Below are 56,808 nucleotides of genomic sequence, written 5' to 3' on the forward strand. Positions count from 1 at the left end.
GGCGTCCTGCTCGACCGAGACGAGGGCACCGGCGGGCCAGGCGTCGCGGAGGCCCTCCGGGATCTGCACGGACCCGTCGGAGCCGATCACCGAGTACCGGCCGTGCTCGGTGGCCTCCTCCCCGATCCGTCCGTCCCGGAGGTGGATCATCCGCTGCATCCGCGCCGCGACCTGCTCGTCGTGCGTGACGACGAGCACGGCCGTGTGCTGGGACTCCGCGGTCTCGACCAGGACGTCCAGCAGCCGGTCGCGCGCGTCGTCGTCGAGCTGGCTCGTCGGTTCGTCGGCGAGCAGGAGTCGCGGGGCCGGCGCCATCGCGACCGCGAGTGCGACGGTCTGCTGCTCCGACGGCGTCATCGCGCTGACCGGCCGGCCGTCGTCGACCACCCCGCCGGCCCGGAGCACGTGCCGGCCGATCCTCGTGCTCGGGTTCGCGGTGCCCCGCGTGGCCCACACGATGTTCGCCTGCGCCGTCTCGTGCACGAGCAGGTTCACCGGCGCACCCTGCAGCATCAGGCCCAGCGTGTCCCCGCGCAGCGGGCGGAGGTCGCGCTCGGTGGCGCTGCCGAGGTCCGTCCCGAACACGGAGACGCGACCGGCGCTCGGGCGCATGATGCCGGCCGCGATCGTGAGCAGCGTCGACTTACCGGACCCGGACGGTCCGAGCAGGGCGATCCGCGACCCGGCCCGGACGTCCAGGTCGACGCCCCGGAGGGCGGCGACGTCGGTGCCGGCCTCGCGGTAGACGTGCACGAGTCCGGCGGCACGGAACGCGAGGTCGGCGGTCGGCTCGGACACCGGCGCGTCGGGCGTCGTGCGGCGCGGCACCAGTCGTCGGAGCCGCCCGGGCCGAGCCGGTCGTCGGGTGCGTTCGTCGGTCATGGTCGGTCTCCCGTCCGGTGGGCGGTCGCCGGTGCCGGACGGGAGGCGCGGCTCCGATCCGCCCCGGACGTCCGGTCGCCGAGTTCCAGGCGTGCACCGACGACGGCCACGCCCGCGAGGAGCAGGAGCACCCCGACCACGAGCACGACGAGCGGCAGGACCGCGGGCACGAAGTCCGGCGGCGGTGCCGCCCCCGAGCCGGCGAGCAGGGGCAGCCGGCCGATCGTGACGGCGAACGCGGCGAGCCCCGCCACGGCACCGAGCAGCGCTCCCGCACCCGTGGGGAGCAACGCGTCGAGGGTGAGGACACGCCGGAGGGACCGGTCGGGGACCCCGGCGTCCCGGAGCGACGCCCACTCCCGTCGGCGAGCCCCGGCACCGATCAGCCGGATCGCGACCACGGCGAGCAGGGTCAGGCCCACGCCGCCCGCCGCGATCGGCAGGCCGAGCACCGCCCCGAGCGTCGGCGCGGCCCGTTCGGCGCGGTGCTGCGCGTCGGCGAGGGTGCGGGTCGCCGTGACGCGGAGGCCCTCGGCGCGGAGGGCAACGAGCACACGCGGGTGCGCCCCCGGTGCGAGCCAGACCTCCCGCTGCGCCTGGCTGGCGTGCGCGTCCGTCAGCCGGTCCATCACCCCGAGGTCGACGAGCGCGCCGTCGTCGAACACGCGGGGGAGGGTCGGTGCCCGACCGACGACGCGGAGCACCTGGGAGCTCTCGTCGAGCCCGATCCCGGCGACGGCGTCCCGGACCCCCGGGTACGGCGAGGTCCCCGTCGCGGCACCGAGCAGTGCCGGGGCCGGCTCCGGGGCGTCCCGTGGCGCGATGCTCGCCGTCCCGGACCCCGTCCCGTCCTGCAGCTGCACCTGGAGGCCCGTCCCCCGTGTCGCCGGACCGAGGGTCGCCGACGTCGGGATCTGGGCGTCGGCAGCGGAGCCGATCCGGTTCCGCCATCGGTCCGGGTCGAGCCACCCCGCGGTCCGGGTGGCGTCCTCCTGGTCGGTGGCGATGCTCCGCACCGTGAACGCCGAGCTGTACGACGGCTGCAGCTGGTCGCCGTTCTCGATCCCGAGCCACACGACGCGGCACCCGTCGGCGCACGGGAAGTCCCGCGGGTCGCTCGTCACCGTGCCGTCGCGCGGCGACCCGAGGTCGACCCGGTGCCACCCCGTGGTGGTCTGGACCACCATGGCGAGCCGCACGGTGGACTGGTCGGTGTCGATGCTCGCGCTGCCGACGTCCGACAGCGTCAGGCGCAGCTCGGTGCCGGTCAGCCGGAACGAGGGGGTCCGCTGGCGGGGAGCGAGCGCGTTCCGGACCTCGGCGGCGGACCGGCCGCTCCACGCGGTGCGCCAGGAGCTCACCACGGCGAGCCGGTCGGTGTCGACGGCGACGAGGCGGCCGACACCGGTCCCGCTCGTCAGCACCTCCGCCGCCATGGCCTGCCGTCCGGTCGGGTCGGCGCTCCGGACGGCGTCGAGGAGCGTGGCATCGGCGGGCACCGAGACGTCGAGCACGGTCGCCGCACCGAGCGACGCGGCGGCACGGTCGTCCTGCAACCGGGTCCCCACCGAGGCCGCCTGGGTCGCGTACACGGCGATCGCGATCCCGACCGTCACCATCACCGCCGTCGAGAGCACCGAGGGCGTCCGGGCGAGCTGCCGCCCGATGAGCACCCCGCCGAGACTCCGCGGCGGACGGCGGGTCCGCCGACGGATCACCACCACGGCGACGCGCAGCCCGACGATGCCGATCAACACCGCGACGAGGCTCGGCGCGAGGAGCGCGACGCCGGGGCCGGCGATCTCCTGCTCGGTGGCGAGCGACCCGAGCACGGTGACGGTCACGAGCACCGCGCCCGCCTGCACGACGACGGCGGTCCGGGACAGCACCCGCGGCTCTGACGTCTGCCGGAGGAGCGCCACGAGCGGCAGTCGCGCGGAGCGGATGCTCGACACGAGGAGGGCGATCAGGGAGCCGGCGACGGACAGCCCGGCCGCGGCGAGGACCAGCGGCCGGAACGGCTCGACGGTCGCCGACGGGCCGAGCACCGTCGTCGCGGCGAGGGCGGACGCACCCGCACCGAGTGCCGCACCCGCGACCGCGCCGAGCACGAGCGCGACGGCCGGCTCGAGGAACACACTCCCGAGCCAGCGCCGCCGAGGGAGTCCGCGGAGCCGGCCGAGACCCCATTCGGTCGCCCGGACACGACCGATCCGCTGGATGACGAGCCCCTCCGCGAACCACGCGAGGCCGAGCGCCTGGATCGCCGTCACCGCGAGCAGCACCCCCGCGGCGTCCTGCTGTCGTCCGACGTGGTCGAGCACGTCCGTGATGCCGGTGCTGAACCGTGCTGCCGAGGACGCGCTCTCCGTGGTCAACGTCGCCTCGCGGGCGGTGCGGACGTCGGAGCGGATCACCGGCACGTCCGCGAGCGTCGGCGGGTGGGCGAGGAACCGGACCCCGAACGTCGTGCCCTCGACGACGAGCCGGTCGAACCCGGCCCGGGAGACCACGAGGTCGGGCGGGGGCGTCCCACCGGCACCGAACCGTGCCCCCGGCCCGGCGATGAGCGCGCCCGTGCCCGTACTGCCGTCGTAGACCCCGACGACGGTGAACCGGTCCGGCGGCAGCGTCGGGTTCGACCCGACGAGTCCGATCGTGTCGCCGACGGACACGCCGCTGGCGCTCGCCGCGGACCGCGGGATCGCGATCTCGTCGGCGGCCTGCGGGCACTTCCCGCGCGTGGACCGCGCCTGACGACAGGCGTCCTCGCCGACTGCCACGTTCGTCGTCCGCGTCCGGTCGGCGTCGGTGGTGCGGCTCCAGGTGAACGGTTCGTTCGACTCGGTGAGGAGCGTCGGCGTCGTCCAGAGGCCCGTCGAACCGATGGTGCTCACCACGGCGGTTGCCGAGGCGATCCCGTCCGCGATCTGGCCGCCGGTCGTGCTCACCTGCGACACGAGCGCGGTGTCGTCCCGTCCGGCGTCGTGGACGGCCTCGGCGAGGGTGACCTGCTCCACGGCACGGAACAGGGTCGGGGCGAGCACGGACACGAGCATCGCGATCGCCGCGAGGGCTGCGAGCGTGACGAACGAGGCGGGCCGACGACGGACGCTGCGCAGCCAGAACGGACCGCGGACCCCCATGCGCACCTCCTCGTGCCGGCACCCGTGTGCCGGGGCCAGCTTAGGCGGACGGGAGGCCCGTGGCGGTCTCGCCACGGGCCTCCCGTCCGCTGTGCGCCAGCCTGGCGCCGGACGTCAGCGCGCCGCGGCGCGCCGCCCGGCTGCCGACATCCGCTGGCCGATGTACTCGAGCCCGAAGATGTCACCGTGCTCCGCGTGCCCGACGCGGCCCTCGTGCTCGTACCGCATCAGGCTCTGGTAGCAGACGTACGCCGGGCTGAACTGGTGCCAGGGGTACCCGCCGACCGCCGAACCGCGGAACTCGTGCCGTTTGCCCCGGACGTCGGTGGCGACGATGTGGTTGCTCACCGCGACCATGTCCACCCGGGCCGCCTCGACGGTCGCACTCGTGATGCCGTACAGCTCGCCGTCCTCGACGACGTAGCCGAAGCGCAGCGAGTCGTAGACGACCGTGCCGTCGTCGTCGATCCGGAGCGCCATGCCGACGTGCAGCGCGTAGTCCGGGCCGAACGTCACGTGGATCCACGCGGCGCCGGCCTGGCCGACCTCGGCACGGGCACCCCAGCTGCGGTCCATGCCGTCGTAGCAGTCGACCTCGTACGTCGTGCCGCGGAGCTCGAGCGTCCCGGTGACGTGGCCGACCGCGTCCATGTGCCCGTTGTTCCAGACGTCGCCGAGCCCGGTGTCCCGTGTGCCGCTGGCGTCCGTCACGATGAGCGGGTTCTGGTCCGTGTCGTGGGTGTCGAACGGCTCGTGGATGGCCTCGAAGCGCAGGTCGAGCCGACACGCACCCGGCACGTTGCTCTCGTACGTCACCGAGAAGTCCCGCGGGGCGTCGTCGACGTGCAGCCCGAGCCCGCTCGGCAGGGTGAAGTCGGAGAACCGTTCCGGTGCCGGCATGTGCACCTGCGGATCGGCGAAGTCGATCTCGTGCACCCGGGTCGCGAACCCGCCGTGCACGACGACGGAGGAGATCGCCGCGCCGACGTTCGGGCGCGCGAGGACGTACGCGTTCCCGAGGATGCCGGCCTCCGGCACCGAGAAGACGCAGACGATCGTCTCGGCCCAGTTCTGCTGTGCGGGGTCGCTCGGGTGCCAGTCCATGTCCTCCGGGGTGATCACCGAGCACCCTCCTGTTCGGCCTGCCGGCGGTCGAGGTCGCGCTCCTGGTCGGCGAGCACCTCGGCGAGGCTCGAGGGGCTCGTCGGGAACCCGGTCATCCGCGCGGCGGCGACCTCGCGGGCCGACTGGCGCTTCGCCGCGGCGGACATGACCGCCCAGGCCTCGTCGGCGCGGTCGGTGCCGAGGAGGGCGGAGAAGCGCTCCTCCGCCTCCTGCTTGGCGGCGAGGACGAGTGCGCGGAGCTCGGCGAGGTCGGTCGGGAGGACCGGGGCGGGCTCGGCGTCCGTCCCGTGCGTCGTGCCCGTGGCGGCGTCCCCGAGCGCGGCGAGGTCGTGGACGAGCGCAGTCGCGTCCCCGTGCTCGACGACCTCGTACCGGTACTCGGACGCCTGCACGTCGAGGATCCAGTCGAGCGTCGCGAGGACGAGCCCGGCCTGCTCCTTCGCGAAGCGCTCGTCGGCACCGATCGCGGGGAGCACGGTCGCGGCGATGGTGTGGCGGACGGAGCGGAGCTTCTGTTCGGTCGTGGGTACCATCGTCGGTCCTCAGGCTTCCGTGGTCGTGGCGTCGGTGGTGACGTCGGTCGTGGTGGCGTCGGGGGTGCCGACGATGTCGTCGAGGAGGTCGATGTAGTACACGCCGAGGCCGCTCAGGAAGTTGCCCATCACCTCGAGGTGCGTCAGGCGCTCCTCGGCGTTCCGGGGGAGGGAGGCGGAGAGCGCGACGACGGCCCAGTACATGTTGAGGACGAGGTAGTAGCGGAGCCGCTCCTCGTCGACGGACAGCCCGGAGAGCGCCTCGTACTGCTCGATGAGGTCCTTCCGGGTGAGGAGCGCAGCGCACCAGAAGTCGCCCGTCTCCGGGTCGGTCTCGCCCCAGCCGGCCATCATCGCGTACGCCAGGTCGTGGTGCCGGTCGCCGAGGTAGGTCAGCTCCCAGTCGAGCACGGCGCTCATCTGCCCGGACTCCTCGTCGAACAGGAAGTTCCCGTTGCGGTAGTCGCCGTGCACGATCGAGACGGTGTCGAGGACCGGCCGGTTGCGCCAGAGCCACTGCCGGGTGAGCGTCACGGTCGGGTGCGGCTGGAACGCGTCGTCGTCCCAGGCTCGGTCCGTCGACGCGAGCCGCCAGTCGATGGCGTCGGTCGTGCCGGGTCGCGGGCGCTCGAACGCGGTCAGGTCGTGTGCGGCCCAGTCGATGGTGTGCAGGGTCGCGAGGTGTCGGACGTACTGCTCGGCGAGGATCGGGCGGAGTCTCGGACCGTACGTCACACCCAGCCCGGACGCGGTCGACGGGGTGTCGGACGGGCCGGACACCCCGGTGACGAACTCCGAGATGAGCGACGGTGCGCCGAGCTCGGTCGCGTCGTCGGTGGACCAGTGCAGGGTCGGTACCGGGACGCTGCTCTCGGCGACGATGCCGAGGACCTCCGCCTCGCGGCTGCGGGAGCTCTCGACCGGGGAGCCGAGCGGGTCCATGCGGAGCACCATGCGGTCGGAGCGGGCCTCGCCGTCGACGGTGCGGTCGAGGGTGAAGACGAACTGCTCCTTCGACGCGCCGCCCGGCAGTCGGCCGAGGTCCTTGATCGCGAAGTCGCCGTCGACCCGCGAGGCGAGGAACGCGTTCAGGCGTTCGCCGATGACGTCGAGTTCGATGGGCTCCTGGACGTCGACGCCGCGGTGCGCGCGCTTGCGGTCGAGGGCCTCGCGGACCTTGGGCTCGAGGTGCGGCGATGCCGCGTCGGTCGTCGGTGCGGTGGTGGACATCGGTGTTCCTCCTCATGGGGCGTCGATCAGCCCCGGCGACAACCTATTCGGCGTCGAGGCCTCCGCGGATCGGCGCGCCGTGCGGAGACGGCAGACGAACGGGAGGGGCGGTGCCAGCTGGCACCGCCCCTCCCGTCCGCAAGCGGCGCGTCAGCGCCTGCCGGTCTTCGTCGCGTCAGTTGCGCGCCGTGCGACGGCCGGAGACCTTGAGGTAGATGAAGAGCACGATGATCGCGCCGATGATGGAGCCGATGATGCCGGCGGGCTGGAAGAAGCCGTCCATCGGGTCGTGCTGGAAGATCAGGAACCCGAGGAACCCGCCGACGAACGAGCCGACGATCCCGAGGACGATGGTCATGAGGATGCCGATGTGCTGCTTGCCGGGGATGACGAGGCGGGCGACGGCGCCGGCGATGAGGCCGACGATGATGAGGCTGATGATGAGTCCGAGCATTGTGCACTCCTTGTTGCGACCGCGGGTGACGGCCAGTGGGGGACACCGCGAGTGCGGCAGCCCCCTACTCAACCTGGGAGCACATGTGTAAGTGCCCGCCTCGGGGTACACCGGTGCCGTCGTGAGTGAGCAGGAATCGTCGGGTGCGACAGGCTGGACCGACGATTCCTGCTCACTCGCGGTCGCCCGGGCCGCGCCGCGCCGGGCCGCGCCGGGCCGCGCCGGGCGCCGCGCCGGGCCGGGCCGCGCGCCGTCACCACGTGATGCGTCGGAACTCCGCGAGCAGTCGGGCACCGCGCTCCGGGTGCACCTGTTCGAACCACCCGACCCGTCCGCGGAGGTGCGCCCGGAAGTCCGCGACACCGCGCCGGTCCTGGCCGTCGGGTCCGTGCTCGACGCAGTTGTGCAGGATCGCCTTGAGGCGGTCGAACTCGGCACGGCCGACGCTCGGACGGTCGTTCACCACGATGCCGGTGACCGACTGTCGCACGCCCTGACGCCGCACGCGGGTCTTGCGGGCGTTGAGGGTGTGGCCCTCGTCCGCGACGATCCGACCGACACCGCGCACGAACGCGTCGACGCGGGCCGCGAACCGGTCGTCCCCGCTGAACACCAGGTCGTCCGCGTACCGCGTGTAGGTCGCGTCGGCAGCGGCGGCCCAGCCGGCGAGCCGGACGTCGAGCCGCCGGACGGACACGTTCGCGAGCGTCGGCGAGGTCGGCGCGCCCTGCGGGAGGTGCGGGGTCCGGAGCGCGCGCCGGAGGGTCGCGCGGTCCTCGGGCGACCCTCCCGGGGGCATCCCGGCGAGGACGCGCGCCGGGACGACGTGGGTGCAGAGGCCGGTCAGGGTGTGCGCGACCGGCTCGGACAGGCCGCTGCGGCGGAGCAGTCCGAAGACCTGCGGCGCGGACACCGCGGCGAAGAAGTGCGCGAGGTCGAGCGCGACGACCGCCTGGCGTCCGGTGTGCAGTGCCGCGCCCGTCACCGCACTCCGGCCGGGGATGAACCCGTGCGCCGCGTCGTGGACCGGGAGGAACGTCAGGACCTCGTCGAGTGCCGTCCGCTGCACGGCCCGGAGGCGCGGCTTCGGCACCTCGAGGAGACGGGGGACCCGACCCGGTCGCGGACGCCACACGTGGCCGTAGTGGTGCAGGACGTCGTCCCGCGCGCGGTCGTTCCAGAGCTTCGTGTCGGCGAACCAGTCGAGGCGGCCGATCGTCAGGTCGAGCAGCCGGGCGAGGTCGGCCACCGTCTCGATCCGGGGCACGTGCCCGGTGTTCGTCGGTGCCTCGGCCGGGACGACCGGGTGGCTGGCGACGACGATCGGCGACCGGGCGGCGCTCCTCCGGACCGCCTCGGCGAACCCGTCGACGGACTGGAGGAACGCGGCCAGTTCCCGAGGCGCGTCACGTGGGGCGCGCGGGTACCCCCGGAGTGCTGCGAGGACGGCCATCGGGACGAAACGCCGGTGCGGACCGACGGCGGCGGTCCCGGCGGCGAGGAGGGCGTCGACCGTCCAGTCGTCGGCGGCCAGGAAGACGTCGGCGAGGATCGTCGCGACTCCAGCCGTCATGTCGTCAGGCTAGCGCCGGCGTCGGCCGTCCGGCCGGCCGCGCCGCGAGTGAGCAGAAATCGTCGGGTGCCACCGGCCGACCCGACGATTCCTGCTCACTCACGAGGTGCGCCGGCGACCTCCGACCGACCTGTCGAGCGGTTCAGGAGGCTGAGCGCGCGGAGCGCGCCTGCCCTCATGAGGAGGTTGATCATCGGTGTTCTTCGCACCCCGGGGTGTCCCCGGAGAGGTCGACGCACAGCGTGCACCGACCGCCTCGGTCGGAGGTCGCCGCCACAACGCTACTGCTGTGGCAGGATCGCGGCATGCTCGTCGCGACCACGAACGACCTCCCGGGAGCCCAGATCACCGAGGTGCTCGGGGAGGTGATGGGTCTCACCGTCCGTGCGCGGAACTTCGGGGTGCAGTTCGGCGCGAGTTTCCAGGCACTCGTCGGCGGCGAGCTCACCGGTCTCACCGCGCAGCTCGTCCAGACTCGCGACGAGGCGATGAACCGGATGATCGAGCACGCGCTGTACCGGGGCGCCGACGCGATCGTCGCGATGCGGTTCGACGCGAACGAGATCGGGAACGGGTACCAGGAGGTCGTCGCCTACGGGACCGCCGTGCGGGTGCTCTGGCCGCGCCCGACGCCGTCCGAGTGACGGTGAGCGGCGGCGGGACCCGCCCGTCCGTCGGCTCGGCCCGTGGCCGCCGACGGACGAGCAGGTCCCGCGATGCGGCTCGACCTACCGGTACGTCGTCGCCTGGCCGTAGAGCGGCTCGGTGAACGAGGACACGTACGCGCTCTGGTCGCCGCCCGGGAGGTTGTACGTCATGAAGACGCCGTACCCGTCGGACACCGTGCGGGTCGCGAGCGAGGCCGCGGTGCTCGATGACGTGTTCTGGATGTCGACGGCGGCCGGGGAGAGGTCGGCCTTCGTGAGCCCGGGGATGCTCGGCGCGTTGAAGGCGTTGGCACCGTCGGCCAGGGTGTGACGACGGACGTTCGCGAGTTCGTCGTCGCCGACCTCGACGTACGCGATGCTCGTCGGGCCCGTCTTCGTGGCGCCCGCGGACGTGACCCCCGCGGACGTCGCGCCCACGGGCATCGCGCTCGCGGGGGCGGCGCTCGCCGACATCGGGGCGAGGGGCAGCGGGATCGCGACGAGCGCTGCCGCGCAGAGGCCGAGCAACCCGCCGCGGCGGAGGTCGTGCTTCGTTTCCATGTCACTCCGCATCGAGTGGTGATCGGCCGGCGGACGTCGACCGCACGGCCATGCCACATGACTGAAGCGCTCCAGTCACGTCCCCGATCACAGCTGCACCATCTGAGTGGAAACAGGAGACGAGTCCCTCGGGCACGCGGGGCGTGATCCGGCAGGACGCGCAGGAGGCTGTGTCCCTTTCAGCGGCGTCAGCTGTTCCAGTGCAGGCGGCCGCTCGCGTCCGGTCCCTTGCCTCCGCAGGTGTAGGACCTTCCGTTGGCGGCCTGCGCGGTCACGCCCCGATCGCTCGCCGAGCAGAAGCCTCCCGGGTTGACGACGCCATGATCAGGAGCAGCGGGCGCCGCCGGCGCGGGAACGGGGGCGACATAGGTACCGTTGGACGTCACCTGGGTCACTGGCGGGGTGGTCACCGACTGGCTGACCTGCGTTCGGCCAGTCTCGACACCGTCCGTCTTGGTGACCTCGTACGTGGTCGTCAGAACGCCGTCGGCGCCGGCAGTCGTGACCCGCGACGTCCCCTTCGCAACCGTAGGGTCGTCCACCGTTGTCGATGTGTACGGCACGGGGGCCGTCTCGGACACGGTCTCCTTCGTCACCACCGGAGTGGGCGTCGGAGTCGGGGTCGGCGTCGACGTCTTCTTCGGGGTGGTCGCGAAGTGGTGTGCGGTTGAACCGTGCGTGGTGCTCGAGCTCGCCGGAGCAGACGGGACGGGGGCTGCGTCCGTCGTGCTCGGATGGCCGGCCCCGTACGCCGACGACGACCCGATGAGGACCGCGAGGGCGACTCCGAACCCGATCGCTGCCGCGGAACGGCGGCGGGGCAGCCGCAGCCACGTCGAGCGTCGGAAGACCCATCCGTACGCCGCGGTGACCAGCACGATCATCGCGAACATGAGCATCATCGTCCAGACGCCTCCGGAGCTCAGGGCGGCGATGCCGAACAGTGCGCTGATACCGAGACCGACCCACGTCGACATCGGGAGGCGGGATGAACGGGAGGATCGGGGTGGGTGGGGTGGGCGGGTTCGCGACATCAGGTTCTTTCAGATCATGACCAGGGCTCACTATCATCCTTGAGAAGACGTGCAGCTGCCTCACCCCCGTTCGGGGGTGATCGTGCGCTGTGTGCCGACCTGCCGCCTGCCCAGGGTTTCGGCATCAGGCCCGCGAGTACGCCCCCGCCTCGATGTCCGCGATCAGGGTCGGGCCGGTCGGCGTCCAGCCCAGGGTGTCGCGCGTCACGTCACTCGACCCGGACATCTCCATCCCGAAGAACCCACCGAGGAACCCGAAGTGCTCGGGGGCGTCCTCGGGCGAGATCGCGGCGACGGGCAGGTCGAACCGGCGTCCGATGGCCTCGGCGATCGCCCGCGTGGTGACGCCCTCCTCCGCGACGACGTGAACGACCGGCATCGCGTCCGCGTGTTCGAGCGCGAGGACGTTCAGTGCTGCGGCATCGGTGACGTGCACGGCACCCCAGCGGTTCGCGCCGTCGCCGACGTGTCCCGAGACCCCCTTCGCGAGCGCGTTGGCGACGAGGATGTCGATGAAGCCGTGGTCACCGGTGCCGTGCGTGGTGGGCGCGAACCGCAGCGCGACGGTCTGCACGCCACGGTCGCGGTACTCGAGCGCGAGCGCCTCGGCACCGCCACGGAGCGCGTCGGGCCCGATGAACGGGGTCGCGTCGGACTCCACGGCGGGCGCGCCTGCGGTCGCGATGCCGGCGATCCCGGACGCGAGCAGGAAGGGCTTGCCGGTGCCTTCGAGTGCGTCGGCGATGGTCTGCACGGCAGAACGCTCGGTGCGGTTGGTGTCCTCGGGGTGCGCCCAGTCGTGCTTGTTCGCGAGGTGGATCACCGCATCCGCGTCGCGAGCACCGGCGCGGATGACGTCGAGCGTGTCGAGGTCGCCGCGGAGGACGATCGCCCCCTTCTGGTCGAGGGACGCGGCGGAGGCGTCGGACCTCGCGAGCCCGACGACCTCGTGCCCGGCGGCGAGTGCCGCGTCGGTGGTGTGGGACCCGATCCATCCCGATGCCCCGGTGATGAAGACGCGCATGGTGCGTCACCTCTCTCTCGATGCCGACTGATGTCAGCGACTGCCGTCACTCTACACCTGGATGTCAGCCGCTGTCATCAACCCACCCATCACCGTAGACTGACGGGATGGTGCGATGGGAACCGGGCGGCAAGGACCGACTGCGGCTGGCCGCGCTCGACCTGTACGTCCGGAGCGGGTTCGAGGAGACCACCGTGGCCGAGATCGCCGCGGCTGCCGGACTCACGGAGCGCACCTTCTTCCGCCACTTCGCCGACAAGCGCGAAGTCCTCTTCGACGGGCAGGAGGTCCTCGAGGACCAGTTCCTGACCGGCGTCGCCGACGCTCCGGACGGACTGACCCCCCTGGGGCTCGCCGCGGCCGCACTCACGAACTCCGCGGGGTTCTTCCCGGAGGAGCGCCGTGCCTGGTCCCGGCGACGCCAGGCGGTGATCAGTGCGAACGCCTCGCTCCAGGAGCGTGAGTCCCGCAAGATGTCGACGCTCGCCGGTTCGTTGGCCAGCGCGCTCCGTGACAGAGGGGTCGTCGAGCCCGCGGCCACGCTCGCGGCACAGACCGCCGTGACGGTCTTCAGCGTCTCGTTCGCCACGTGGGTCCGCGAGGACGAGACGCGCACCTTCGCCGCCATCGAGCACGATGTCCTCGACGAGCTCACCGCGATGACTGCGGCCTCCGTCCAGACACCAGCGGCAGGCCGCCCCGCGGTGTAGACGGGGACTCGACATCGATGTCGAGCGCCACCGCGCATCATTGCCACACCTCAGGGAGACCATCCGCATGGAGTACACCCACCTCGGCTCGACCGGCCTCACGGTCAGCCGCATCACCCTCGGTTGCATGAGCTTCGGCAACGGCAACGAACAGCAGACCTGGACCCTCGACGCGGCCGGCGCGGAGCCGATCTTCCGCCGGGCCGTCGAGCTCGGCATCACCTTCTGGGACACCGCGAACGTCTACGGGCGCGGCAGTTCCGAGGAGGTCACCGGCGAGGCCATCCGCAAGTACACCCGCCGTGAGGACGTGGTCCTCGCCACGAAGGTCTTCGGCGAGATGGGCCCGGGCCCCGGCGAGTCCGGCCTCTCGCGCCGCGCGATCATGGAGCAGGTCGACAAGTCGCTGCAGCGCCTCGGCAGCGACTGGATCGACCTGTACCAGATCCACCGCTTCGACCCGGAGACCCCCGTCGAGGAGACGATGGAGGCCCTCCACGACGTCGTCCAGGCCGGCAAGGTCCGCTACATCGGTGCCTCGAGCATGTGGGCGTGGCAGTTCGCGAAGCTGCAGGCCGCGGCGGACCTCGGCGGCTGGACGCGCTTCGTGTCGATGCAGAACCAGTACAGCCTGGGCCAGCGCGAGGAGGAGCGCGAGATGTTCGGGCTCCTCGCCGACCAGGGCGTCGGCTCGATCCCGTGGGGACCGCTGCAGGCCGGCAAGATGGCCCGTCCGTGGAGCGAGCAGAACACCGCGCGTGCCGGCGACGAGCCGGAGGTCGACCCGAAGGGCAACCCCGTCCGGCTCGACTCGGACAAGGGCATCGTCGACGCGATCGAGCGGATCGCCGGCGAGAAGGGCGTCTCGATGGCGCAGATCGCCCTCGCCTGGGTCCTCGCGAACCCGGTCGTCGACGCCCCGATCGTCGGTGCGACGAAGGTGCACCACGTCGAGGACGCCGTTGCCGCTCTCGACGTCCGCCTGACGCCCGAGGACGTCACGGCGCTCGAGGAGCACTACGTCCCGAGGCAGCCGACGTTCTTCTGATCGGTGGTCGCGTCCGCCGCGTGCGGAACGGAACCACCTGACGGACTGGAGGGACGGTGCCAGCACCCTGGCGCAGCAGTCGGCACCGTCGGACGAGACCCTCGCGGCGTCGATGCGAGAGGGTGTCGCGGCGTGGGCGTCGCTCCTCGCACAGCGCGTCGAGCGGATGCAGGCCGCCGGGGCGATCGACCGGACGGTGGACGCGGCCCGCGTCGGGACCGGGATCGTCGCGGCGATCATGGGTGGTCTCGCGCTCAGTCAGCCGGAGCGGGACGGTGCGCCACTGGCGGCCGCGCTCGACCTGGCGTTCCGCGGACTGCGGAGCCTCGGGGCCTGATCCCGCGGTGCGGATCGCGAACAGCACCAACCCAGTTCCGGGGTTGCTCCGAATCCCAGGCGATTCCGCGACGAAGCGGCGCCTCGACCCGGGGGCCTCTCGTGGCGGAGGTTGGGGTGCATCGTGAGTGAGACCATCACGGAAGTGGCGATCGTCATCGTGGGGTTGGCTGCGCTCGGGATCTTCGCGGGCGAGGTCGTCCACCCGAGGCGCCGGCGGCACGAGCGCATCAAGGCGCGTCGGTCCCGACACTGAGCCGGTCCGGACCCACGGTCCCGAGGACCGTCGGCGCCCCCGCACCGGACGGGAGGCACGGCACCGGCCGGCCCCGCGCCTCCAGTCCGTCAGCCGCTCGGCCCGTCAGCCCGTCGTGAGCAACCGCTCCAACCGTGGCCGCACGAGCGAGGCGGACCCGACGGGGGAGAGGATGCCGCGGAACACCGCGAGTTCCTCGGTGCGGTCCGCCACCGGCCCGTCGAACGCGGCGCGGCACGTCGAGACGAGGTCCTCGAGCGCCCGGACACAGGCGTACCGCACGAGTCGCGACTCGTCGATCTCGACCGGGCCGTAGCCGCGTCGGAACGCCTCGGCCTGCGGGTCGGTCGTCGGTGAGAACAGGACCGGGAACGCCACGAGGTGCAGGTCCACCTCGCGCGGCGCGACGACGGCTTCGTCCCAGTCGATCAGGCACGGAGCGCCCTGCGCGTCGAGCACGAGGTTGCCGAGGTGCGGGTCGCCGTGGCACGGGACGGGGACGCCGTCGGTCCGGTCCGTCAGGCGCGTCCCGCGGAGGAGCAGCTCGACGTGCGCACGCGCGTCCCGCCACGCGGCCAGCGCAGGGTCGAGCGCATCCGGGTCGCCGGCGGTGACGAGCGCATCGAGCGCGACGACGCCCGCCCGGTACCGACGACGACGTCGGCGGATCCCACGGCGCGCGCCGCGGCGCCGTTCCTGTGGCGGGAACGGGTGCGCGTGCACGGCGGCCAGGAGCGCTCCGTAGGCCTCCCACCCGTCGAGGTCGAGTCCCACGGTCGCGGCGTCCTCGCCCGGCAGCCAGGCCGTCACCGACAGTCGTCCGCCACCGCGTCGACTCGACGGTCGCCCGTGCGTCGACCGGACCGTCGGCGGGATGCCGGGCACACCGGCTGCCGTCAGCGAGTCACTCAGTCGGATGCCCGTCCGGGTCCGACGGCTCGTCCACTTGACGGCGAACCCGTCCGAGCCGCTCGACGCCTGCCAGACCGCGGCGGCGACATCGGTGCCGCCGACGACACGCTCGACGCTCGTGGCATCGACGCCGAAGTCGTCGGCGATCCACCGCACCACGTCCGGGAGGTCCGGGCGAGGGTCCTGCTGGCTCACCGCAGGCCGCTCCGCGACAGCCCCTCGACGAAGTACCGCTGGAACGCGAGGAACAGGGCCACGATGGGCACGATCATCAGCAGGTTCACGGCCATGATCGCACCGTAGTCCGAGGTGTACTGCCCCTGGAGCGTGCCGACGATGCCGATCGGCACGGTGAAGAGGTCCTGGTTGCCGGAGAGTGCGACGAGGGGCCAGCCGAACGCGTTCCACTCGCCCATGAACGTCAGGAGCACCAGGACGGCGAGGAGTGGACGGCAGAGCGGCAGCACCACGGAGAAGAACACCCGGAACTGCCCGGCCCCGTCGATCCGCGCCGCCTCGATGAGCTCGTCCGGCACCGCGATGAAGAACTGGCGCGCCAGGAACACCCCGAAGATCGCGGCGCTCTCCGGCAGGATCACCGCCCAGATCCCGCCGTACAGGTGCAGGCCGATCGAGATGAGGAACTGCGGCACGATGATCGCCTGCGGCGGGATCATGAGCGTCGACAGCAGCACCAGGAACAGCGCGTTGCGGCCGCGGAACGGCAGCTTGGCGAAGGCGTACCCGGCGAGGAGGTTGCAGACCACCGTGATGATCGTCACGACGACGGAGATCACGAGCGAGTTCGCGAACCACCGCCAGATCGGGAACTCCGAGAACGGCCGGACGAAGTTCTGGATCGTGATGTGCTGCGGCCAGAGGTGCAGCCCGGGGGCGTAGAGGTCGGCCCGCGTCGAGAACGCGGTGAGGAGCATCCAGTACAGCGGGAACGCCATCACGATGCTCACCACGACGGCGGCCGTGATCCGCAACCACAGGAGCTTGGTGTGCCCGCGGGGCGGACGTCCGCCGGTCCTCCCGGCCGATGCAGCACGGGACGGTGACGCGTCCGCGTCCCCCGTGGCCCAGGTCGTCGTCGTCATCAGTCGGTCTGGTCCCGTCCGGCGTTGAACCGCCATTGGATGCCCGTGATCAGCAACGTCACCAGGTAGATCGCGATGCCGACGGCGGCCCCGTAGCCGAGGAGCTGGGGGCCGTGCTCGTCGAACGCGACCCGGTACGCGTAGGAGACGACCGTCGTGGTGGCGTAACCGGGCCCGCCCCGGGTCATCGCCCACACGGTGTCGAAGACCTGGAACGAGTAGATGAGGTTCATGATGAGCAGGAAGAACGTGGACGGGCCGAGCAGCGGGAACGTGATGAGCCGGAACTTCTGCCAACCGCTCGCGCCGTCGGTGGTCGCGGCCTCCTGCACGGAGGGATCCACGCCCTGGAGGCCCGCCAGGTAGATCAGCATGTCGAAGCCGATGCGCTGCCAGAGCGTCACGAGGATGATCGCGGTCATCGCCCATCCGCCGTTCGACTGCCACGAGATCGCCGGGAGGCCGAGGGCGCCGAGGAACTTGTCGATGAAGCCGTTGTTCTGGTCGAACATCCACGCGCCGAGCACACCGGTCGCGACACCGGACACCACGAGCGGCAGGAAGATGATCGTCCGGAAGACCGCACGTCCCGGCATGACCCCGTTGAGGAGCACCGCGACCGCGAGGCCGATCGCCATGCCGACGGGCACCGTGAAGAGCGTGAAGACCCCGGTGTTCGCGACCGACTGCCAGAACACCGGGTCGGTGACGAGCTTGACGTAGTTGCCGACGCCGGCCCACGAGGTGCCGCCGAGCGAGTCGAGGTCCTGGAAGCTGATCACCACGGCGTAGACGAGCGGCAGCAGCGTGAAGATGACGATGAGCACGACGTTCGGCAGCAGGAACGACCCGGCGGCGATGCCGTTCGCCGTGCGGATGCTCGTCGGCGTCGGGAGCTTGGCGCCGCCGGCCGTCGCTCCGCCGACCTGCGCGGTGGCCCGGCCGGCGGAACCGCCGACCCCACCGACGCCCGCGTCCGCACTCGTCATGCCGCCACCGCCTCGTTGATCGCCGTGGCGATGGCCGTGATCGCATCGTCGGCCGACCGACCCTGGAACGCGAGTTCGAGCTGGTCCTGCAGCGCGGTGTTGATCGCCGCGAACCCGGGGACGGTCGTCTCACGGACGGCGGCCTCGGTGATCGTGGTCGCCTGCCGCGCGAACGTGGTCATGACGTCGGGCCGTACCGCGTAGTCGAGCGAGGTGCTGGCCAGGCTCTGCAGCGTGGGGAGCTCGTTGGCCCGCTGACAGAAGTCCCGCATCTGGTCTTCCTCCACCATGAACTTGAGGAACGCGGCCGCGAGCTCGGGGTTCGCGGTGTCCCGTGTCGCGACGAGGGCGTTGCCGCCGAGGTCCGACGCGGCGTTGCGGTCGTGCGGCATGTACGTCGTCGCCCATTCGCCACCCTGGTAGCCGTTCTTGGCGTCGGCCAGCTCGGGCACCAGGAAGTCGCCGATGAAGGTCATCGGGACGGTCTGGTTCAGGAAGAAGTTGTCCGAGTACACGGTCGTCTTGACCGTGTTGTTCGCCGGGACCCACCGTTCGTCGAAGAACCGCTTCGAGAACTCCATCGCCCGGTGCCCGGCGTCGCTGTCCACGGCCGACTTGGTCAGGTCCGACGTGAGCAACGACCCGCCGGCCTGGTACACGAAGCTCGCCCAGCGGTAGGCGCCGGCGGCGGTCCAGTCGTAGGCGAACGGGTACTGCTTGTCCGGCAGGGACCTCCGGAGCTTCGTCGCGACGTCGGCGAACTCGTCCCAGGTCCAGGCGTCCTCGAGCCGGTCCGGGACCGAGCCGATCCCCGCGGTCTCGAAGGCCTTCCGGTTGTAGGCGATCGCCGTGGTGTCGGTCTGGTGCGGCACCCCGTACGCGTGGCCTTCGAACCGGACGGCGTCCCAGAGCGACGGGAGGAACGCGGCCGCCTCGGCGTCGGTCACGTAGGGCGTCATGTCGAGGAGCACCCCGTGCGAGGTGTACTTGCCGATGCTCGTGTAGTCGACGCGGAACACGTCCGGGGCGGTGCGCGAGAGGATGCCCCGGTCGATGCTCGAGAAGAAGCCCTCGTACGGCAAGGTCTGCAGCACGATCGTGGTGCCGGGGTGCCGGGCCTCGAACGTCTTCTTGGCGTGTGCGAACCCCGCGGTCTCGCCGTCGCTCCCGCCCCAGAACGCGAACCGCAGGGTGCCGGTGACGTCGCCGATGTCGGCTTCGGACCCGGGCGCGGCGTTGCTCGGCGCCGGGCCGTTGTTCGCGACGCATGCGGTCAGCGCGCCCAGGGTCGCGGTGCCGAGGGCGCCGGAGAGCAACGCGCGACGCGTCAGGGAGGGTGTCGCCATCGTTCAGCTCCTTCGCGCCGCGCAGGCCGGGGTCACCCGACACGGCCGGGTCACCCGAACGTAGTCCGCGCCGCCGACATCCGTGACGGTCACCACCCGTTCGATCCGGTCGGCGACCTCGTCGCTGTCGGCGGTCGCCGGTACACCGGGGGGATGCCCGAGGGAGACAGCGTGTACCGCCTCGCGGCGCGGTTGCGCCCGGCTCTCGACGGCCAGCGCGTCGACGCCGGCGAACTGCGCTCCGGGGACGCCGCCGGCACGAGTCTGGCCGATTGGCGGGTGCTCGGACACGACACCCACGGCAAGCACCTGCTGACCCGGTTCGCCGGCGGTCGGACCCTGCACACGCACCTCCGGATGCAGGGGTCCTGGACGGTGACCGCGCCGGGCCGGGTCGTCCCGCGGTCGGTCCAGCCGTCGGTGCGGGTCCGGATGCGGACCGAGGCCGCGCGCACCGTGTGGGGGATCGACCTGCCCGTCGTCGAACTCCTGGCGACCGCGGACGAGTCCGCCGCGGTCGGACACCTCGGCCCCGACCCGCTGCGGGACGACTGGGACGCCTCCGTCGCCGCCGAACGACTCGCCCGCGACCCGGACCGACCGGTCGTCGCGGCGCTCCTCGACCAGCGGAACCTCGCCGGACTCGGGAACATGTGGGTGAACGAGCTGTGCTTCCTGCTCGGCTACCGCCCGTGGCGTCCGGTCCGGGACGCCGACACCGCGGCACTCGCCCGGGCCGCCCGTCGCGGCCTCCGCGCGTCGGTCACGGTCCCGGGGATGTTCCAGACCACCACCGGGACCACCCGCCGCGGCGAGCGGCACTGGGTCGTCGGACGGGCGGGTCGTCCGTGCCTCCGCTGCGGCACGACCGTCCTCGTCGAGGCGGAGGTCGCCGACGACCCGGAACGTCGCCGGACGTGGTGGTGCCCGCGATGCCAGCCGCGCTGAACGGGCACCCGCCCGACATGGCGACGGACTGACTGCGTGGTGCCAGCCGGCCCCGCGCCTCCAGTCCGCCGTCCGGCAGCCCGCTACTTCCGCAGGAACTCCAGCACGGCCCGGTTCCACTCGTCCGCGTGGCTGACGATCACGCCGTGCGGCGCACCCGCGACGACGTACAGCTCGGAGCCGGCGATCGCCTCGTGCGTGCGCTTGCCGGAGCCCTCGAACGGAACGGTGCCGTCGCCGTCGCCGTGGATGACGAGGGTCGGGACGGTGACCTTCGGCAGGTCCTCGCGGAAGTCGGTGTTCGCGAAGGCGGCCATGCACGCGAGCGCCGCGGGCTTCGACGCCTGGTGCGCGAGGGCCAGTGCTTCCTGTCGTTGCGCCTCGGTGACCTTGAGCTCGCCGTCGACGGAGAAGAAGTCCGTCGTGAACTGGTCGTAGAAGTCGTCCTCGCTCTTCGTCAGGCCCGCGGTCATCTCGGCCGCCTGGCTCTTCGGGAGCGGGCCATCGGGGTTGTCGTCGGTCTGCAACAGGTACGGCGGGACGGCGGAGGCGAACACCGCGCTGTGGATGCGGTCCGGGCCGAACGTGGAGAGGTAGCGCGCGACCTCGCCGCCGCCCATCGAGAAGCCGACGATGCTGACGTCGTGCAGGTCCATCTGCGTGATGAGCTGGTGCAGGTCCTCGGCGAGCGTGTCGTACGTGTAGCCGGAGTGCGGCTTGTCGCTCCGCCCGAAACCCCGGCGGTCGTAGGTGATGACGCGGAAGCCGGCCTCCTGGAGTGCCGGCACCTGGTTCTTCCATGACTCGCCCGACAGCGGCCAGCCGTGGATGAGGACGACGGGGCGTCCGGAGCCTCCGGTGTCGTCGACGTGCAGGTCGGTGTCCTTGAACAGGCCGTGGTGAGCGGTGATCTCGGTCATGGTGGTGCTCCTTCCGTGCGCAGGGACGCGCGAACTCCCTTGCTACGCACCCGCTCTGAGCGGGCGGTGCATCGGTCCGGAAAGCGCATCGGTCGCGGTCGCGACCCGGTCCGGACGGGAGGCGCGGGACGGGCCCGCACCGTGCCTCCCGTCCGTCCGGTGCTCAGGCGAGCGCCGCGTGGTCAGTGCTCGTCGTAGTGGTCGCCGTGGCGTGCGTGCTTGTGCCCGTCGTGCAGGTAGTCGACGTGGTCGTCGTGCTGGACGGTCTCGTGCTGGTCGCCCTCGGTGCCGTGTTCGTGGTCCTGGACGTCGTGCTCTGCGACACGGTGTTCCTCGGGGGTGGTGTCGTCGATCTGGTCGCTCATGGTCATCCTTTCTGAGAGTGATTATCATCCACGATAGAGGACGAACGATGTCGCGGACCGGAATGCTCCTCCAGGGTCAGGTGCAGGCGGTGCGCGGTGATGACGCTCGCGAGCCACCCCGATCCACTCACCCAGCCCATCGTCACGTCGGTGAACCAGTGAGCGCCGAGCAGGACCCGGGACGCGCCCGTCGCCGCGATCGTCACCCCGGCGACCGCGGCGATGACCCGCTGCGGGGCGACCTGGCGCTGTCGGAGCATGAGCAGGTACGCGACCGTGCCGGCGATGGTCGTCGCGTTGAGCGTGTGCCCGGACGGGAAGGACGGCGACGTCTCGTACGGCGGGATCGCATCGCGGCGCGGCGGACGGTTCCGGTGGATGAGCCGCTTGCCGGCGATGGTCATCGCGAGCGAGCCGCCGCCGGCTGCCGCGAGCAGTCCGAGCGGGGTCGGTCTCCGTTCGACCAGCGACAGGGCCGTGCCCGCCACCAGCGCCAACACGGGCATGCCGACCGGACCGAAGCCGTGGGCGATGCCGCTCGCGATCCCGTTCGTCGCGGGCGAGCGGAGCCGCTTGCCGATGCGGAGCGCCGGCTGGTCGAGGCGGGCGATCCCGTCCCGGTCGGTGACTCCGTCGTAGACCACGGCGGCTGCGGCCGTCGCAGCCACCGCGAGGACCCCGCCGACCGCGAGGGGCCCGAGGACCGCTCGTCGGGGACCGACCCGCGCAGCGAGCTCGCGGTGCGCCCGCGCCAGCCGCCGGCCACCCCGCGACCGCCACTCGGTGACGTCCCGGCCGCCGATGGACCGACGTCGGACCGCGTCGGAGTCCGTGCCGGTCTGGTCCGCGCCGGTCTGGTCCGCGCCGGTCCGGTCCGGGTCGGTCACACCGACGCCTCCGTCCCGCGGACCTTGCCGACGACGACGTCGACGATCCCGGCGAGCAGCGCTGCGCCGACGAAGCCGAGGGAGACGCCGAGGCCGAGCGGCAGACCTCGGGAGAAGTCACCGTGGGTCGACGCGAGCGAGGAGTAGAACACGCTGCCGACCGCCGCGATCCCGATCGCGGAGCCGACCCGGGCACCGACCTGGATGAGCCCGCCCGCGGAGCCACCCTGCTCGACGGGCACCTCGGACAGGGTGAGGGTCTGGTTCGGTGAGATCGTCAGCCCCGACCCGACGCCCGCGACGAGCAGTGGCACGACGAGCCACCATCCGAGGTCGTGCGCGAAGTGCGTCCGAACCACCCAGACGACACCGCCGAGCCCGAGCAGCACCATGATCGTGCCGACGACGATGAGCTGCCGTCCGAACCGGTGCACGACACGACCGCCGATCGTCGACGCGATCCCGGAACCGATCGCGAACGGGATCGACGACAGTCCGGCGAGCAGCGCAGAGTACTTGAGACCCGACTGGAGCGCGATCGTCAGGACGAAGAACAGCGGCGTGAACCCGGCGAAGTACAGCGTCGCGAGGCCGACGCCGAGCGAGAACGACCGGCGCGAGAACAGGCGGAGGTCGATCACCGGCTCCTTGCTCCGCTCGTAGTGCCGTTCCCACAGGACGAAGACCCCGCCGAGCACCACGGCCACGACGATGAGCCACCACTTCGCGTCGCCCTTCCACTCCTGCGACTGCACGAACGGCAGCAGCAGGGCGACGACCGCGGCACCGAGGAGTGCGATGCCGACGGGGTCGAAGTCATGCCGCTTCCCCGTCTGCGACCGGTCCCGGCCGGGCAGGTACCGGAACGCGAGCAGGATCGTGACGAGGCCGATGGGCAGGTTCACGAAGAACACCGCGCGCCACCCGTTCTCCGCACCGAACGCGGTGATGAGCAGCCCACCGACGAGCGGTCCGATCGCGGTGGCGATCCCGACGGTCGCGCCGAACAGCCCGAACGCCGTCCCGCGCTCCTTGCCCCGGAACAGCTGCTGGATGAGCGCCGTCACCTGGGGCGTCAGCAGCCCACCGGCGAGCCCCTGCACGAGGCGCGCGATGACGAGGAACACGCCGTTCGGTGCGAAGCCGCACAGTGCGCTCGCGAGGGTGAACAACCCGATGCCCACCACGAACATCCGACGACGGCCGGTGACGTCCCCGAGCCGACCGCCCGGGACCAGCAGCAGGCCGAACGACAGGGCGTAGCCGGAGAGGATCCACTGGATGGCCTCGGGCGATGCTCCGGGCAGGCCGGAGGAGATCGACTGCAGGGCGACGTTGACGATCGAGACGTCGAGCAGCACGACCCCGCCGCCGAGCAGGCAGATGACGAGCGCCTTCCACCGGTTCGGATCGGGTTCGTCGCTGCCGGAGGCGTTCTCGGCCGGGCGGGTGGCGGATGCGGTGGGAGCAGCTCCAGCGGACGCGGACGCGGACGCGGTTGCCGTGGTGGTCGGTGCGTGCGCGGGTGCGGACGGAGCGGCGTGCCGCGGGTCGTGCTCGATGCCGTCCGCGGTCCGGATGCGGTCCGGGATGGCGTCGTCCTGGTGCGTGGGTGTCATCGAGTACCTCGGGTTGGGGACCGTCCACGGTAGGCGTGTCGGCCGCGCGTCGTTCGTCCCTGCGACGTCGTTCAGGTGTCGAGCAGGACGGCGCGCGTTCCGCCGATGACCGCGACGAGACGTCGTCGGTGTCGTCGGTGTCTCGCGACACGCTCGGTGTTGTGCAGAGTTGTGTATCTGACGTATCAGGAGCATGTTCGTGGTCACCTTGCACGGGGCGAGGCCTCGCGACGACGCGAGGAACGGGAGGACCACTGTGACGATCAGGACGGAGACGAGATCGTGATCACCACCACGCAACCCAGCTACGCGCCGCGCACTCGTGCGGGCTTGCTGATCAGCTGTGTCGGGTTCGCTGCTCTCGCCGCATCGGCCGTGATCCCGATCCTGGCCGATGCGCTCGGACCGGTGATGGGTGTCGGATTTGCCGTGGCGGTCGTGGTCATCGTGTACGTGCCGCGACTGATCCGGCCGGGCTCGACATGGTGGCGCGCACCGCTCCCTCGAGTGTTCGCAACGATGGTGTCGATCGGGGCTGCTGTGGCGGCGCTGATCGCCGTGGCAGTCCGCACCTCGGGCGGCAGCCTGGTGTGGGGGTACGTCGCAACGGCGGTGGTCGTCTTGGGCATGGTCCTCGTCGCATCAGCCGCGCCGGAAGAAGTGCACCGGCAGCGGCGCTGACGGCAGCGTCGCTGACGGCAGCGTCGCGCTCCATCGAGCGATCGACGGGGCGCGACCAGCGTGCGTGGCTCTGGCGGCGACCGCGTCCGGAGCGGGATCAGCGCGACCAGACCCTGGCATGCAGGTCGTCGAGATCGACTCCGACGCGTGTACGACGCGATGCGCCGACGGAACCCCCGCGCTGGGCAGCCTCGGTGCGCGGGATCGTCAAGAACGTGCACTGGAGGCCGAGAGGTCGGAGCTGCACCTCGGGTCCGAACACCATCCGGCGGGTGGCGGAGCGGAGGCCCTCGGCGGTGACGACGAGGTCGAACTCCTCGTCCGGCGCGTGCTCGAACGACGCCGTCGCGAGTGCGTCGGTGTCCGCGGTCGCCGGGCGCTTCGTGGTGGGGTCGTCGATCGCGGTGATGCGGTCCCCGAAGCGGTACCCGACGCCGTCCGTGGAGCCGATGACGATCTCGGCGAGGTCGCCCCGGAGGATCTCCGCCTCGGCCGTCGCGCCACCTGTGTCGTCGGTGCCGGCGGGGAACTCGACGATGACGCTGCCGCCGGCGCTACGAACCGTGCGCCGACCTCGCCCGTGCCCGCGGCGAGCACGGCGTCGTCGAGACCCATGCGGCGGAGGACCTCGCGCCCGGCGCCGCGCACGTCGACGTTCTGTCCGCCGGAACAGGCCTCGCTGATACGGGAGCTCCTTCAAATCTGAGCGATAGGAGCGCGAGCATGGGGTGGGAGGGAGCCGCTCAGAGGTGAGCCGGCACCCAGGCGACATATCGATTGTCGATATGGGTGCGCGTGAGTACGCAGCACTTCTTGGCCGCTTCTTCAGGTAGACCCCGGGACTGGTGGAGTCTCGAACGATCACGTTCACGCCGTCGACCCGATCAACCAAAATTATGTCTCTGGACTATTTACCGTACCGCACGGTGTTCCCCACGCGTCTGGATACTATGTTCTGCAATTCAATGACGGTACGGTATACGTCAGGAGGTCGTGGAACATCAGCCATCGTCTCAGTACCTGGAGTAAGGCGCCTGGATTTGCCGGAAAACGTTGAGGCAGTACGCTCATGTCGAGGCTCATACAAAGAAGCTGAGCAAAATGAGACCAGAAGAACAGGGTATACTCGACGAATTCGGAGAGCCAAATGAAGGTGGTGTACTCAATAGGCGGAACGAAACGCGAGGTGGATGAGGCGGAGCGAAGATGGGCGGGCGTGTCGCTACGACTTTCACTGCGGGGAAGGGTGGGTTCACGAAGGGCAGTAGTTACGTTGGACTCATTGCGAAGGGATTCAAGCTCGATCGGGGCGGTGAGGCACTCTCTGGAGAATTGGAAGGCGAGGACAATGACTACTGATTCGAGTGAGCAATCGTCGGGGACGGCCCAGCAGCAGAGTGTGATCGATGAGGCGGAGCGGCGCGTCGCGGAGATGCGCTCGGCGCCGGATCTGAGTGTCGATACCGCGTCCAGGCTCACCTGGGAGGTGGATAGCTCCGGCGTGTCACCGGTCGCGCGCGTCGTGCTGCCGATCGAGAACACGCGTCCAGCGCCTGAAGAATTAGCGGAACTGGCCAGGAGAGGGTTGGCTTCCAGTTTTGGGCTGACGGGATCGACCTCGGTCGCTACAAGGACGCGATCCGCAACGTGGAGTGGCTATCGTTTCGTCGGTCGAATGGAGTGGTCGGCTGGGATGCACTTCAGGAGGCTCACCGCCTCCGGTCGTTGACTGGAGCAAGACCTGAGTCGATCATCGACGTCAGTCGGTTGCCTCGACTTCGTCAAGTCGAGGTGTTCGGTGCCGGTCTCCGTTCTGCCCTCGCAAACCCCATGGTGAAGCGTCTTTCGATCGTCGGCCTCCGCGATCTGCGGGACGGCGAGGTAGTCAGTCAGCTTCGATCGCTGTACGTCGCTGATCAGCCGGACTTGAGAGACTTGACCGCAGTCGCGGACCTTTCGGATCTGCGGTCACTGTCGCTGTTGGGTTTGCGGCGCTTCGATATGCAGTGTCTTGTGCGCGCGGAGCGTCTGCGAGTTGTGCAAATCGGCCTGGTTCAAAACCTTTCGGGCATGCGCAACGTCGCGCAACTGAAGCATCTCAGGAAGCTGCGCATCGATGGCTTGCGACGGTGGGATCTCGCAGCTGTACCCGACGATTGGGCAGTTGTCGATCTGGAAATTGTGGACCAGCGTGCTGCAAGCCTGGCCATGAGTCGCGAGCTTTCGCGACGGCCGGGGTGGTTCGTCGCTCCACCTGTACCATCTGCGGTCGCCGTGTCGCGCCGTGGTGACTCACCCGAATGGGAGGTCGAAGTCACGGACTTTGAGCGGTTCGCAACTGGCCCCGGCTCGACAGTCTCCGCGGACGTCGAGAAAGCGCTTCGACCGTACCTCCATTCGGAATTCGACCGGGCGTCGATCTGGTTCGATTCAGAATCGGACGTGGTTCGGATCGTTTGCATCAATGAGGAAACGGCTGTCCGCGTCAAGAGAACTGTCGAACAGGCTGCCGGGTAGGACCTTGCCCGCCCAGCCGCGCGCAGTGCGCACACGCCCAGCGCACAGCTGCGAGTCGCTCTCTCTCCGGCGCGGCGAAGAAGAGTCGGCACCGTTGGGATCGTTCGGGACGGAAGATGCGATTCTCCATTCGGGCGTTCGCTGTCGTGGCAGGCTGTCGGCATGGCCGATGACGAGGGAACCAGCATGTCCGGAGTGACGCACGTGGTCCTGGTGCAGTGGCCCGACGGGGTTGATCGCTCCGCGGAGGCCGATGCCCTGTCGCGGGAGCACCTGCCGCGGATCGACGGTGTCCGGTCCGTCGTTTCCGGACCGAGCATCAGCACCGAGGGGCTCGAGGGCGAGTTCGACTGGATGCTCGTCGTCCGCTTCCGCGATCGCGACGCGCTGGCGGCGTACCTCCCGCACGCCGAGCATCGTCCTGTCGCCGACTTCATCGGTGCGGGGAACGAGCGGGTGGTCGTGTTCGACGTCCTCGAGGACCAGGGCCCCACCGCGGCGGTGGCTGGCGACTGACCCGGGACACGGGGCCATCGGCACAGTTGACTCCACGTTTACAGCGCTGTAAATTCGGTTGGACCCGGAACCGAAGGAGGCACCGCGTGAGTGCTCGTCCCACTGCAACGCTAAGCCGCCGCTCGTTCCTCCTCGGCGGGTCCGCGCTCGCGGCACTCGGGCTCGGCGGGTGCGCCACCGCCGGCCGGACCTCGGCCGGGTCCTCGGCCCACACCACCATCCGGTTCTACGAACAGAAGCCCGAGGTCGTCGCGTACTTCGACGCGCTGCTGCGGAAGTTCGAGAAGGCCACGCCGAGCGTCAGCGTCGTGCACGACTCGACCACGGCGATCGCCCCGCAGTTCGTCCGCGGACAGCCGGCCGACGTCGGGTGCTTCAACGACAACCTCGAACTCGCGCGGTACATCAAGCGCGGCGTCCTCAGCGACCTGTCATCGCTGCCGTCCGCCCGCACGGTCCGCACCGACATCGCCATGCTCTCGGGCCAGTACGCCACCTACCCGGGCCGGACCAGCGTGCTGCCGTACTCGCTCGCGGCCGCCGGGGTGATCTACAACAAGAGGATCTTCGCCGACCACGACCTGCCGGTGCCGGAGACCTGGTCGCAGTTCGTGGACGTCTGCACCGCGCTCCACAAGGCCGGCGTGACGCCGATCTACGCGACCGACCGCGACACGTGGACGCTGTGGCAGGGACTGTTCGACTACTCGGTCGGGAGTCTCGTCGACCCGGGCGCCTTCTTCCGAAAGCTCAAGCAGATCGGCACCGACGTCGGGCCCGACTCCGAGGTCTCGTTCCAGAAGACCCTCGCGGTGCCGATGGAGCGTGCGAAGACCATCTCGACGTTCTTCAACCCCGACCACGCCGTCCGCTCCTACGCCGACGGCAACCTGGCGTTCGGCAGGGGCCGTGCGGCGATGTACCTGCAGGGGCCATGGGCGCTCGGTCAGATCGCGCTCATCGACAAGGACATCGAGGTCGGCACGTTCGCCCTGCCCGTCTCGGAGGACCCGGCCGACCGGCAGGCGCGCGTGAACATCGACCTCGGGCTCTACATCCCGACCGCCACCCGCCACCGTGCCGAGGCGGAGGAGCTCGTCGAGTTCCTGATGCAGCCCGAGGTCATCAACGGCTACAACCAGGACAACCTCGCGTACTCGACGCTGAAGAACGCGCCGAAGCAGCAGGACGAGCGCGTCGCCGGGCTGCAGCCGTACGTCGACGCTGGCGCCTTCTACCAGGGCACCGGGACGTTCGTCCCGCCGTCGATCCCCCTCGGCAACTACCTGCAGACGGCGACGAGGACCGGCGACTTCGACAGCATGCTGCGACAACTCGACGCCGATTGGCGGCGCCTGGCCGGGAGGAACGCGATCGTATGACCCCCATCACCGCCTCGAGACCGCGGGGCCGACGCCGGCTCGAACCGCTCTGGTACCTGTTCCTCGTCCCGGCGCTCGTGCTGTTCACCGGCTTCATCGTCGTCCCCGCGGTCATCGGCATCTTCTACAGCTTCACGGACTACGTCGGGTACAGCAGCTGGTCCTTCCTCGGGATCCGGAACTACGCGACGCTGTTCACCGATCCGAACATCCTGCACTCGTACGGGTTCACCCTCGGGTTCGCGGTCGTGACGGTCGTCGTCGCGCAGGTGATCGCGCTCGCGCTCGCCGTCGCACTCACCAGGCGGATCCAGTTCGCGGCCCCGCTCCGGAGCATCTTCGTCATCCCGATGGTTATCTCCGGGATCGTCGTGGCGTACGTGTTCAGCTTCCTGTTCTCGAACACGCTGCCGGCCCTGGCCACGAGCGTCGGGTTCGGCCCGCTCGAACAGAGCATCCTCGGGGAGCCCGACCTCGCGTGGCTGTCGATCGTCATCGTGTCCGCCTGGCAGACGATCCCCGGGGCGCTCCTCGTCTACACGGCGGGGCTCACCTCGATCCCTGGAGACCTCTACGAGGCGAGCGCGCTGGACGGTGCCTCGAGCTGGAAGCAGTTCCGGTCGATCACGCTGCCGCTCATCGCGGGGTTCGTGCTCATCAACACGATCCTCGGCGTCAAGGGCTACCTCGGCGCGTACGACGTCATCGTCGGCCTGACGAACGGCGGGCCGGGCACCGCGACGTCGAGCGTCGCGATGACGATCTTCTCCGGCTTCACCGGCGGCGACTACGCCTACCAGATGGCGAACGCGACGATCTTCTTCATCGTCACGATCCTCATCTCCGCCATCCAGCTCGTCGCGACCCGCGGAAGGGCGGTCAGCCTGTGACCTCCGTACGACTCACCTCCGACCCAGTGCAGCAGCGGTCGCCGGCCCTCCCGTCGCCGCTGCCCCGTCCGCGTCGTCGATCCCGGCTCGGCCGGACGAACTGGACCCTGACCGTCCTGCTGGTGCTGGCGTCGCTGACGGTGCTCGCGCCGCTCTACGTCACCCTCTCGATGGCGTTCAAGACGAGCGCGCAGTCCGTCGACGGGAACGCGTTCTCGCTCCCGACGCCGTTCAACCCGCAGAGCTTCGCCGAGGCGTGGCAGCTGACCCGGTTCCCGGTGTCGTTCAGCATCTCGCTCGGCGTCGCCGCGATCACCGTCGTCCTGACGCTGTTCCTCAGCTCGCTCGCCGCGTACGCGATCGCCCGGAACTGGGACCGCCGGTTCTTCCGCTGGTCGATGTTCTACCTGCTCGCGGCACTGTTCCTGCCGTTCCCGGTGGTGGCTCTGCCGCAGATCCAGCTCACCGCGATGCTCGGCATCGACGGCCCGGTCGGCGTCGGCATCCTGCACGCCATGTTCCAACTGTCGTTCAGCGTGCTGCTCTACTCGGCGTACCTCCGCTCCATCCCGGTCGAGCTCGAGGAGAGCGCGAGGATCGACGGTGCGAGCACGTGGCAGATCTTATGGCGGATCGTCCTGCCGCTCCTCGGTCCGATGAACGCCACGGTCGGCATCTTCGCGTTCCTGGCGTCGTGGAACGACTTCATGCTGCCGTCGCTCATCACCGCCGATCCGTCGCTGCAGACCCTCCCGGTCGTGCAGAACATCTTCCAGAGCCAGTTCGGGACGAACTACAACGTGGCGTTCGCGTCGTACCTGATGGCGATGGCGCCGACCATCGTCGTGTACCTGTTCGCGCAGCGCTGGGTGATCAGCGGCGTCACGCAGGGCGCCGTCAAGTCCTGACCGCACTCGGCATCGACCGCGCCCGGCACCGCACGACCAGCACCTGGAGCACCATGACCACGACCCCCGCCATCCGCCCGCTCCCCGGCACCGCGCCGCGTGCCCGTCCCGAGCAACAGGTGCTCGGTGACGACTGGCGCATCACCGTCCTCGGCGACGGCCTGTTCCGCATCGAGCGCTGGACGGACGACGGCGGACCCGAGGACCGGGCGTCCTCCTTCGCCGTGCGCCGCGACCTCCCTCCGGTCCCGTTCACCATCGAGCGGCACGGACCCGGCGTCGTCGTCACGACCGCCCGGGCACGCATCCGCCACGACGGCGGCCCGCTCACCGCGAACGGGTTCGTCGTCGAGACGACCGGCCGGGATGCCCAGCGTTGGCGGTACGGCGAGCCCACGCACGACCTCGGCGGCACGGCGCGCACCCTCGACGACGTCGACGGTCGGACCGCCCTCGAGCCCGGCGTCGTCGCGCGGGACGGCATCACCGTCATCGACGACTCCGACTCGTTCCTGTTCGAGGAGGACGGCTGGCTCGGGGCGCGCCGCCCGGGCGGCGACGACCTCTACGTGTTCGCGTACGGACGCGACCACGAGGCGGCGGTGCGCGCCGTGTACGCGGTGTCCGGGCCTCCCATGCGGCTGCCGCGGTGGGCACTCGGGAACTGGTGGAGTCGCTACCACCCCTACAGCAGCGACTCGTACCTGGCCCTGATGGACCGGTTCCGTGCGGAACGGCTGCCGTTCTCGGTCGCGGTGATCGACATGGACTGGCACCGCGTGGGCTCGGTGCCGCCGGAGTACGGCGACGGCTGGACCGGCTACTCGTGGGAGCCGTCGTTGTTCCCGGACCCGGCGGCGTTCCTCGGGGCACTGCACGCCCGGGGCATGCGCACGACGCTCAACCTGCACCCGGCCGACGGTGTCCGCGCGTTCGAGGACCGCTACCGCGAGATGGCCCGCGCCGTCGGCATCGATCCGGCCTCCAGCGAGACCGTGTCGTTCGCTTCGACCGACGAGACGTTCCTCGAGGCGTACTTCCGTGTGCTCCACCACCCGCTCGAGGAGCAGGGAGTGGACTTCTGGTGGATCGACTGGCAGCAGGGCGACACCTCGGACATCCCGGGCGTCGACCCGCTCTGGGTGCTGAACCACTTCCACCACCTCGACGCGCTCCGCGACGGCGGTTCCGGCATGACGTTCTCGCGGTACGCCGGGCCGGGCAGCCACCGGTACGCCGTCGGGTTCTCCGGGGACGCCGTGGTGTCGTGGGACTCGCTCGCGTTCCAGCCCGAGTTCACCGCCACGGCCGCGAACATCGGGTACGGCTGGTGGAGCCACGACATCGGCGGGCACACCCGCGGCGTGCACGACGACGAGCTCGCCACCCGCTGGGTGCAGTTCGGGGTGTTCTCGCCGATCATGCGGCTGCACTCGGCGAACAACCCGTTCATCCGGAAGGAGCCGTGGGTGTTCCCCGCCGAACACCGGTCCGCGATGGGTGACGCACTCCGGATGCGCCACCGGATGGTCCCGTACCTGCACACGATGAACCACCGCGCGGCATCCGACGGCGTGCCCCTCGTCCGCCCGATGTACCACGGCTGGCCGCGCGAGGACGCCGCGTACCGGGTGCCGGACCAGTACGAGTTCGGCAGTGCGCTGATCGTCGCACCGATCACGTCGCCGCGCGATCCGGCCTCCCGACGAGGGGACGTCCGTGTCTGGTTGCCCGCCGGGACGTGGACCGACGTGGTCACCGGCACCGTGTACCGCGGCGGTCGGACGCTGACGATGCACCGGACGATCGACTCGGTCCCCGTGCTGCTGCGCGCCGGCGGCATCCTGCCGCTCGACGCCGGTGCCGATCTCGACGCGACACGGAACCCGGCGGAGTTCGAGGTGCTCGTCGCGCCCTCGGCGGACGGCGCGTTCACGGTGGTCGAGGACCCGGCCGACGGTCCGGCCGATGGTCCGGCCGGACACGCCGGACCCGGTCTGGAGGCGCGGGACGGCTCCGACGGTGCAGCTGCGGTCGACGGGGTGGTCGCGGCTGACGGGTCGGCCCGGACCGAGCTCTCCTGGGACGCCTCCCGGGGTGCGTTCCGGATCGCACCGGTGTCGGGTGCCGTCGACGCCGTGCCCGTCACACGGACGTGGACGATCGTGTTCCTGGCCGCGATGCCGTCCCGTCCGGTGACGGTCGACGGTGCCCAGGTGTCCGTCGTCGGCGCGGACGGACGATGGAGCGTCGAGGTGTCCACCGACCGCCGTGTCGGTGCCGTCGTGCAGGTCGGTCCGCTCCGGGTCGGGGTCGATCCGCTCCCCGCGATGCAGGCCGTGCTCGAGGAGGCGCAGATGGGCAACCCCGAGAAGCTCGAGGCGTGGGAGGTGGTCTCCAGCGGGCGTCCCGTGGCCGACCGTGCGGCGGAGCTCGGGGCGGTGGCCGTGCCGGAGTCCGTGCGGGCGGCACTCGTCGAGCTGCTGGCGACGGTGGTGCCCGAGGCCTGACGCGGTGTGGCGTCCGGACCGGGCGCCCCGATCCGGGGGGCCGGGGTGTGGGTCGTTCTGCCGACTTGGCAACTGCTGCGCGGAGGAGAACAGTGGCGGACACCCGAACCGACGACGCCGTCGCCGGGCGCACACCACCACGACCACCGCTCCACACCCGGTCGACGACGACCGGGTGTGCCGGTGCGGAAGCAGGCGACGATGCCTCGACACACCCTCACCACCGTCCGACGCGCGGCCGCGGCCGCCCTGACGCTGCTGGCCGCTGCGGTCCTGCCGGTCGCGGCGGTGGTCGCGGTCCCGCATGCCGCGCACGCCGCGGTCCCGTCGGCGCCGCCGGGGTTCTCGCTGACGTGGAGCGACGACTTCGCCGGGTCGTCCGGCTCGGGCATCGACCAGAGCCAGTGGCGGTACGACACCGGTCCGGGCAGCAGTTTCGGCACCGGCGAGATCGAGACGATGACGAGCAGCACCTCGAACGTGTACCGCGACGGTCAGGGGCACCTCGTGCTGCAGGCGTTGCACTCCGGGTCGAACCCGTCGAGTGGGTGGACGTCCGGCCGGGTGGAGACCCAGGCGGCGACGTTCGGAGCGGCACCCGGCGGGGTGGTGCGCATCGAGTCGGTGCTCCAGCAGCCGAACGTCACGACGGCGAACGGTGCCGGCTACTGGCCCGCGTTCTGGATGCTCGGCGCACCCCTCCGGTCCGGTGTCTCGTGGCCGGGATCGGGCGAGATCGACGTCATGGAGGACATCAACGGTCGCAGCTCGGACTTCAGCACGATCCACTGCGGGGTGAACCCAGGCGGCCCGTGCAACGAGTCGACGGGCATCGGCTCCGGTGAGCGCGCGTGCTCCGGCTGCCAGACCGGGTTCCACGACTACGCCGTGGAGATCGACCGGTCGACGTCGCCGGAGCAGGTCCGTTTCTTCCTCGACGGCTCGAACTTCTTCACGATCAGCGCGAACCAGGTCGACGCGACGACGTGGACGAACGCCATCGACCACCCGTTCTTCATCATCTACGACCTGGCGATCGGCGGCGGGTTCCCGAACGCGTTCGGTGGTGGTCCGAACGCCGCGACGGTGTCCGGCGGCAAGCTCGTGATCGACTCCGTGGCGGTGTACAACAAGGGCGCGTCCTCGGGGTCGGGCGGCTCCGGCGGCTCCACGATCGCGGCTCCTGGCGGCAAGTGCGTCGACGTCGCGGGTGATGACACCGGCGGCGATGGCACGGCCGTGCAGCTCTGGGACTGCCAGTCCGGTGCGAAGGACCAGCACTGGACCCGGAGCGGTCAGACCCTGCAGACCCTCGGGCGATGCCTCGACATCGCTGGAGGCTCGAGCGCCGCGGGCACGAAGCTGCAGCTCGCGAACTGCAACGGCGGCGGGTACCAGAACTGGGCCGCGCAGTCCGACGGGTCGCTGCGGAACCCGACGTCCGGACGGTGCATCGACGCGCCCTCCGGCGCGACCGCGAACGGCACGCGCCTGCAGATCTGGGACTGCAATGGGACGGCGGCGCAGAAGTTCGCGCTGTCCTGACCCGACGACGGACGGGAGGGGCGGTGCGGCCCGGCACCGTCCCTCCAGTCCGGCCCTCAGCCGGCGGCGCGCTCCCCGATCGGGCGTCGACGCATGCTCGCGTCCTCGACCTCCGGCCCCCGGTAGACCATGTCCATCGCCCCGATGCTCTCGCCGGGGCGGACGATCTGGTCGATGCGGTCGAGCACCTCGTCGGTGAGCACGACGTCGACGCCCGCGAGCGTGTCCTCGAGCTGCTCCATCGTGCGGGGTCCGGCGATCGCGGAGGTGACGCCCGGATGCGCGACGACGAACGCCATCGCGAGGTGCGTGAGCGGCACGCCGACCTCGTCGGACAGGGCGACGAGCTCCTCGACGGCGGCGAGGCGGCGCTCGTCGCGGAAGTGCCGCATCCCCGTCTTCGTGGACCGGAAGTTGGCGTTCTCCTGCCCGGCCCGGTACTTGCCGGTCAGCGTCCCGCCGGCGAGCGGACTGTAGACGAGGGTGCCCATGCCGTACCGCTCGGCGACCGGGAGGATCTCGCGCTCGATCTCCCGGTCGAGGATCGAGTAGTTCGGCTGCTCGGTGCGGAAACGCTCGTACCCGCGACGCTCGGAGGTCCACTGGGCTTCGACGATCTCGGAGCCGCGCATCGACGACGTGCCGATGGTGCGGACCTTGCCCTGCCGGACGAGGTCCGTGAGTGCGGAGAGGGTCTCGTCGATGTCCGTCTCGGGATCCGGGCGGTGCAGCTGGTACAGGTCGATGTGGTCGGTCTGCAGGCGCGTGAGCGAACGCTCGACGGCCTGCATGATCCAGCGGCGGGAGGCCCCGCGGTGGTTGACGTCGTCGTCGACCGGGCCCCAGAACTTCGTCGCGAGGACGACGTCGTCGCGGCGGCCCTTGATCGCCTCGCCGACGACCTCCTCGGAGTCGCCGTACCGGTCCGCGGTGTCGACGAGGTTGATCCCAGCATCGAGGGCGCGGTGGATGATCGCGATGCCGTCCTTCCGCTCCGGGTTGCCCATCGAGCCGAGCATCATCGCCCCGAGGGCGTACGGAGTGACCTTGATGCCGGTGCGGCCGAGGGTGCGGTACTGCATGATGCGTCTCCTGGTTCGTCGTGGCCGCACCGGGATGCGTGCCGGTAGTGTGGTCAAGCGGAACATGATTCCGTCTCGCCGCTGCACAAACGGAACAAGGTTCCACTTGTTGTCGCGACGTTACACGGAACATTGTTCCGATTGCAAGAGGAGTTCGATGACGCCCGCAGATCCCCGAACCGTCGAGACGGCGGCCACCGGCGACCGACGGCGGCTGCGGTCGGATGCCCAGCAGAACCTCGACGCGCTCATCGGGGCGGCGAAGGCGGTGTTCGCGGAATCCGGTGTGGACGCGCCCGTGCGGGCCATCGCCGAGCGGGCCGGGGTCGGGGTCGGCACCCTGTACCGGCACTTCCCGCTGCGGTCCGACCTCATCTCGGCGGTGTTCCGGCGCGAGATGGACGCCTGTGTGGACGCGGCTCCCGCGCTCGAGGCCGAGTTCCCCCCGGGGCAGGCGCTCGACCGCTGGATCATGCGGTACACCGACTTCGTCGCCGCGAAGCAGGGGCTGGCGGCAGCGCTGCACTCGGGGGACACCGCCTACGAGCCGCTCGCCGAGTACTTCTCCACCCGGCTCGCGCCGACGCTCGAGCGGCTGCTCGCGTCGGCGGCCGCGACCGGCGAGATCGCCGCGGACGTGGATGCGAGCGAGTTCCTCGGTGCGGTCGCGAACCTGTGTCACGGGGGAGGCCCGGGTGCGGCCGCGTCAGGTGGTCGCGCCGAGCGCATGGTGCGGCTGCTCCTCGCTGGGCTGCGGGCCCGAGACACGGCCTGAGCGGTCGCCACATCACTGCGGCGACCGCGTCACGGACCGGGTCAGGGCGCGCTCTCGCGGAGCACCAGGCTGTGCCCCACGACGACGTGCCGACCGGGCTCGGTGCTGCCTCCGATCCGGAGCAGCAGCAGGTCCAGGGCCTGTTCCGCGAGCGCCCGGGTGTCGGGCGCCACGGTGGTGAGGCTCGGGTCGGTGCTCGCCCCGAGCCGGATCGCGTCCCATCCGATCACGGCGACGTCGTCCGGGACGGAGACGCCGTGTCGCCGGAGCGAGCGGAGCGCGCCGATGGCGGCCAGGTCCTCGCGGCACAGCAACCCGTCGACGTCGAGTCCGTCGGCCAGGGCGGCGTCGAGCGCGACCTCCGCACCGTGCGCGTCCTCGTCCCCGCGAGCGATGAGCAGGTCGGGGTCGAACGGCAGCCCGGCGTCCTCGAGGGCCTGTCGGTAGCCGCGGAGCCGCAGCGCCGAGGTCCGCCCCGGGTGGTCCGGTTCGTGCCCGAGGAACCCGATCCGTCGACGGCCGCTCCGGACGAGGTGCGCGACGGCCTCGGCGGCGGCGGCGACGTTGTCGATCGCGACGTGGTCGGCGTCGGCCGGCTCCGGGTCCTCGCCGAGCACGACGATCGGCGTGCCGTTCAGCACCCGTTCGAGCTCGGCGCCGCGGAGCGACTGGGGCTGCATGAGCACGCCGTCGACCATGCCGGACTCGCGGTCGTGGAGTGCCGCCCGCTCGCCGTCCTCGGTGCCGCCGGTCTCGGTGAGCAGGATCCGGTAGCCGCGCTCGTCGGCGACGCGCGCGATGACGTGGGCGAGTTCGGCGAAGTAGGGGTTCCGCAGGTCCGGGAACGCGAGGCCGAGGACGTTCGAGCGGCCGGTGGCGAGACTCCGACCGGTGCGGTTCGGCCGGTAGCCGAGCTCGTCGATCACGGCCTGCACGCGGTCGCGCATCCGAGGGCTGACGTGCTCGTAGTCGCGGACCACGTTGGACACGGTCTTCATCGACACGCCCGCACGCGCAGCCACGTCCTGGAGAGTCACCTGGCCCATGACCGAAGGGTACCGGTGGGTACCGGCGGTCTGGCGTTACAGCGCTGTAAACTCGGCGCATGACGACGCATCCCGAACGCCTGCCGCTCGCCAGCCAGCAGGACGGCACGTACCCGCGTCCCCAGCTCGTGCGCGCCGCATGGACGAACCTCGACGGCACCTGGTCGTTCCGCCACGACGACGCCGACGTCGGGGTCGAGCAGGGCTGGTCGGGCGGGTTCGACGAACCCCGGGACATCGTCGTGCCGTTCCCGCCGGAGTCACGGGCGTCGGGTGTCGAGGAGCCGGGCTTCCACCCGGTCGTCTGGTACGCCCGGACCATCACGGCGGAGCACCTCGACCAGGCCGGGCGTTCCGACTCGGCACCGCGTGTGCTGCTGCACTTCGGTGCGGTCGACTACCGCGCCACGGTGTGGATCGACGGGGTGTACGTCGGCGAGCACGAGGGCGGTCACACCCCGTTCTCGTTCGACGTCACGCGGCTCGTCACGACCGCGGACGGGGGAGCGACACCCGACGGAGTCGCCGCGGGTGGCCACGTCCTCGTCGTCCGTGCCGAGGACGACCCCCACGACGTCACCCAGCCGCGTGGCAAGCAGGACTGGCACGAGCACCCGCACGCCATCTGGTACCACCGGACCACGGGCATCTGGCAGACCGTCTGGCTCGAGGCGGTCCCGACCGTGTCCATCCAGCGACTCCGGTGGACGCCGGTCGACCACCGCAGCATGGCACTCGGGGTCGTCCTGCAGGGCGGCAAGGCCCCGGCCGGGTCCCGTGTCCGCGTCGAGCTGCGATGGGAGGAGCGCGGCGAGCACCTCGGCACCGTCGAGGTCGCCCTCGGGGCCGCGTCGGACGTCGTCGACCTCGTCGTCCCCGTCGCGCGCCAGGCGAACGGCCAGGCCGAGGACGAGCTGCACTGGACGCCGGAGCGCCCCCGTCTCGTCGACGCGACGGTGTCCCTGATCGGTGCCCAGGACCTCCCGATCGATGCGGTGGCCTCCTACTTCGGCCTCCGGAGCGTCGCGGTCGACCGCGGCGCGTTCCTGCTCAACGACCGTCCCTACGACGTCCGCTCCGTGCTGAACCAGGGGTACTGGCCCGAGTCGCACCTGGCCGCGCCGAGCTACGCGGCCCACCGGCGCGAGGTCGAGCTCATCAAGGAACTCGGCTTCACCGCTGCACGCCTGCACCAGAAGATCGAGGACCCCCGGTTCCTGTACTGGGCGGACCGACTCGGACTGCTCGTCTGGGGCGAGGCCCCGAACGCGTACGAGTTCTCCCCGCGCGCCGTGCAGCGCCTCGTGCGGGAGTGGATGGACGCCGTCGAACGGGACGTCTCGCACCCGTCGATCGTCACGTGGGTGCCCGTCAACGAGAGCTGGGGCGTGCAGCACGTGCCGCAGGACCGTGCGCAGCAGGCCTACACGCGCGCACTCGCGGACGTCACGCGGGCACTCGACGAGACCCGCCCGGTCATCTCGAACGACGGGTGGGAGCACACGGCGTCCGACATCGTCACGGTGCACGACTACGAGGGCGACGGCCGGGCACTCGCCGGGAACTACGCCGACGACGCCGCGAGGACGAGGCTCATGACCGGCGCCGGACCCGCCGATCGACGCATCATGGTGGACGGCGCGGTCGACACCGGGCAACCGGTCATGCTCACCGAGTTCGGCGGGGTGGACTACCAGCCCGGCACCACGCGGGCCGACGGCTGGGGCTACACGGTCGCCGCGGACGGGGCGGACTGGATCACGCGGATCTCGGCGCTGTACGACGCCGTCCGGGCGAGCTCGTTCCTCGCCGGGTCGTGCTACACGCAGTTCACCGACACGCTCCAGGAGACGAACGGACTGCTGACGGCGGACCGCGAGCCGAAGGTGCCCATCGAGCAGATCCGGCGGGCGGTCACCGGGCGGTGACGGCGGGGCGCGCCCCGCCGTCAGCCCAGGTCGTCCGTCGTCAGTCCTTGGTCTCGGCAGGGTCCTCGGACACGACGCCGGTCTCGTCCATCCGGTCGCGGAGGTGGTCAGCCATCGCGCCGGCACCCTCCGCGCCGTGGTCCTGCTCGACCTGCTCGATCAGCCCGGCGAGCTTCTCGTGGTTCGTGGCTTCGGTGGCGCCGTCCATGACGGGCTCGGTCTGATCGGGTTTGTCCATGGACCGGACGCTACGCGGCGACGGGTCCCGTGCTCACATCCTCGCCCGACCATCAGACGCGGCCGTGGGACGATTGCCCCATGACCGCCACGCTCGTCGCCAAGGGCCTCGCCGGCGGGTACGCCGCACGCACGCTGTTCGAGGACGTCGACCTCACCGTCGCCCCGGGCGACGTCATCGGAGTGGTCGGTGTCAACGGCGCCGGCAAGTCCACGCTGCTGCGCCTCCTCGCCGGTGTCGACGACCCGCTCGCCGGCACGGTGTCCACGTCCCCGCGCGACGCGTTCGTCGGGTGGCTGCCGCAGGAGCACGAGCGGATCGCGGGCGAGACCGTCGCGCAGTACGTCGGCCGCCGGACCGGGTGCACCGCGGCGACGGCCGACATGGACGCGGCGGCGGCGGCCCTCGGCGACCCGACCGCCGATGCAGGTGCGGGCGACCGGTACTCCGTCGCGCTCGAACGCTGGCTCGCCTCCGGGGCGGCGGACCTCGACGAACGCCTGCCGGTGGTGCTCGCGGACCTCGGCCTGACACTGGCCGAGGACGGCGACGGCACCGTCTCCGGCGCGTCGCCGATGACGTCGCTCTCGGGCGGACAGGCCGCGCGGGTCGGACTCGCCGCGCTCCTGCTCTCCCGGTTCGACGTCGTCCTGCTCGACGAGCCGACGAACGACCTCGACCTCGACGGCCTCGCCCGGCTCGAGGAGTTCGTGCACGGACTCCGCGGCGGCGTCGTGCTCGTCAGCCACGACCGCGAGTTCCTCGCCCGGTCCGTGACGAGCGTCCTCGAGCTCGACCTCGCGCAGTCCTCGCACCGGCTGTTCGGCGGCGGGTACGACTCCTACCTCGAGGAGCGTGCGATCGCCCGGCAGCACAAGCGCGACGCGTACGAGGAGTTCGCGAGCACGAAGGCCGACCTCGTCTCCCGGGCGCGGACGCAGCGCGAGTGGTCGAGCCAGGGCGTCCGGAACGCGATGCGGAAGAGCCCGGACAACGACAAGATCCGACGCAGGGCCGCGGCCGAGTCGAGTGAGAAGCAGGCGCAGAAGGTCCGGCAGATGGAGTCCCGCATCGCGCGGCTCGACGAGGTCGAAGAGCCCCGCAAGGAGTGGCAGCTCGAGTTCACGATCGGGCAGGCGCCTCGCTCGTCGGCCGTGGTGTCGACGTTGGCCGACGCGACGTTCACGCAGGGTCAGTTCACGCTCGGGCCGGTCTCACTCCAGGTGAACGGTGGAGAGCGGATCGGCATCACCGGTCCGAACGGCGCGGGCAAGTCGACGCTGCTCCGCGCACTGCTCGGGCAGCAGGCGCCGACGTCCGGGACGGCGTCGCTCGGGTCGAGCGTCGCGGTCGGCGAGGTCGACCAGGCCCGCAGCGTGTTCACCGGGACGGCGTCGCTGGCCATCGTCTTCGAGGGGCTCGTCCCGGACATGTCGACGGCCGACGTCCGGACGCTCCTCGCGAAGTTCGGGCTCCGCGCGGACCACGTCGCGCGTCCCGCGGGGGAGCTGTCACCGGGCGAACGGACCCGGGCGGGGCTCGCGCTGCTCCAGGCGCGGGGCGTCAACGTCCTGGTGCTCGACGAGCCCACGAACCACCTCGACCTCGTCGCGATCGAGCAGCTCGAGCAGGCGCTGGAGTCGTACGAGGGGACGCTGCTGCTCGTCACCCACGACCGCCGCATGCTCGAGACCGTGCGCCTGGACCGGCAGTGGCAGGTCGCGGCGGGGCGGGTCACCGAGCGCTGACGGCGCATCGGGGGACGTCCGCCTCATCGTCCGCTGTGGGTCGCAGCGGATCGACGTCTACGGTCGGCAGTACGCCGGGGCATCCCGGAGATCGTCTCGAGGAAGGAACATCATGTCGCTTGGAGACAAGGCGAAGGACGTCACCCAGAAGATCGCCGGTCACGCCGAGGAGTTCGTCGGCAAGAAGACCGACGACGACGAGCTGACCGCGCAGGGCCAGAAGGACCAGCACATGGGCGAAGCCCGCAAGAACGTCGAGGACGTCAAGGACTCGACGCACGAGTAGGACCCCGAACGACGAACGGCCCGGCATCGGATGATGCCGGGCCGTTGTCCGTCATCCGGCCGCGCTCGGGACCGCCGTCCTCGTCGACCAGGCGAGGCGGACGCCGACCGCCTCGTACGGGGCGAGACCGAGTGTCACCCGGTCGCCGTCGACGCCGACCGGACCGAGCGTGTCACCGAGGTAGGTGCACCGCTCCGCCCCGCCGACGCCGATGCCGAGACGCATCGTCAGCGTCACCGGACCGTCCGTGACGGACTGCAGCCGAACGATCGACGTCCCGTCGCCGTCCCCGACCACGGACACGAGCTGCACGCGGTCGTCGTCGAGCGTCAGGAGGTCCGCCGTCGCGCGGTCGCTCCCACCACCGCGGACCGCGGGGACGGCCGCGAAGGGACGCACCACGTCGGCCGACGTCCGGAGCGCCACCGCCTCGATGTGCTCACCGGCGCGCTCCCGCACGCCGACGGCGTACTCGAACGTCGCGGTGAAGCCCTGCTCGATCGGGAAGTTCGTGTCCCACACGTTGTTGTGGAGCCACGAGTAGATCGTCGCGGGCTGCATCGGACTCGTGCTCGGCGGGAACGGCGCGTACGGCAGGCTGATCGCGCCGGGCTGCACGAGGGGTGCGTCCTTCGTGACCCACACCGCACCGCTACCGTCGGCGGTGTCCTCGACCGTGACCCAGTTGCGGATCGCCCGCATGTGCTGCGGCGCCCCCGGGACGTGGGCCAGGCCGTCACCGGTCACCCCGCCGGAGACCTCGTACCGGACGACCGGCTCGGCGGCGGCGAACGGGAACGCGAAGTACCCGCTCTCCTTCGTCCGGGTCACCGGCTTCGCGAGGCGGTTCGCGATCCGGAGCACCGGTTCGCCGCGACGGAGCCGGAGGGTCACACGGACCTCGTCGACGCCGGCCGCGGCGAACGCGTAGACGAGCCGCTCCTCGATCGCGTCGGACACCCGCTCGACGAGCACCGCCGGCCCGCCCGTCGTCCGTGCCGCCAGGAGCTCGAGCCGCTCCGTGCTCCAGAGCTTGTTCGCGAGGTGGTTGACCCCGGCACCGGACGACCCGTACTCGTCATACACGTAGGCGTTGAACCCGGTGGGGGCGTGCGTCTCGACGAGTTCCCGGCCCGTCGCGAGTTCCGTGATCGAGCGGATGGTCGACGTACGCGGGTCGACCTCGACACGGAGGTGCTCGTTCTCGAGGGCGAACAGGTCGGCCATCGGGCGTGTCGTGCCGTCGTGCACGGTGACCGGCTCCGGCTCGGCGTCGGACGGGAACACGTCGAGCCGGACGAACCCGAGACCGGGCACGTCCTGGACCTCGGCGCTCACCCACCGCCCGGACTCGCGGTGCAACGCGTTCGACTGCGACTCGACGACGTGCGGGAGGACGGTGCCGGTCCGACCGTCGCGGAGTTCGACGTGCTGGTCGAACGGCACCGTCGACTCCTTGAGCAGGAACCGTGCCACACCGGTCCGCGCCGCACCGGAGGCGTTCGCGACGACGACCCCGCCGAGCGACCCGTCGGCGCAGGCGACCGTCTCGGCGAGCACGACGAGCGCGTGCTCCTCGAGGTCGGTGGCACGCTGGTGGGCCGCGATCGCGTGCCCCACCTTCCACTGCCACTGGCGCTCGCCGGAGTCGTAGCCCTCGTCGCCGTGGGTCCAGGAGTTGCTCGCGCCCCAGGTGTGCTCGTCGAACATGGTGATCGCGTCGTACGCACTGTCGGCGTCCGCCCGTTCGGTCGGGACCGGCTCGCCCCCGAGCCATGCGGCTGCCTGCGAGAACGACCGGGCATCGCGGACCGACGCCTGCGCGGTGCGGTTCAACGCCATCGGCACCGCCGCTGACCCGACGCCCTCGACCCACCAGTCACCCCAGTCGCCCTGCATCGTCTCGACGTCCGCGCCGTGGCGTTCCTCGATCTCGGCGAAGAAGTCCTCGTTCCGGGACACCCGGAGCGTCGGCGACGTCCACGTGTCGTTCCACCGACGGACGATCTCGGCGAGGTGCCGACGGGCCGGCCCGTTGTCGCCCATGAACCCCTGGGTGCGGAGGTGCAGGACCTCCCACGGGTAACCGGGGCGGCCCTCGGCGTCCTCGCCGTGCGCGCCGAAGACACCGGGCGGGAACGGGTACCCGCGGGTCGCGAGCGCCGTCAGGTACGCCGGCAGGTAGGTCTCCGCGACCTCGTACGACTCGGTGAGGCCGACCATCGGGCCCTCCATGTACGCGAGGCCGTGCGGGCTGTCGGTCATCCAGACGAGGACCGAGTTCCCCGCGGGTGTCGTCCAGCGGAACAGCCGCGGCAGGTCGAGCGCCCCGTTCTGGTGCGGCATGGACCGGCCGGCCCAGTTGTGCGCGACGGCGAGGTACCGGACCCCGACCTCCTGCAGCGCGTCGGGGAGGCCGGCGACCTGGCCCGGGACGTCCGTCTGCATCGCGGTCGTGAAGTCGATGCCGTACTGCTCGCGGATCCGTCGTGCCTCGCGGAGCAGCTCGTGCAGTTCGTCGGTCGAACAGGTGTCGGTGTGCAGGTTGAACGGCATCGCACTCAGCCCGATCGAGCCGTCCTTGACGAGCTGCACGAACTCGGCGACCCGGGCTGCGGGGCGGTGGCGTTCCCAGTCCGTGAACGCCCAGAGCGCCTCGACGTTCCAGCGGAAGCGGGCCGCCTCCGGCCACTCCGCGGTGGCGTTCGCGAGCTCCACGGCGGAGTCGAGGTACGACCGCTGGGCGGCGATGACCGAGGCCTGCGGGTCGGTGTAGCCGAAGTCGAAGTGCGAGTGGTGCACGACGTGCACGGACCAGTCGCGCTGCGGCTCGAGGACGAACGTCGCGGTCTCCGGGCCGACGGACGGGAGGCGCAGGGTCACCTCCGCGGGTTCGCGCACCTCGTGCACGAGGAGACGGACCGAGATGCCAGCGGGTCCGGGTGCGCTGTCAGGGCCGGGTGTGCCGTCGGGTCCGGGTGCGCCCTCGGGTCCGGGGGTGCCCTCGGGTCCGGGGGCGACGGCGGCGACGAGTTCGCCGTCCGGGCCCGTGAGGGAGGCGTCGGCCGCGCCGGTCGCGTCGTCGAGGACGAGTCGGACGCTCTGGACGGGCGCACCGTCGACCGTCGTCCGGAGCGGTTCCGGGAGGACGCCGACGGTCCGGCCGCCGATCACGGCGGTGGTCAGGGTGGCACGGTCGAGGAGGCCCGCCCGGGCCTCGAGGTGCGACCAGGGCTGGGCAGAGACGAGGGCGGGTTCGACGGGGTGGGTCATCGAGGATCGGTGTTCCGTTCGGTGTTCTGGCGGTGGGGTCGGCGTCGCGGCGACGGTCAGGCGGCCGGGTTCAGGCGGTCGGGTTCAGGCGGTCGGGTTCAGGCCGCGGGCGAAGAAGCGCTGGAACGAGAAGAACACCGCGATCGTCGGCAACGACGCGACCAGCGCGCCCGCGAGGGCGACGGGCGGACCGTAGGTCGAGTAGTTCCCGGTGAGGTCGGCGAGGGTCGCCATCACGGGACGGATGTTCGCGCTCGACGACAGCGTCAGGCCGAAGAGCAGGTCGTTCCAGATCCAGGTGAACTGGAACACGAAGGCGGCGAGCAGCGCACTCGTCGACAGCGGCAGGTGGATCCGGAAGAACATCCGCACCCAGCCCGCACCGTCGAGCGATGCGGCCTCACGGATCTCCGCCGGCAGCCCGGTCATGTGCCCGCGGACGACGAAGAACGCGAACGGGATCGTCAGTGCGACATAGACGAGGAGCATGCCGTACTGCGTGTCGAACAGTGACGCGGCGGCGTACCCGGTGAACAGCGGGGACAGGAACGCCTGGAGCGGCAGGATCGTGCCGATGTAGATCACCCAGAACCACAGGGTCGGGCGCTTGACCGGCATGATCGTCACCGCGAACGACGCGAGGGCGGCGATGAGCACCGCCGCACCGGCCCCGACCACCGAGTACAGCAGGCTGTTGAGCATGCCCTGCCCGACGTTCGCGTTCCGGAAGGCGATGCCGATGTTGTCGAACAGCGACCACGAGGTCGGCCACCACGACGGCGAACCCGAGTAGTCGGCGCCCTTCGTGAACGCGTTCACGACGAGCAGGTACGACGGCACGAGCCAGATCAGCGACACGATGGTCAGGACGGCCGCCAGGATCCGGCGGGAGGTCTTCGTCACGGGGCGTTCCTAGTTCTCGTTCGGGCGGAGCTGACGGCGGAGGTACGCGTACGACGCCACGATGACGACGACGGTGAGGAACACGGCGACCGCGGCACCCGCTCCGTACCGGGACAGCGTGAACGTCTCGCGGTACATCGTCAGCGCGAGGGTCTCCGACGCCGTCCCCGGTCCACCGTTGGTCAGCAGCAGCACCTGGTCGAACACCTTGAGGCTGCCGACGATCGAGATGCCGACCACGACGACGGTCATCGGGCGGAGCTGTGGGAAGGTGACGTTCCAGAACAGCCGCCACCCCGACGCGCCGTCGAGCGACGCGGCCTCGAGGGTGTTCGGCGGGATCGCCTGCAGCCCGACGAGGAACAGGATGACGCAGGCACCGGTCGCCTGCCAGGTCGTCGCGATGATCATCATGACGGTGTTGAGCGGCCACTGCAGGAGCCACTGCGACACGAGCGCGTCCAGCCCGAACAGCTTGAGGACCGAGTCGAGCCCGCCGTCGGTGCTGAGCATGAACGTCCACACCACGGCGGTCGCCGAGCCGGAGATCGCGTACGGCAGGATGATCCCGAACCGGGCGAGGCCGCCGAGCTTGAGTTTCCAGGTGCCGACGGCGATCGCGAGCCCGATGCCGACCGGGAGCAGCAGTGTGCCCACGACCCAGAGCAGGGTGTTGAACACGGACTGCCCGAAGGCCGGGTCGGCGAACATCGCCCGGTAGTTCTCGAGGCCGATCCACCGGCGGGTGAACCCGTTGTCGTCGAAGAAGCTGCGGAAGATGGTGAACAGGAACGGCACGACGAGGAGCGCGACGACGAGGACGACCGCGGGCGCGAGGAACGCGCCGCCGACGAGCCTCGCCCGCATCGGCGACCGGCGGACGGCCGTGCCGGGCTCCGGCGTGGGGGCGTCCGCGACGACGTCCTGCGGGACGGGCGGTTGTGTGAGCGTCATGCTGCGTCCCAGACCTTCCACTCGGTGTCCGCGCGGCTCTGCATCGACCGCAGGGTCGAGAGGCCGTTGGCGGGCGACGGGTTGACCATGAACGCGCCGAGGTCGGCGACGTTGCCCTCGATGAGCGGCGTCGGCGAGGCCTCCCAGTAGCGGGTGAGCTCCATCGGCTTCGTCGCGGCGATGTCCGCAGCGAGGACCTTGACCAGGTTCGACTTCGGGAGGGCGGCGGGGTTCGGGCTGGTGTCGCCGAGGAACCCCACCCAGGCGGTCTGCACGTCGGTCGCGAGCCAGTTGCGGGCGACGTCGACGGCGGCGACGTGGCGGTGGGCCTTGACGGGCACGGACAGCGAACCGCTCTCGACGACGATCGCCGGACGCACCGAGGCCGTCTGCGGCGGGACGTGGAAGAACCCGATGTCCTCGTCGGTGAGGCCGGCGGCCAGCAGCGTGTTCGCGAACCAGGTGCCGTAGAGCATCATGCCGAACCGGCCCTTGCCGACGAGCCCGGGGAGGTCGTTCGAGGTGACGTCGGGGGCGGAGAAGTACCCCTTGGCGTACATCGACGACCACAGGTCCATCGCCTGCTTCGCCGGGGCGTCGAGGTAGCTCGCGTGGTCGGTCGTCACCGCCGTGTAGTACTCCGGGTCGATCGAGGCGAGGAGCTGCATGAACCAGATCTCCGCCTCCCACGTCGTGGCGCCCGGGGAGAGGAACGGTGTGATGCCGGCGGTCTTCAGGGTGTCGGCGGCGGCCAACATCTCGTCGAAGGTGGTCGGCACCGCGATGCCGTGCTCGGCGAACGCCTTCTTGCTGTAGAACACCGCGTAGTAGCTCTTGTAGAGGGGGACGCCGTAGGGCTTGCCCTTGTACGAGAACGATGCCCGTTGCGCCGGGTCCACCCACTTCCGCTCGATCGCGTCGTCCCAGACGTCGCCGAGGTCGGTCAGGATGTCGGCGCGGGCGATGTCCTGCAGCCGGTACCCGTTCGTCCACTTGATGAGGTCGGTGGTGCTGTCCGTCTGCGCGGTCATCCGGATGATCTGCGTGTAGTTCGCGACACTCGCGATCGACCGCGACATGATCCGGTACCCCGTGCGTCGGACGAGCACGGCCGAGGCCGCCGCGTACCCGGGACCCCACGTCGGGTTGTCGCTGTTCAGCGTGACCGTGCCGGGTGCCGACGGACGGGTGTCGGTGCCGCGGGCGCACGCGGCGAGCGCCGCCGCGATCAGCCCGGAGCCGCCGAGCGCGAGCGCGGTCCTCCGCGTGACGGTCGCAGCGCTGCCGTGGCCGGGTCGTCCCTGCTCGGGCCGGCCGTGTCCGGGCCTGCCGCTGTCGGGCCTGCCGCTGTCGGGTCTGGGCATCACCGCTCCGATCGTCGTTGATAACGTTACCAAGCACTATACACACGCGACCCCGCCGCACAAGCGGCGGACCGTCCTGTATACCTGTGGCATGGCGTCGACCGGAGGGACCGTGCCGATCGGGACCGGTCGCGGCGCCGCGATCACCGTCAAGGACATCGCCCGCGCGGCCGAGGTCAGCCCGATGACCGTGTCCCGGGTGCTGTCCGGTGGCAAGAACGTCCGCCCGGCACTCCGCGAGCACGTCGAGCGGGTGATCGCCGAGGTCGGCTACCACCGCAACGAGAACGCGCGGAGCCTCCGCCCCGGGCACCGTTCCGGCCTCATCGGCGTGATGATCACGAACATCAGCAACCCGTACTACGCGGGGGTCGTCCAGGGCATCGAGCAGGTCGTCGCCACGACCGGCCGTCGGATCCTCGTCGGGACCACGAACGAGGACGCCGACCTCGAGCGGCAGCTGCTCTCGGACTTCCTCGGCCGGCAGGTCGAAGGACTCGTCGTCGTCCCGGTCGGCCAGGACCCGGACCGGTTCCGCCCGGACCGGCTGCACGGCGTCCCCCTCGTCCTCGCGTCCCGGACCGTCCCTGGCGTCCCCGCGGACTCCGTGCTCATCGACGACGTCCACGGGGCGCGGGCGGCGACGGCGATGATGCTCGACGAAGGGCATCGGCGCATCGCGTTCCTCGGCAACAAGGTCACGGTGTCGACCGGGCAGCGCCGGCTCGTCGGGTTCCGGGAGGCACTCGCAGCGCGGGGACTGCCGCTCGACGACGACCTCGTCGTGTTCGGGTTGCAGGACGCCGCCGCAGCGGAGACCGCGACCCGGGCGCTGCTCGAACGGACGGACGCGCCGACGGCCGTGTTCGCCGCGAACAACCGCATCAGCGTCGGAGCGATCCGGGCGATCTCGCAGCACGCCGAGCGGACCGGGACCGCGCCGACCCGGCTGTTCGCCTTCGACTCGTTCGACTTCGCGGACATGGCGCCGATCCCGCTCTCGGTGATCGACCACGACCCGGAGGAGCTCGGACGCGTCTCGGCGCGGATGCTCCTCGCGCGGCTGGACGGCGACGCGAGCGGGCACGACGACACGAGCGCGCACGACGACACGAGCGCGCACGACGGCGCCGCGCCGGGGGCGCCACGGCTCGTCGAGCTCCCCGTCCACCTCGTGCACCACTGACGCCGGCACCGAGGTCCGCTCGTGCGGCACGGGGTTGCCGCGGCTCCGGTTCGTCAGGGTATGTTGGTAACGTTATCAGGATCGAGAGGACCCCCCATGACGACCTCCGTGCCCGCCGGAACCACCCCGGGCGACTACGACAAGGCCCCGACGATCGACCTGCCGACCGGGCACCGGGTGTGGTCGGGTCGCGAGACCTGGGGGCGCATCGCCGAACTCCTGCACGACGGCGGACACCGGACGCTCGCGGTCGACACGTACCCGGGGAGCGACCTCGTCGGGCTCCGCCGCGAGCTCGAGGCCGCGGTCCCGGACGCCCTCCTCATCGACGTCGAGCAGGCCGCCGCCCTCCCGCCGGCCGACATCGAGGCACTCATCGCCCCGAACCTCACCGACGACCGCGTGTTCGGCGTCCTCGGGCACCAGGTGCTCGCGGACCTCTACGACACGGACCGGCTGGAGGCCGTCGCCGCGTCGATCGGTGCGGCCGACCGCCCCGTCGTCGTGTACGGCTGGGGAGCCACCCTCGTGCCGACGACCTTCGACACGGTCGTCCTGGCCGACCTCGCCCGCTGGGAGATCCAACGTCGTCAGCGTGCCGGTGCGCCGAACTGGCGGGCGGACAACGGCGACGAGGACCAGCTCCGCAAGGTCAAGCGCGGGTACTTCGTCGAGTGGCGGATCGCCGACCGGCACAAGCGGACCCTCTTCGACCGCATCGACGCCGTGCTCGACGCGAACGGCGGCATGGCGACCGCGAAGCTCATCGGCGCCGACACGTTCCTCGCCGGGCTCGAGGTCGCGAGCCGCCGCCCGTTCCGCGTCGTGCCGTTCTTCGACCCGGGCGTGTGGGGTGGCCAGTGGATGAAGGAGGTCCTCGACGTCGGTGACGCCAGCAACTACGCCTGGTGCTTCGACTGCGTCCCGGAGGAGAACAGCCTCCTGCTCTGCGTCGACGGCACGACGGTGGAGATCCCGGCGCTCGACCTGGTCTTCCGGCACCCGCGGGAGCTCCTCGGCGAGAAGACCCACGCCCGGTTCGGCGCCGAGTTCCCGATCCGGTTCGACTTCCTCGACACCATGGCCGGTGGCAACCTCTCGCTGCAGGTCCACCCGCTGACCGACTACATGCAGAACGTGTTCGGGATGCCCTACACCCAGGACGAGAGCTACTACCTGCTCGACGCCGCCGACGACGCCGTCGTGTACCTCGGACTGCGGGAGGACACCGATCCGGCCGCGATGGCGAGGGCACTCCGCCGTGCGGCCGCGGGGGAGGACCAGTTCGACGTGCCGGCGTACGTCACCGCGTTCCCGGCCGCCAAGCACGACCACTTCCTGATCCCGGCGGGCACCGTGCACTGCTCCGGCGCGGACTCGATGGTGCTCGAGATCTCCGCGACGCCCTACATCTTCACGTTCAAGATGTGGGACTGGGGCCGGGTCGGCCTCGACGGCGTCCCGCGTCCCGTGCACCTCGACCACGCGCTCGCGAACATCCAGTGGGACCGCGACACCGCCTTCGCGGAGCGGGAGCTCGTCGGCCAGGTCGAGCAGGTCGCGAGCGGCGACGGCTGGGTCGAGGAGCGTACCGGGTTGCACGCGCTCGAGTTCATCGAGGTCCGACGGCACTGGTTCGACGGCACGGTGCCGCACGACACGAGGGGCACCGTCAACGTCCTCAACCTGGTCGAGGGAGCCGAGGCGGTCGTCGAGAGCCCGACCGGCGCGTTCGCGCCGTTCGTCGTGCACTACGCCGAGACGTTCATCGTGCCCGCGGCCGTCGGCCCGTACACGATCCGGCCGTGGGGCCGGGCCACGGGACAGCGCTGCGGCACGGTCAAGGCCTCGGTCCGCGGCACCGCCGTCGGCGACTGACCCCGCCCCGGCCGAGCGCGACTGGCCACGGCCGTCGCAGCCGAGCGCGGTCGACCTCAGCGCCTCAGCCGAGCGCCCAGGCGGCCGCGCCGACGACCGGTGCGACAGCGCCGAGCTCCGCCGGGACGACCTCGACGTCCGGCATCCCGAGCCCGTCGCGCAACGGCGCACCGATGACGTCCCACGACCGGGCGATCGACCCGCCGACGACCACCCGCGTCGCCCCGAAGCGCTCGATCCACGGCGACAGCGCCCGACCGAGGGCGAGCATCCCCGTCCGCATGACGAGCGCGGCGTCGGCCTCCCCGGCCCGCGCGGCGGCGCAGATCTCCGCGACGGTCGCACCACGCCCGGTGAGCCGCGTGTACGCCGCCGTGAGCGCGCGGGTGGAGATGACGGTCTCGAGCGGCTCACCCTCGATGCGGATGAGGTGTGCCTCCCCGCCCGGTGGGACGTCCGGGCCGGAGTCGACCTCGTGTCCTCCGTCGAGGAACGCGGACCCGACGCCGGTGCCGAGCGTCACGCAGACGAGTCGGTCGACGCGTGCACCCGCTCCCGCAGCCCACTCGCCGAGTCCGTACGCCGTCGCGTCGTTGAGGAACCCGACCGCTCCCGGGGCGACCCCGAGTCGGCTCGCCAGGCCGGCGCGCAGGTCCACCCCGGCGAGGGCGCGGAACTTCTCCACGCCCTCGAAGGTGCCACTGCCCGCCGCGTAGTCGAACGGCCCGGGGATCGCGATGGCCCACCGGACGGGCGCGGGACCCGCCGGCACCAGCAGGCGCCGGCCGGTCGCCGCGATGGTGTCGAGCAGGACGTCACGGGACGCATGCGGGTCGAGGGGCGACTCGGCCTCGACGAGGACGTGCCCCGGGTCCTCCGCGTCGACGAGGGCAGCCGTGACGTGACCGCCCCCGATGTCCATCACGCCGACGACGCTCGCTGCCGTTCCGTCCGCCATCGTCGTCGTTCCTCCGGTCAGCTGATCTCCCCGAGCCGGTCGGTCGACCACCCGAGGGCGGCGAAGACCTGGATCATCGCCGCCTGGTCGAGTGTGGCAGCAGGTCGGGCCGGATCGGGGTCGCCACCACCGCTCGGCTGGAACGAGAACAGGCCCGTGCTCGCGTCGCGGTTGTCCTGCCACGTCGCGGTCGCCCAGTTCTCGGCCGCCGTCCGGTACGCGGGGTCGTGCTGCACGGAGTCGAGGAGGAGCAGGTCCTTGAAGTAGAACGCGTTGAACACGGCGGGCTGTTGCTGGAGCCGGTCGTCGGCGGTCCAGTAGGCGAGCGACCCGCGAGCGGCCTGTGCCGCCTGCGTGAGGTACTTCGGGTCGTTCGTCGCGCGGTACAGGATCGTCGCGGTGGCGATCATCGCCCCGGAGTTGTAGGTCCAGAGGGTGGGGTCGACGGTGCCGTCGTCGTTCCGGCTGTTCTGGTAGAGCCCGGCCGTCTGGCGGAGGCACCGGTTGTTCCAGTCGTAGAGCTTCGTGCTCCACTGCAGGTAGGCCTGGTCCTTCGTCTCCTCGTACAGGTGCGCGGCGAGCTGTGCGCCGAGCCCAGTGACGTTCGCGGCGCGGACGGTGTTGTCCGGCCGGTCGATCCAGTCGAGGCCTCCGGGGCAGGTCAGGGACCTGTCCGTGTCCCAACCGCGCGAGACGACGTCGAACGCAGCCCGCGCCTGGTCCAGGTACGTGGAGTCACCGGTCGCCTGGAACTCGCTGAAGAACGACAGTCCGACAACGTCGTTGTCGTCGTAGTAGACGTCGCCACCGGTGCCGAGCGGCGCGGGCAGGTACGACTCGTAGCCGGGCCGGCCGCCGGGTGCGACGGCGTGGTAGTGATCGAAGCCGTCGACGCGGGCGGCGGCGGAGGCCGTGTACGCGGGACCGACCCCCGGGAGTCCCTGGAGGTCGAGCGTGGCCTGCGTGGCCTCGCGGTACTCCCAGAGGTACGAGTACGGGTTCCCGGTGCCCGTGTCGGTGTTCTCCCGGTAGAGGCCGTGGCCGGCGGCACCGGTGTAGAGGTTGTCCTGCATGGCGTCGTAGGTCGCGCTCGCGCGCGCCTGCCAGACACTCGCGTCGGACGACCCGACGGCGGCGGCGGGCGCGGGCGGCGCCCCGATCGTCGTGCCGACGAGCACGAGGGCACCGACGCCCGCGGCGACCGCGAGCACCGGGACGGTGTGGTTCCTGGAACGAGTGGTGGGCATCATCGCGCGACCTGCTTCCGTGGTTGGTATCGATACCATAGACGGATCGGAGGCGCGGCACCAGCCCCGCCCCGCGCCTCCCCGCCGACCCGGCACAGCCGCGCACCTTCCCATGCCGCCTGTGCATCCGCTATGTTTACAGCGCTGTACAGCGGATGCGTCCCAGCATCGCCACAGGAGCACCCCAAGAACGGGCATGACGACCGGACGACGACGTCCAGCAGGAGAACGCAGTGCGGAACACGACCATCCGATCCTCCCGACGTGCCGCCGCCGCCGTCCTCGCGCTGACGACCGGTCTCGGCATGGCCGGGGTCGCGGCCGTGTCGGCCGCCGCCGCGCCGCTCGCGAGCCAGACCGTCGTGGCCGGCGACGCCCGGTTCCAGGTGCTCTCGCCGACGCTCATCCGGACGGAGTACGCCGCCGACGGCACGTTCACCGACGACGCGACCTTCAACGCGATCGGTCGCGACGGCTTCGGCCCGACACCCTTCACGCAGGAGGTCACGAACGGGTGGCTGACGATCGACACCGGGTCGATGACGCTCCGGTACCGGGAGGGCTCGGGAGCCTTCGACCAGCAGAACCTGTCGGTCGCGGTGACGACGGACGCCGGGCAGCACGTGACCGGGTCGCCCTGGACCTCCGCCGCGACGCCGTCGTGCGCCGTCGACCGGCTGTGCGAGGCGGAGACACTCGCACTCGACGGCCTGTCCCCGGCGACGAACCACACCGGCTACACCGGCACCGGGTTCGCGGCGGGCTACGAAGCCGTCGGGAACGCGCTCACCTTCAGCACCACGATCGGGGCGGCCGATGCCGGGACCCGCGACCTCGTGCTCCGCTACGCGAACTCGCAGGGCGGCGACGGGCAGGTCACGACACGGACGCTCAGCGTCGTCGTCGACGACCAGCCCGCGCGGACGATCAGCCTGCCGAACGGCGCGAACTGGGACGACTGGCGTACCACGGCGACCGCGCTCGACCTCACCGCGGGGACCCACCGCATCACGATCGAGCGGGCCGCCGGCGACTCCGGCCAGGTCAACGTCGACAGCCTCGCGCTCGTGCCGACCGGTGCCGCACTCCCCGCTCCGACCCCCACGACGGCGGGGACGGACTGCGCGTTCGGCACGATCTGCCAGGGCGAGGACCTCGGCAGGACGGGGAACGCCACGGCCGCGAAGGACCACAACGGGTACGCCGGGACCGGGTTCGCGTCCGGGCTCTGGGGCACCGGCTCCGGCCTGACCGCGCACGTGACCGACGTCCCGACGACGGGCGACTACACGCTCCAGGTGCGGTACGCGAACGCCCTCGCCGCCTCGCCGACCCTCACCGCGACCACCGCGGGCGTCGGCACCACGGTCGCGCTCCCGCCGACGAGCGGCTGGGACTACTGGAACACCGTCGCCGTGCCGGTGCACCTCACCGCCGGCGCGGACGACGTCATCCTCGGCTGCCCGACCGAGGCGAACAACTGCAACGTGAACATCGACACCGTCGCCGCCGTGGCCGCGGACTCCCCGGTGCTGGCGCCGCACGCCGCACTCGGTGGCTACCGCCGGGACCTCGACACCGCGAACGGCACCGTCAGCACGAACCCGGGCCTGCTCTACCAGGACGGCTGGTCACTGCTCGACGACTCCGCCTCCGCGCTGTACGACACCACCACGAAGGCCGTCCGCCCGCGCCCGGCCGGTGGCGACAGCCAGGACGGCTACGTCTTCGGGTACGGCAACCACTTCACGACGGCGCTCCACGACCTCGCCGTGCTCACCGGCCCGACGAAGCTCCTGCCTCGATGGGCGTACGGCGTCTGGTACTCGGAGTACTACGACCGGTCGCAGGCGGACTACTCGGCGATCGCCAAGGAGTTCAAGCAGCAGGGTGTCCCCGTCGACGTCATGGCGATCGACACCGACTACAAGCTCGGCAGCAAGTGGAACGGCTGGGAGGTCGACCCCGCTCGCATCCCCGACATGTCCGCGCTGCTCGCCGAGTGGCACGCGGAGGGCATCCACAACACCCTCAACATCCACCCGACGATCTCCGGCACGGACCCGAAGTTCCCCGAGGCCCAGGCGACCGCCGACGGCAAGCTCACGAAGAGCGGTGACGACTACCTGTTCGACTGGTCCGACCCCGACCAGCTGCAGGCCTACCTCGACCTGCACCGGGACTTCCGGCAGGACGGAGCCGACAGCTTCTGGCTGGACTGGTGCTGCAGCGAGAACTCGAAGTACTCGGCGAACGGCGTCACGCCGGACGCGTTCATCAACCAGCAGTACGCCCAGTACACGAACCAGGCCCTCGGCGGTCGGGGCTTCGCGTTCTCCCGCGCCTACGGCTCCCTCACCGCGGGCGGCTACGGCAACCCGCAGGCGGTGCCGACCGGGCCGTGGACGGACAAGCGCACCACGCTGCACTTCACCGGGGACACCACCTCGAGCTGGGACATGCTGGCCGCCGAGGTCGGCTACACCCCCGGCGAGTCGGCGTCGACCGGCCTCGCGGCGATCAGCCACGACATCGGCGGCCACAACGGCGCGCAGTACGGCATCACGGGGGCCGAACCGGGATCGACGCAGCTGCCGCCGGACCTCTACGCGCGGTGGGTGCAGCTCGGGGCGTTCCAGCCGATCGACCGCCTGCACAGCAACCACAGCGACCGGCTGCCGTGGCAGTACCCGGCGGTGGCGGATGCCTCCGCGTCGAAGTTCCTCGACCTCCGCGAGGACCTCGTCCCGCTGACGTACACCCTGGCCGCGGACGCCACCGCGACCGGCACCCCGATCGTCCAGCCGCTCTACCTGCAGTACCCGGACCAGCCGGAGTCGTACTCCCGTGCGGGCGCGGAGTACCTGTACGGCCCGGACGTCCTGGTCGCCCCGGTGACGACCGCCGGCGAGACCGCGACCACGAACGTGTGGTTCCCGGCGGGCAGCAGCTGGACCGACTGGTTCACCGGCACCACCTACCAGGGTGGGACGACGGCGGCGGTCACCACGAACCTCCAGGCCATGCCGGTGTTCGTCCGCAGCGGTGGGATCGTGCCCACGCGCACCGACCACGTCGCCAACGACAGCGCACCGCTCGACGCGGCCACGCTGACCGTCGCGACGGGGGCGGACGGCTCGTTCACGCTCCACGAGGACGCCGGCGAGGACACGACCTCGACGGGCGAGGCCACCCCGGGGTCCGCGACGACCGCCGTCCGGTACACGCAGCAGCCGACCGGTGGGATGCTCGACATCGCCCCCGCCGACGGGAGCTTCGCCGGCCAGGTGCAGTCCCGCGCGTGGACGGCGACGTTCACGGACGCCGACCAGCCCACCGCGGTCG

51 protein-coding genes (2 of these 51 cut by a window edge) are annotated in these 56,808 nt (G+C 71.1%); 22 read left to right on the forward strand and 29 right to left on the reverse strand.

The features are described from left to right. From ACO0E0_RS12090 to ACO0E0_RS12120, 7 genes are all read right to left on the reverse strand, one after another. Window positions 1–882 carry the 5' portion of an ABC transporter ATP-binding protein gene (locus ACO0E0_RS12090; RefSeq protein WP_422871680.1) on the reverse strand. It extends 39 nt beyond the left edge of the window, so the window shows 882 of its 921 coding nt (coding positions 1–882); it begins with the start codon at window positions 880–882; its stop codon lies off the left edge, out of view. After that, window positions 879–4,028, reverse strand: coding sequence for an FtsX-like permease family protein (locus ACO0E0_RS12095; RefSeq protein ID WP_422871681.1), 3,150 nt, complete (start codon window positions 4,026–4,028; stop codon window positions 879–881). Before ACO0E0_RS12095 ends, ACO0E0_RS12090 begins: the two co-directional genes overlap by 4 nt. A gap of 114 nt (window positions 4,029–4,142) precedes the next feature. Next, the gene (locus ACO0E0_RS12100; RefSeq protein WP_422871682.1) at window positions 4,143–5,150 is read right to left on the reverse strand and encodes a DUF7064 domain-containing protein; all 1,008 of its coding nucleotides are present in this window, start codon (window positions 5,148–5,150) and stop codon (window positions 4,143–4,145) included. After that, a complete protein-coding gene (locus ACO0E0_RS12105) occupies window positions 5,147–5,686 on the reverse strand; it encodes a hypothetical protein (protein ID WP_422871683.1) in 540 nt (179 codons plus the stop codon). Before ACO0E0_RS12105 ends, ACO0E0_RS12100 begins: the two co-directional genes overlap by 4 nt. Before the next feature lie 9 nt (window positions 5,687–5,695). Beyond that, complete coding sequence (locus ACO0E0_RS12110; RefSeq protein WP_422871684.1) at window positions 5,696–6,916, reverse strand: phosphotransferase family protein; 1,221 nt, start codon at window positions 6,914–6,916, stop codon at window positions 5,696–5,698. Window positions 6,917–7,091: 175 nt separating this feature from the next. Continuing rightward, complete coding sequence (locus tag ACO0E0_RS12115; protein WP_422871685.1) at window positions 7,092–7,370, reverse strand: GlsB/YeaQ/YmgE family stress response membrane protein; 279 nt, start codon at window positions 7,368–7,370, stop codon at window positions 7,092–7,094. Window positions 7,371–7,623: 253 nt separating this feature from the next. Next, window positions 7,624–8,943, reverse strand: coding sequence for a reverse transcriptase family protein (locus ACO0E0_RS12120; protein ID WP_422871686.1), 1,320 nt, complete (start codon window positions 8,941–8,943; stop codon window positions 7,624–7,626). 305 nt (window positions 8,944–9,248) lie between these two features. On the opposite strand from ACO0E0_RS12120, the gene ACO0E0_RS12125 reads away from it, so the two are divergent. Next, the gene (locus ACO0E0_RS12125; protein WP_422871687.1) at window positions 9,249–9,587 is read left to right on the forward strand and encodes a YbjQ family protein; all 339 of its coding nucleotides are present in this window, start codon (window positions 9,249–9,251) and stop codon (window positions 9,585–9,587) included. 84 nt (window positions 9,588–9,671) lie between these two features. On the opposite strand, the gene ACO0E0_RS12130 is transcribed toward ACO0E0_RS12125, so the two are convergent. Beyond that, complete coding sequence (locus ACO0E0_RS12130; RefSeq protein ID WP_422871688.1) at window positions 9,672–10,151, reverse strand: hypothetical protein; 480 nt, start codon at window positions 10,149–10,151, stop codon at window positions 9,672–9,674. Window positions 10,152–10,339: 188 nt separating this feature from the next. Beyond that, complete coding sequence (locus tag ACO0E0_RS12135) at window positions 10,340–10,714, reverse strand: G5 domain-containing protein (RefSeq protein WP_422871689.1); 375 nt, start codon at window positions 10,712–10,714, stop codon at window positions 10,340–10,342. On the opposite strand from ACO0E0_RS12135, the gene ACO0E0_RS12140 reads away from it, so the two are divergent. Further along, a complete protein-coding gene (locus ACO0E0_RS12140) occupies window positions 10,608–11,228 on the forward strand; it encodes a hypothetical protein (protein WP_422871835.1) in 621 nt (206 codons plus the stop codon). The genes ACO0E0_RS12135 and ACO0E0_RS12140 overlap by 107 nt on opposite strands. Window positions 11,229–11,309: 81 nt before the next feature. Here ACO0E0_RS12140 and ACO0E0_RS12145 read toward each other — a convergent pair whose 3' ends face one another. Continuing rightward, complete coding sequence (locus ACO0E0_RS12145) at window positions 11,310–12,209, reverse strand: SDR family oxidoreductase (RefSeq protein WP_422871690.1); 900 nt, start codon at window positions 12,207–12,209, stop codon at window positions 11,310–11,312. 107 nt (window positions 12,210–12,316) lie between these two features. Here ACO0E0_RS12145 and ACO0E0_RS12150 point away from each other — a divergent pair, with 107 nt between their 5' ends. The 4 genes from ACO0E0_RS12150 to ACO0E0_RS12165 all read left to right on the forward strand — a co-directional run bounded on the left by ACO0E0_RS12150 (window position 12,317) and on the right by ACO0E0_RS12165 (window position 14,559). Beyond that, on the forward strand, window positions 12,317–12,919 hold the full coding sequence (locus ACO0E0_RS12150; RefSeq protein WP_422871691.1) for a TetR/AcrR family transcriptional regulator: 603 nt from the start codon (window positions 12,317–12,319) through the stop codon (window positions 12,917–12,919). Window positions 12,920–12,986: 67 nt separating this feature from the next. Further along, window positions 12,987–13,967 (forward strand): aldo/keto reductase, encoded by a 981-nt coding sequence (locus ACO0E0_RS12155; protein ID WP_422871692.1) that lies wholly within the window; start codon window positions 12,987–12,989, stop codon window positions 13,965–13,967. 67 nt (window positions 13,968–14,034) lie between these two features. Continuing rightward, on the forward strand, window positions 14,035–14,304 hold the full coding sequence (locus ACO0E0_RS12160; RefSeq protein ID WP_422871832.1) for an LmrA/YxaF family transcription factor: 270 nt from the start codon (window positions 14,035–14,037) through the stop codon (window positions 14,302–14,304). 123 nt (window positions 14,305–14,427) lie between these two features. Continuing rightward, on the forward strand, window positions 14,428–14,559 hold the full coding sequence (locus tag ACO0E0_RS12165) for a hypothetical protein (RefSeq protein WP_422871693.1): 132 nt from the start codon (window positions 14,428–14,430) through the stop codon (window positions 14,557–14,559). Window positions 14,560–14,664: 105 nt separating this feature from the next. On the opposite strand, the gene ACO0E0_RS12170 is transcribed toward ACO0E0_RS12165, so the two are convergent. Genes ACO0E0_RS12170 through ACO0E0_RS12185 form a run of 4 tightly spaced genes read right to left on the reverse strand, consistent with a single transcriptional unit; the run spans window position 14,665 to window position 18,909 of the window. Then, on the reverse strand, window positions 14,665–15,666 hold the full coding sequence (locus ACO0E0_RS12170; protein WP_422871694.1) for a phosphotransferase enzyme family protein: 1,002 nt from the start codon (window positions 15,664–15,666) through the stop codon (window positions 14,665–14,667). Next, on the reverse strand, window positions 15,663–16,574 hold the full coding sequence (locus ACO0E0_RS12175; protein WP_422871695.1) for a carbohydrate ABC transporter permease: 912 nt from the start codon (window positions 16,572–16,574) through the stop codon (window positions 15,663–15,665). The genes ACO0E0_RS12170 and ACO0E0_RS12175 overlap by 4 nt, the downstream gene beginning before the upstream one ends. Further along, on the reverse strand, window positions 16,574–17,563 hold the full coding sequence (locus ACO0E0_RS12180; RefSeq protein WP_422871696.1) for a carbohydrate ABC transporter permease: 990 nt from the start codon (window positions 17,561–17,563) through the stop codon (window positions 16,574–16,576). Before ACO0E0_RS12180 ends, ACO0E0_RS12175 begins: the two co-directional genes overlap by 1 nt. Continuing rightward, window positions 17,560–18,909 carry an ABC transporter substrate-binding protein gene (locus ACO0E0_RS12185; protein WP_422871697.1) on the reverse strand — a complete coding sequence of 450 codons (1,350 nt, stop codon included), beginning with the start codon at window positions 18,907–18,909 and terminating at the stop codon, window positions 17,560–17,562. Before ACO0E0_RS12185 ends, ACO0E0_RS12180 begins: the two co-directional genes overlap by 4 nt. Before the next feature lie 153 nt (window positions 18,910–19,062). Here ACO0E0_RS12185 and ACO0E0_RS12190 point away from each other — a divergent pair, with 153 nt between their 5' ends. Beyond that, window positions 19,063–19,857, forward strand: a complete 795-nt coding sequence (locus tag ACO0E0_RS12190) for a DNA-formamidopyrimidine glycosylase family protein (protein WP_422871698.1) — start codon at window positions 19,063–19,065, stop codon at window positions 19,855–19,857. A gap of 83 nt (window positions 19,858–19,940) precedes the next feature. Here ACO0E0_RS12190 and ACO0E0_RS12195 read toward each other — a convergent pair whose 3' ends face one another. The 4 genes from ACO0E0_RS12195 to ACO0E0_RS12210 form a co-directional block, all read right to left on the reverse strand. Continuing rightward, window positions 19,941–20,777: an alpha/beta fold hydrolase gene (locus tag ACO0E0_RS12195; RefSeq protein WP_422871699.1), complete on the reverse strand. Its 837-nt coding sequence runs from the start codon at window positions 20,775–20,777 to the stop codon at window positions 19,941–19,943. 182 nt (window positions 20,778–20,959) lie between these two features. Then, a complete protein-coding gene (locus ACO0E0_RS12200) occupies window positions 20,960–21,142 on the reverse strand; it encodes a zinc transporter permease (RefSeq protein WP_422871700.1) in 183 nt (60 codons plus the stop codon). A gap of 2 nt (window positions 21,143–21,144) precedes the next feature. Continuing rightward, window positions 21,145–22,029 carry a phosphatase PAP2 family protein gene (locus tag ACO0E0_RS12205; protein WP_422871701.1) on the reverse strand — a complete coding sequence of 295 codons (885 nt, stop codon included), beginning with the start codon at window positions 22,027–22,029 and terminating at the stop codon, window positions 21,145–21,147. Beyond that, entirely contained in the window at window positions 22,026–23,648 is a 1,623-nt protein-coding gene (locus ACO0E0_RS12210; RefSeq protein ID WP_422871702.1) for an MFS transporter, read from the reverse strand. Before ACO0E0_RS12210 ends, ACO0E0_RS12205 begins: the two co-directional genes overlap by 4 nt. A gap of 282 nt (window positions 23,649–23,930) precedes the next feature. Between ACO0E0_RS12210 and ACO0E0_RS12215 the strand changes: the two genes are divergently transcribed. After that, entirely contained in the window at window positions 23,931–24,329 is a 399-nt protein-coding gene (locus ACO0E0_RS12215) for a hypothetical protein (protein WP_422871703.1), read from the forward strand. Between the two features lie 97 nt (window positions 24,330–24,426). On the opposite strand, the gene ACO0E0_RS12220 is transcribed toward ACO0E0_RS12215, so the two are convergent. Continuing rightward, entirely contained in the window at window positions 24,427–25,029 is a 603-nt protein-coding gene (locus ACO0E0_RS12220) for a Rossmann-fold NAD(P)-binding domain-containing protein (RefSeq protein ID WP_422871704.1), read from the reverse strand. A gap of 248 nt (window positions 25,030–25,277) precedes the next feature. Then, window positions 25,278–25,871 (reverse strand): hypothetical protein, encoded by a 594-nt coding sequence (locus tag ACO0E0_RS12225; RefSeq protein WP_422871705.1) that lies wholly within the window; start codon window positions 25,869–25,871, stop codon window positions 25,278–25,280. Window positions 25,872–26,159: 288 nt separating this feature from the next. On the opposite strand from ACO0E0_RS12225, the gene ACO0E0_RS12230 reads away from it, so the two are divergent. From ACO0E0_RS12230 to ACO0E0_RS12260, 7 genes are all read left to right on the forward strand, one after another. Next, window positions 26,160–26,846 carry a hypothetical protein gene (locus tag ACO0E0_RS12230; protein WP_422871706.1) on the forward strand — a complete coding sequence of 229 codons (687 nt, stop codon included), beginning with the start codon at window positions 26,160–26,162 and terminating at the stop codon, window positions 26,844–26,846. A 162-nt stretch (window positions 26,847–27,008) separates the two neighbouring features. After that, complete coding sequence (locus tag ACO0E0_RS12235; protein WP_422871707.1) at window positions 27,009–27,362, forward strand: Dabb family protein; 354 nt, start codon at window positions 27,009–27,011, stop codon at window positions 27,360–27,362. Between the two features lie 86 nt (window positions 27,363–27,448). Next, a complete protein-coding gene (locus ACO0E0_RS12240) occupies window positions 27,449–28,744 on the forward strand; it encodes an ABC transporter substrate-binding protein (protein WP_422871708.1) in 1,296 nt (431 codons plus the stop codon). Beyond that, on the forward strand, window positions 28,741–29,634 hold the full coding sequence (locus ACO0E0_RS12245; protein WP_422871709.1) for a carbohydrate ABC transporter permease: 894 nt from the start codon (window positions 28,741–28,743) through the stop codon (window positions 29,632–29,634). The genes ACO0E0_RS12240 and ACO0E0_RS12245 overlap by 4 nt, the downstream gene beginning before the upstream one ends. A 59-nt stretch (window positions 29,635–29,693) precedes the next feature. Beyond that, window positions 29,694–30,542, forward strand: coding sequence for a carbohydrate ABC transporter permease (locus ACO0E0_RS12250; RefSeq protein ID WP_422871833.1), 849 nt, complete (start codon window positions 29,694–29,696; stop codon window positions 30,540–30,542). A 53-nt stretch (window positions 30,543–30,595) separates the two neighbouring features. Then, on the forward strand, window positions 30,596–33,052 hold the full coding sequence (locus ACO0E0_RS12255) for a glycoside hydrolase family 31 protein (protein ID WP_422871710.1): 2,457 nt from the start codon (window positions 30,596–30,598) through the stop codon (window positions 33,050–33,052). A gap of 201 nt (window positions 33,053–33,253) precedes the next feature. Continuing rightward, window positions 33,254–34,597: a ricin-type beta-trefoil lectin domain protein gene (locus ACO0E0_RS12260; protein WP_422871711.1), complete on the forward strand. Its 1,344-nt coding sequence runs from the start codon at window positions 33,254–33,256 to the stop codon at window positions 34,595–34,597. Window positions 34,598–34,653: 56 nt separating this feature from the next. Here the strand turns inward: ACO0E0_RS12260 and ACO0E0_RS12265 are convergent, their stop codons facing one another. After that, complete coding sequence (locus ACO0E0_RS12265; protein ID WP_422871712.1) at window positions 34,654–35,679, reverse strand: aldo/keto reductase; 1,026 nt, start codon at window positions 35,677–35,679, stop codon at window positions 34,654–34,656. Between the two features lie 157 nt (window positions 35,680–35,836). Between ACO0E0_RS12265 and ACO0E0_RS12270 the strand changes: the two genes are divergently transcribed. Next, window positions 35,837–36,454, forward strand: a complete 618-nt coding sequence (locus ACO0E0_RS12270; RefSeq protein ID WP_422871713.1) for a TetR/AcrR family transcriptional regulator — start codon at window positions 35,837–35,839, stop codon at window positions 36,452–36,454. 41 nt (window positions 36,455–36,495) lie between these two features. Here the strand turns inward: ACO0E0_RS12270 and ACO0E0_RS12275 are convergent, their stop codons facing one another. Continuing rightward, entirely contained in the window at window positions 36,496–37,500 is a 1,005-nt protein-coding gene (locus ACO0E0_RS12275) for a LacI family DNA-binding transcriptional regulator (RefSeq protein WP_422871714.1), read from the reverse strand. Between the two features lie 59 nt (window positions 37,501–37,559). Between ACO0E0_RS12275 and ACO0E0_RS12280 the strand changes: the two genes are divergently transcribed. Then, window positions 37,560–39,428, forward strand: a complete 1,869-nt coding sequence (locus tag ACO0E0_RS12280; RefSeq protein ID WP_422871715.1) for a glycoside hydrolase family 2 protein — start codon at window positions 37,560–37,562, stop codon at window positions 39,426–39,428. Between the two features lie 40 nt (window positions 39,429–39,468). Here ACO0E0_RS12280 and ACO0E0_RS12285 read toward each other — a convergent pair whose 3' ends face one another. Further along, window positions 39,469–39,666, reverse strand: coding sequence for a hypothetical protein (locus ACO0E0_RS12285; RefSeq protein ID WP_422871716.1), 198 nt, complete (start codon window positions 39,664–39,666; stop codon window positions 39,469–39,471). A gap of 80 nt (window positions 39,667–39,746) precedes the next feature. On the opposite strand from ACO0E0_RS12285, the gene ACO0E0_RS12290 reads away from it, so the two are divergent. Both ACO0E0_RS12290 and ACO0E0_RS12295 read left to right on the forward strand, forming a co-directional pair. Continuing rightward, window positions 39,747–41,414, forward strand: a complete 1,668-nt coding sequence (locus ACO0E0_RS12290; RefSeq protein WP_422871717.1) for an ABC-F family ATP-binding cassette domain-containing protein — start codon at window positions 39,747–39,749, stop codon at window positions 41,412–41,414. Window positions 41,415–41,526: 112 nt separating this feature from the next. Next, on the forward strand, window positions 41,527–41,700 hold the full coding sequence (locus ACO0E0_RS12295; RefSeq protein WP_422871718.1) for a CsbD family protein: 174 nt from the start codon (window positions 41,527–41,529) through the stop codon (window positions 41,698–41,700). Window positions 41,701–41,751: 51 nt separating this feature from the next. On the opposite strand, the gene ACO0E0_RS12300 is transcribed toward ACO0E0_RS12295, so the two are convergent. The 4 genes from ACO0E0_RS12300 to ACO0E0_RS12315 all read right to left on the reverse strand — a co-directional run bounded on the left by ACO0E0_RS12300 (window position 41,752) and on the right by ACO0E0_RS12315 (window position 48,194). Further along, window positions 41,752–44,973 carry a glycoside hydrolase family 38 N-terminal domain-containing protein gene (locus ACO0E0_RS12300; protein ID WP_422871719.1) on the reverse strand — a complete coding sequence of 1,074 codons (3,222 nt, stop codon included), beginning with the start codon at window positions 44,971–44,973 and terminating at the stop codon, window positions 41,752–41,754. Window positions 44,974–45,057: 84 nt separating this feature from the next. Further along, entirely contained in the window at window positions 45,058–45,876 is an 819-nt protein-coding gene (locus ACO0E0_RS12305; protein WP_422871720.1) for a carbohydrate ABC transporter permease, read from the reverse strand. A 9-nt stretch (window positions 45,877–45,885) separates the two neighbouring features. Further along, on the reverse strand, window positions 45,886–46,830 hold the full coding sequence (locus ACO0E0_RS12310) for a carbohydrate ABC transporter permease (RefSeq protein WP_422871721.1): 945 nt from the start codon (window positions 46,828–46,830) through the stop codon (window positions 45,886–45,888). Beyond that, on the reverse strand, window positions 46,827–48,194 hold the full coding sequence (locus tag ACO0E0_RS12315; protein WP_422871722.1) for an ABC transporter substrate-binding protein: 1,368 nt from the start codon (window positions 48,192–48,194) through the stop codon (window positions 46,827–46,829). The genes ACO0E0_RS12310 and ACO0E0_RS12315 overlap by 4 nt, the downstream gene beginning before the upstream one ends. A gap of 91 nt (window positions 48,195–48,285) precedes the next feature. Here ACO0E0_RS12315 and ACO0E0_RS12320 point away from each other — a divergent pair, with 91 nt between their 5' ends. Continuing rightward, entirely contained in the window at window positions 48,286–49,380 is a 1,095-nt protein-coding gene (locus ACO0E0_RS12320; protein ID WP_422871723.1) for a LacI family DNA-binding transcriptional regulator, read from the forward strand. 96 nt (window positions 49,381–49,476) lie between these two features. Then, on the forward strand, window positions 49,477–51,258 hold the full coding sequence (locus ACO0E0_RS12325; protein WP_422871724.1) for a class I mannose-6-phosphate isomerase: 1,782 nt from the start codon (window positions 49,477–49,479) through the stop codon (window positions 51,256–51,258). Window positions 51,259–51,322: 64 nt separating this feature from the next. Here the strand turns inward: ACO0E0_RS12325 and ACO0E0_RS12330 are convergent, their stop codons facing one another. Further along, a complete protein-coding gene (locus ACO0E0_RS12330) occupies window positions 51,323–52,216 on the reverse strand; it encodes an ROK family protein (protein ID WP_422871725.1) in 894 nt (297 codons plus the stop codon). Window positions 52,217–52,233: 17 nt separating this feature from the next. After that, window positions 52,234–53,466: a glycoside hydrolase family 76 protein gene (locus ACO0E0_RS12335; protein WP_422871726.1), complete on the reverse strand. Its 1,233-nt coding sequence runs from the start codon at window positions 53,464–53,466 to the stop codon at window positions 52,234–52,236. 230 nt (window positions 53,467–53,696) lie between these two features. Here ACO0E0_RS12335 and ACO0E0_RS12340 point away from each other — a divergent pair, with 230 nt between their 5' ends. Further along, a protein-coding gene (locus tag ACO0E0_RS12340; protein ID WP_422871727.1) for a TIM-barrel domain-containing protein crosses the window boundary here: on the forward strand, window positions 53,697–56,808 show its 5' portion. The gene runs 611 nt beyond the window's last position; 3,112 of the gene's 3,723 nt are visible here — the first part of the coding sequence; it begins with the start codon at window positions 53,697–53,699; its stop codon lies off the right edge, out of view.

Origin of the sequence: Curtobacterium phyllosphaerae (assembly GCF_049341865.1) — a bacterium.
Taxonomy (GTDB): Bacteria; Actinomycetota; Actinomycetes; order Actinomycetales; family Microbacteriaceae; genus Curtobacterium; species Curtobacterium phyllosphaerae.

Coding starts and splice junctions, on each gene's coding strand:
- ACO0E0_RS12155 (WP_422871692.1), top strand. CDS start 12,987: ATGGAGTACACCCACCTCGGCTCGACCGGCCTCACGGTCAGCCGCATC.
- ACO0E0_RS12120 (WP_422871686.1), bottom strand. CDS start 8,943: ATGACGGCTGGAGTCGCGACGATCCTCGCCGACGTCTTCCTGGCCGCC.
- ACO0E0_RS12095 (WP_422871681.1), bottom strand. CDS start 4,028: ATGGGGGTCCGCGGTCCGTTCTGGCTGCGCAGCGTCCGTCGTCGGCCC.
- ACO0E0_RS12275 (WP_422871714.1), bottom strand. CDS start 37,500: ATGGGCCAGGTGACTCTCCAGGACGTGGCTGCGCGTGCGGGCGTGTCG.
- ACO0E0_RS12175 (WP_422871695.1), bottom strand. CDS start 16,574: ATGACGACGACGACCTGGGCCACGGGGGACGCGGACGCGTCACCGTCC.
- ACO0E0_RS12235 (WP_422871707.1), top strand. CDS start 27,009: ATGGCCGATGACGAGGGAACCAGCATGTCCGGAGTGACGCACGTGGTC.
- ACO0E0_RS12150 (WP_422871691.1), top strand. CDS start 12,317: ATGGTGCGATGGGAACCGGGCGGCAAGGACCGACTGCGGCTGGCCGCG.
- ACO0E0_RS12190 (WP_422871698.1), top strand. CDS start 19,063: ATGCCCGAGGGAGACAGCGTGTACCGCCTCGCGGCGCGGTTGCGCCCG.
- ACO0E0_RS12105 (WP_422871683.1), bottom strand. CDS start 5,686: ATGGTACCCACGACCGAACAGAAGCTCCGCTCCGTCCGCCACACCATC.
- ACO0E0_RS12265 (WP_422871712.1), bottom strand. CDS start 35,679: ATGCAGTACCGCACCCTCGGCCGCACCGGCATCAAGGTCACTCCGTAC.
- ACO0E0_RS12315 (WP_422871722.1), bottom strand. CDS start 48,194: ATGCCCAGACCCGACAGCGGCAGGCCCGACAGCGGCAGGCCCGGACAC.
- ACO0E0_RS12125 (WP_422871687.1), top strand. CDS start 9,249: ATGCTCGTCGCGACCACGAACGACCTCCCGGGAGCCCAGATCACCGAG.
- ACO0E0_RS12300 (WP_422871719.1), bottom strand. CDS start 44,973: ATGACCCACCCCGTCGAACCCGCCCTCGTCTCTGCCCAGCCCTGGTCG.
- ACO0E0_RS12330 (WP_422871725.1), bottom strand. CDS start 52,216: ATGGCGGACGGAACGGCAGCGAGCGTCGTCGGCGTGATGGACATCGGG.
- ACO0E0_RS12185 (WP_422871697.1), bottom strand. CDS start 18,909: ATGGCGACACCCTCCCTGACGCGTCGCGCGTTGCTCTCCGGCGCCCTC.
- ACO0E0_RS12310 (WP_422871721.1), bottom strand. CDS start 46,830: ATGACGCTCACACAACCGCCCGTCCCGCAGGACGTCGTCGCGGACGCC.
- ACO0E0_RS12285 (WP_422871716.1), bottom strand. CDS start 39,666: ATGGACAAACCCGATCAGACCGAGCCCGTCATGGACGGCGCCACCGAA.
- ACO0E0_RS12195 (WP_422871699.1), bottom strand. CDS start 20,777: ATGACCGAGATCACCGCTCACCACGGCCTGTTCAAGGACACCGACCTG.
- ACO0E0_RS12270 (WP_422871713.1), top strand. CDS start 35,837: ATGACGCCCGCAGATCCCCGAACCGTCGAGACGGCGGCCACCGGCGAC.
- ACO0E0_RS12280 (WP_422871715.1), top strand. CDS start 37,560: ATGACGACGCATCCCGAACGCCTGCCGCTCGCCAGCCAGCAGGACGGC.
- ACO0E0_RS12115 (WP_422871685.1), bottom strand. CDS start 7,370: ATGCTCGGACTCATCATCAGCCTCATCATCGTCGGCCTCATCGCCGGC.
- ACO0E0_RS12145 (WP_422871690.1), bottom strand. CDS start 12,209: ATGCGCGTCTTCATCACCGGGGCATCGGGATGGATCGGGTCCCACACC.
- ACO0E0_RS12290 (WP_422871717.1), top strand. CDS start 39,747: ATGACCGCCACGCTCGTCGCCAAGGGCCTCGCCGGCGGGTACGCCGCA.
- ACO0E0_RS12200 (WP_422871700.1), bottom strand. CDS start 21,142: ATGAGCGACCAGATCGACGACACCACCCCCGAGGAACACCGTGTCGCA.
- ACO0E0_RS12325 (WP_422871724.1), top strand. CDS start 49,477: ATGACGACCTCCGTGCCCGCCGGAACCACCCCGGGCGACTACGACAAG.
- ACO0E0_RS12210 (WP_422871702.1), bottom strand. CDS start 23,648: ATGACACCCACGCACCAGGACGACGCCATCCCGGACCGCATCCGGACC.
- ACO0E0_RS12260 (WP_422871711.1), top strand. CDS start 33,254: ATGCCTCGACACACCCTCACCACCGTCCGACGCGCGGCCGCGGCCGCC.
- ACO0E0_RS12130 (WP_422871688.1), bottom strand. CDS start 10,151: ATGGAAACGAAGCACGACCTCCGCCGCGGCGGGTTGCTCGGCCTCTGC.
- ACO0E0_RS12180 (WP_422871696.1), bottom strand. CDS start 17,563: ATGACGAGTGCGGACGCGGGCGTCGGTGGGGTCGGCGGTTCCGCCGGC.
- ACO0E0_RS12110 (WP_422871684.1), bottom strand. CDS start 6,916: ATGTCCACCACCGCACCGACGACCGACGCGGCATCGCCGCACCTCGAG.
- ACO0E0_RS12295 (WP_422871718.1), top strand. CDS start 41,527: ATGTCGCTTGGAGACAAGGCGAAGGACGTCACCCAGAAGATCGCCGGT.
- ACO0E0_RS12320 (WP_422871723.1), top strand. CDS start 48,286: ATGGCGTCGACCGGAGGGACCGTGCCGATCGGGACCGGTCGCGGCGCC.
- ACO0E0_RS12335 (WP_422871726.1), bottom strand. CDS start 53,466: ATGATGCCCACCACTCGTTCCAGGAACCACACCGTCCCGGTGCTCGCG.
- ACO0E0_RS12230 (WP_422871706.1), top strand. CDS start 26,160: ATGGTGAAGCGTCTTTCGATCGTCGGCCTCCGCGATCTGCGGGACGGC.
- ACO0E0_RS12255 (WP_422871710.1), top strand. CDS start 30,596: ATGACCACGACCCCCGCCATCCGCCCGCTCCCCGGCACCGCGCCGCGT.
- ACO0E0_RS12245 (WP_422871709.1), top strand. CDS start 28,741: ATGACCCCCATCACCGCCTCGAGACCGCGGGGCCGACGCCGGCTCGAA.